The organism is Vreelandella sp. GE22, from assembly GCF_968212445.1.
This window is the reverse complement of record NZ_OZ309110.1, coordinates 56,581-113,583: the sequence shown is the minus strand read 5'-3', so window position 1 is coordinate 113,583 and position 57,003 is coordinate 56,581. Positions and strand designations below refer to the sequence as shown.

The following is a 57,003-nucleotide window of genomic DNA, read 5'->3' as shown; positions in this document are numbered from 1 at the left end:
CCTCGGCGCTTTCGCCTCCTTCATCACCCTGCTGCCGACCCGTGGGTAGATTGATGACAAGCGCCATAAAGATACCCGCCCAGACATCACCTTCCCAACGCAGCACCGGGGTAGCCAGCATTTCAAGCTGCTGACGCACCAGCCCCTGTAGGCTTTCGTGAACGACCTCGCGCTTGGTAGACGACAAAGCTTCAAAATCACGAAGCGCGGCGCTTTCCCGCGCGGCTAGCGCGCGCTCCTCCGGCTTTTCGGTCAGCGGGGAGGGCGTTGTGGCCAGGTTACCTACGGAGCGCTCGATCCCAGCGCGCTCGCTTGCAAGCCCCGGCGTAACGCCCGCGCTGGTGTTCGCTCCACCCGCCCCTGCGCTGGCCCCGGGCAGATTAGCCGTCGCCTGGGCCGCCGGAGCAGTGCTCGGCCCCGGCACGCCCACGCCACCCGCCGCGCCTTGTACGAATACCAGCGCCGTATTGGGCAAAATGGGGCCAGGCGTGCCCGAACCTGGAAACGCCCCCCAGCCCGGCGCTTGGCCGGCGACCAGGGGCCTGACAAACGACGTTTGGGGGTCTGCAGACGTTTGACCCGATGACGGATACGCCCCCGGCTGGGCCTGTGGTCCAGCGGACAACTGACCTGTCGACTGATACACGCCAGGCTGTAGTTGCGGGCCAGCCGGCAGGGGGCCGGATGGCTGAAGCGCGCCAGGCTGTATGGGTGGGCCAGCGGGCAGGGGGCCGGGCGACTGGAGGGCGCCGGGTTGGAGTGGCTGACCAGTCGACAAGGGGCCGGACGGCTGAAGTGCACCGGGTTGGGTTTGCGGACCAGCCGGCATTGGGCCGGCTACCTGAGACCGGGCAAGCTGCATCTGCGGCTCGCGCATCAGCTGCTGGCGGGGCACCTCTCCTTGAAACCAGCGCTTCAAGTGGGCTTCGTAAAACAGGCCGCTATCGCGAATACTGGCGTTGAGCCGATTGGAGAGCGTCTCGGCACTGGCGGGCTCGTCGGGGCCCATCAGCGGGGCGTCGAGTCGCACTGCCGTGGGGGGCGCGGGAAAGCGCAGTAGAACATCGGCGATACTACGCGCCGCAGGGCTAAAGTGGGTTTGCGTCGAGCCCGGCGCCCCCTCGCCTTTGGATGCGGGCAAGCCCCGCCCGCCCTGGTCCGGCGAAGCAGGGAGGCGGCGCAAGTCGTCAAGAGGGAGATTGGTTGTTGGGCGACCATCGAGGCTTGAGTCGCGGGATAATGCGCGAGGACCGTCGCCGGGCGTAACCGGCTGGACGGGGGCGTTGATCGAGCGCTGTAGCGAATCCGACTGACGCCCCAGCACCTGGTGCATCAACGTATCGATCAACGGCGTGATGCCGCTCACGGCGTGGTGCCATCCTGGTCAGTGACGCCCTGCTGAGGCGCGTAGGCGCGGTGCAGGTCGCGCTGCTTTTGAGAAGCGCCGATCAGCTTGCCCAATTCATCGCGACGGGTGACCAAGCGGCGGCGAATATCGACATCGTGCTCCAGAATGCGCTCTAAAAGCTCGGCTTTGAGCGTCCGACCAGCGGCATCGAGCTCGACACGCTCATCAAGCACGCGAAGCTTATCGACTAACAAAACGTAGTGGGTACGCTGTTCGATAAGCTCCGCCCACTGCTCGTTGCTCGCAAGCGACTGCATATGCGCTGCGCGCGATAACAGCTCGCTATAGGTATCGAGCAGGGCTTGCTGGGTATCGGCATGTGCCGTTTCAAAAGCAGACATGATGAGCCTCACGCACTTTGTGGATGGCCTATTTCACGCCAGGCCGAGGCAATATCCTCTAAAAGGCGTTCTGCCTGGTCGAGGCTTTCTTCGTCGTTGCGCAGGTTCGCGGCCAATAAAAGCCGTGCGATGTAGTCGTAAAGTGAACCAAGCCGCTCGGCAACCGCGCCCCCCTTTTCCTGATCGAGTGCGGCGTTTAGGCCATTATTCACGATATCCAGCGCCTTGGAGATAGCGCGACCCTTTTCGCTAACATTACCCGCCTGCATGTGGATGCGCGCCGCGCGAATCGACGCCTTGGCACCATCGAACAGCATAACGATCAGTTGATGCGGGTCTGCGGACATGACGCCACTCTCCACGCCGACGCGGGCGTAGGCATTAGCCCCCCGTCCATAGGCGCCGCCGCTGCGAGAATAAGTCATAAGGGTACTCCTTAAATGAATAAAATAGCCGCCGATGTCGCAATGCCTGATGGGCTGCTCGAACGACCTCGTTCAAACGGACCGGCCTGTATTGTTTATCGGCGTAGCCCAGGACGACTTTAACCAGTCGCGGGCTTTTTGATCGGTCATTGCGGCGGTTTAGGTGGAGACCGCCACCTCGCGTTTCGGCGTGCCCAACCGCTCGGCGACATCGCCCGCAACGCTATATTTCAGCGTACTGCGCAACGGCGCCGCGGCCTCCTCGGTCAAAATGACCTCTGTCGGCGTCCCTTGTTCATCGACACGCACAACCCAAGCCAGCTGTTCGCTCGAAAAAAGCGCTAGCGCCCCCACGGGTAGCGCCTTGAAATGGTCGATATAACGCTTCACCCAGCGCGGATCGAACTGCTGCGGATGACTCAGGAGGTAGCGGTAGATTTCCTGAGTCGTCTTGGCCGGGCGGTCGGGACGGTCGCGGCGCATGGCCTCGACCACATCGATAATTGCGCAGGCCTTGGAGAGCTCGCTTAGCTCATCACCGCCGAGCTGGTCGGGATAGCCGCTGCCATCCATGCGCTCGTTAATCCCCTTGATGACCGCTTGAGCGACGTTTTTCGAAAGCCACTGACAGCTCTTCAACCGGTCGAGCAAAAGCCCCGGGTGCTCGCCAATCGCTTTTATTTGGGTAGCGTCCAGGTGGGGCGCGGTGAATACGACCTGGGGGATCAATGCTTTGCCCAAGTCGTGGACGAGGGAGCTTGCCACCATGGCCTTGCGGACATCGTCTGGCGTGTCGCGGCCAAGCCAGTCCAGAAGGTGAATCGCCACCGCGATGCCGTGGCGTACCAGCAGCGGCTCCAATGACAGGCAGCGGGAAGCGAAGAGTAGCGCCTGGCGATCCTCCTCATGCAAGCTGATGATGCGGTCGGCGTTGAGCGAGAGCTGGCGCGAGTCGATATCGCTGCCCTCTTGCAACAAGAGAAGCTGGGCGTCCAGGTAGGCGGCCACTTTCACCAAACGCCGCGCGGCCGGAGTGGCGTAGTACTGGAGATCGCGGCGACCTACCTGGTACTGCTCGCCTTTTTCGGCTCCTTGAGCGGCGAATAACGGCGACGACTGGCGCGCCCCTTGGCTTGCTTCCTTGTCGTAGCGCGTCGCTTCGCGTTCGATTTCACATACGAAGTACCAGATCTTGCGCGACTGCTCGGCAGTATGATCCACCAGTTCGAACCCAACGCGCAGCAGGTGGTGTTCGGCATCGGTCAGTTGATGCCGCGCTTCGCCATCAACCGCGAACTGCGTGCCGTCGGGAAAGGTAAAGCCAAGCCTTAGCGGCGAACCGGCGTTGGCAAGCAAACCGCTGGCCTTGAGAGGAAGTTCCACCTGGCAGCCACTTTGAGACAAGTCGCGCAACTCGCCCTGAACACTCTCGCCCTGCTCGTCGGTTACCGATACTGCCACCGTCATGCCCATGCGCAGCTGAGCGCGAAACGTTTCGCGTCGCTGGAGCACATAAAGCGCTTCGGGGTAATCGCTGCGGCATAAAAGCCGCCCGCCGGAGTGGCTTGCGTCGATCAGCGAAAGCGGAGCCGTGCGAATGACCTTGCCCTGAGACTGGCCACGCAGACAGAATGGCTCTGCCGCTTGCAGCCGAGGAAGCAGATAGCTCACCGAGGACAAATCCATTACCAGCGCCTCACCTTCCTGCCGCTCCATGAGAACGATGGGCTCGGGGCTTGCATCTGGCGTCATCAGACAAATCGATACCCCGCCCGTTTCGATCATCGTATCGAGCAAAGAGCCGATTATTGAAGGGTTATCAACGCTTTCAAACCCGTCCTGCTCCACTTCCATCAACGTTTTCTCCGCGATTGACACTAGTCGTTAGCGTCCTTGTTATTAAAGTGAGCATACCAAAGCGCGAGGCGAGCTATTGGCCTATATGGCGCTACGTGGACAGCTATTTTAGGCATTTAAGAAATACCGGCGATTAATTTTCCATCACAGTAAAGTTCACTCGATAGCAGCCGATGATTACTCGTGAGGCCCATACGTTTGTTGCCGGGGCTTCGAAGACACGATGAGTGATTTCCGCCGCTTGGCAAATTTCAAAAGGAATACACGTATGGACTCTTTACCGCTGGATAGTTCCGTCATTTCATCTTCCACGGGCACCTCCTCCCTGCCCGCCTGGCAGATGCAGCCCCTGCGCCAGGAAAGCGTGGCAAGCCTGCTTCAAGCACCAACGCAAAGTGAGCCCGCGGCGACCGAGGTCTCCCGGGAAGCGCTGGAAGAGCCCATTGCCCGCCTCAACGAAGCGCTTCGTGATCGTGGCGTAGAGTTCGAGGTCAGCGAAGAGGCCTCCAGGGTCATCGCCCGCGTGATCGACCGTGAGACAGGGGACGTCATTCGGCAGATCCCAAGCGAAGAAGTACTCGAGGTAGCCAAGCGAATAGAGGAGATGAAGGGGGGTATTATTTCACTCGAGGCTTGAAAACCGCGCAGCCTGCCGCCGAGTAACCGGGTAAGGACACGCTGCGGCTGCGCCACGCCTTGAGCGTAGCGCAGGTTTTAAACCTGCATGTTCATCACGTCACGGTAGGCGCTGACCAAACGGTTACGCACCTGCAGCCCCATTTGAAATGCCACACTGGCCTTTTGCATGTCGACCATGACGTCGCCGAGCTCCACGTTAGGCGCGCCGGCTTGGAACTCCATCGCCTTGGTGTCAGCGCTTTTTTGTAGCTGGTTGATACGCCGGATGGAGGCCTGCAGCTCGCCGCCAAACCCACTTTGCCCTAGGGCGGCCGGCTCGCTTTTCAGGGGCGCTCCGGCTTGAGAAGCCATGCCCTGCATCTGCTGTAGCGCGGACTGAATGGCGGGTGAACTCATACGTATGCCTCATCGTCGATACGGTTGAAGTAATGCCGCTACCCTACCACTGGCAGCACTCCCCTCATACGAACAAATAAGTCATAAAAGCTGAGCTTTTCCTTCGTTCACGCTCGACACGCCTAAGCATAATGGCGCACATCAAAGTTCCGCATCAGTTTATCTATTTTAACGTCTGTGTTCACGACTTACCGGGATTGACGAGTATAGCCTATGCTTTCATTGATGATGCGCTTGGGCCGTGACCAGCTTTGCTCAACCTCCAGGAGGAATACATGAGCGAGACTGGTGCTACGGCAGGCCGTCAAACCAGCTCGACCCCTAACGCTTCCAGAGGCGACACGGCAGAGAGTTTAAAAAACAACGCCACGCTTACGCGCTTGAAACAGCAAATGCGCGCGAGCCCGTTGGTGGTCTTAATCGTGGCAGCCGCGGCGTCTATCGCGTTGGTGGCTGCGCTTTTCATGTGGGCGGGCAGTCCTGAATACCGGGTGCTTTACAGCAACCTGGACGAAGCGGACGGCGGCCGGATCATCTCCGAGCTCGATAGCCGCGCTATTCCCTATCGTTTCAGCGATAGCGGGCAAGCGCTTATGGTCCCCAGCGATCAGGTCCACATGCTAAGACTCCAGCTTGCCGAACAGGGGCTTCCCCGGGGCGGCAATCAAGGGCTCGAGCTAATGGACAACCAAGCGTTCGGGATCAGCCAGTTTGCCGAGCAGGTTAACTTTCAGCGCGGGCTCGAAGGTGAGCTTGCCCGCTCGATCGAGTCCCTGGGTCCGGTGGAGCGGGTGCGCGTTCACCTCTCTTTGGCCAAACCTTCGGTCTTTATTCGCGACCGTGAGCCGGCCAAGGCGTCTGTCGTACTCACGCTTTTGTCCGGGCGCGTACTCGGTGAAGGCCAGGTCAGCGCGATTGTGCACATGGTATCGAGCAGCGTACCCGAGCTTGCCGCCGAAGACGTGACCGTCGTGGATCAAAACGGCCGCCTGCTTTCGGCAAAAGCCTCCCAGGGTAACGACCTGGACGGTACTCAGCTCGCCTATATCTCCGAGGTGGAGCGCTCCTATCAGCAGCGTATCGAAAACATCCTGACGCCGATTTTGGGAAGCGATAATGTGCGCGCTCAGGTCGCTGCTCAGATCGACTTCTCGCGGCGCGAACAAACCTCCGAGCGCTACGGGCCCAACCAGCCGCCGAACGAAGCGGCGGTGAGAAGCCGTCAGTTAAGCCTCTCCTTCGATGGCGAAGATCCGCTGGCGACCGGTATTCCTGGCGCGCTGAGCAATACGCCGCCAGGTACGGCGCCTTCGTTCATCAACCAGGAGGGCGAAGGTGAGGATGGCGAAGAGCCGCCGGAAAACGCGCTTTCGAACCTGCGCCAGGACGATGTCGTCAATTACGAAGTGGATCGTAGCATCGAGCACGTTCAGCAGCGCCTCGGCCAGGTTCAACGCTTGTCCGCCGCGGTGGTCGTCAATTTCAGAACCGTGATCAACGACGAAGGTGAAGCCGAGCAGGTCGCCCTGACGCCGGAAGAGGTAGGGCAGCTGGAGCGGTTAGTGCAGCAGGCGATGGGCTTCTCCGAGGTCCGCGGCGATCAAATCGAAGTGGTCAATACGCCCTTCGTCCGCGCCAGCGACATCGAAGACGACACCGTCTGGTGGCAGCGCCCGGCAACGCTTTCGCTTGCCACGACTCTTGGACGCTACCTGATGGTCGCCCTTGTCGCGCTGCTGCTTTATCTGCTCATTTTGCGCCCGCTGATCAAGCGCTATACCCAGACGCCTCCCGCTGCAGCACCGGCGGCGCCCGGTAGCACTTTCCGCGCAAGCGTTGGCGATGAAGAAGAAGGTGAAGGCGGGCTTGGCGAAGAGGGTGAGCGCTCGGAGTCGGAAGAAGACGACACCTACGCGGAGCGTCCCAAGCGCCGGCGTAAAACGTCTCTTTACGAGCACAACCTTAAAGACCTGCAGGATATGGCCAAGGATGACCCACGTATGGTCGCCATGATTATTCGCAGCTGGATGAATGCCAATGAGTAGCGCCATCGAACAAATGGGCGGCGCCCGTAAAAGCGCCATTCTCCTGCTCACGCTGGACGAAGACAGCGCGGCAGAGGTGTTCAAGTATTTAAACGCCTCTGAGGTACAGGCGATCAGCCTCGAGATGGCCAGACTCGACCAGATTTCCCACGAGGACATGAAGGCCGTGCTGGAGGCTTTCCAGCGCGAGACCGACGAGTTCGTGGCGCTGAACCTCAACTCGAGCGACCATATTCGCTCGGTATTGACCAAGGCGCTGGGCAGCGAACGCGCCTCGAGCCTGATCGAGGACATTCTCGAGAGCACCGGCAACAATTCGGGTATCGATGCGCTCAACTTGATGGAAGCCTCGATGGTATCCGAGCTGATCCGCGATGAGCATCCGCAGATCATCGCCACGATCTTGATTCATCTGGAGCGCAATCAAGCCGCCGACATTCTCGAGCTCTTCGAAGAGAAGCTGCGTAACGACGTCGTGCTGCGGATTGCTACCTTCAGCGGCGTTCAGCCCGCCGCCCTCCAGGAGTTGACCGAAGTGCTGACCAGCATGCTGGATGGTCAGAACCTCAAGCGCAGCAAGATGGGCGGCGTAAGAACCGCGGCGGAAATTCTCAACCTGATGAACTCGTCCCAGGAAGAGGGCGCGATCGATACCGTGCGTGCCCACAACGAAGACCTGGCGCAGAAAATCATCGACGAGATGTTCCTGTTCGAAAATCTTCTCGACCTGGACAGCCGGGCGGTTCAGATGGTACTCCAGGAAGTCGAAACCAACTCGCTGGTTATCGCCCTCAAGGGCGCTCAGGAGGCTTTGGTGGACAAGTTTTTGCGCAACATGTCGCAACGCGCCGCGGATTTGGTGCGCGAAGACATGGAGGCCCGTGGCCCCATTCGTGTCTCTCAGGTCGAAACCGAGCAGAAAGCCATTTTGCAGGTGGTCCGCCGCCTGGCCGACTCCGGCGAGATAGTGCTGGCCGGCGGAGACGACGAGTATGTGTAGCGGCCGCACGAGCGAGTTCGACCGCCACGGCCAGTGGCAACGCTGGCAGATGGACGAGCTCCAGAGCCACGCTTTCGAGGCCGGTGATGACCATGCCGCCTCGCCAAGCGCTTATCAGCGCCGAGTCGCCGCCGCGCAAAAAGCCGCCGAACAGGCACGTCTTCGCGAGGAGCAAGAGCGTGAAGCCGTTTACGAACGGGTACGCCGCGAAGCCGAACAACAGGGTTATCAGGACGGTCTCGCCCAGGGCCATCAGGAGGGTTTCGAGCAAGGCCTGAGCGAGGGTCGCGCAGAGGCGCAAAAAACCCTCGACGAGCAGATCCATCAGGCCATCAAGCCGCTTGAAAACCTGGCCAAACAGTTCGCTGACGCCCTGGAGCGCATCGACGATACCATCGCCGACGATTTGGTCGAGCTTGCCATGATGACCGGGCGCCAGCTCGCCCTCGACGCGCTGGCCGAACAGCCCGAACAGATTCTTCAACTGGTGCGCGAGCTTTTACATACCGAGCCGCCGCTCACCGGCCAGCAGCGCCTGTGGCTCAACCCGGATGACCACGCGCTTGTAGAAGAGCGGCTAGGCGTCGAGCTAAGCGCGGCCGGGTGGGCGCTACAGCCCGACGACCAGCTTGCCCGCGGCGGATGCCGGGTGACCAGTGCCCAAGGGGAGCTCGATGCAACCTTCGAGAGTCGCTGGCAGGCCATCACCTCCCAGATGCGCAGGCGCAATAAACCCGCGGATACCGCCGAGGACAGCGCATGAACAGCGCCGCCACCCATACTCACTCGCAGCACTGGCGCAAGGCGCTCACGCGGACCTCGCGCCGGGTAAGCCAGTTGCCCCACTACCGGCGTAGCGGCCGGGTAGTGCGCGCGACCGGCATGGTGATCGAGGTCGTGGGGCTGCGCGTGGCGGTAGGCAGCGCGTGCCGCATCGAACTGCCCGGCATGGACGGACGAGTCAACGATAGCGAGGCGCATGCGGAAGCCGAAGTGGTAGGGTTTTCCGGCGAAAAGCTCTTTTTGATGCCGCTCGAGCAGGTTTCAGGCCTCATGCCCGGTGCACGTGTTTCGCCGCTGGTCGATGGTAGCGGCCATAGCGCGCGGCGCTTTCCCATTGGCGATGAGCTTCTGGGCCGGGTGCTCGACGGTAACGGCAACCCCCTGGATGACCGCGAAGGCATCGACGAGGTCGCCCGGGCAACACTACATACCGCGCCGCTCAATCCGCTGTCGCGCGCGCCGATCGACACCCCGATCGATGTCGGTATTCGCGCCATCAACGCGCTGTTAAGCGTTGGCAAGGGCCAGCGCATGGGGCTTTTCGCAGGTTCCGGTGTGGGTAAATCGGTGCTGCTGGGCATGATGGCGCGCTACACCCAGGCCGATGTTATCGTGGTCGGGCTGATCGGCGAGCGCGGCCGCGAAGTACAGGATTTCATCGACAATATTTTAGGCCCGGAGGGGCGCCGCCGAGCAGTGGTCGTGGCCGCCCCGGCGGACACCTCGCCGCTTCAACGCCTGCAGGGCGCCTCCTACGCCACACGCTTGGCCGAAGGCTTTCGTGACAGCGGGCGCAACGTATTGCTGATTATGGACTCGTTGACCCGTTACGCCATGGCCCAGCGTGAGATCGCGCTGGCCATCGGCGAGCCGCCGGCGACCAAGGGTTATCCACCCTCGGTGTTCGCCAAGCTCCCGGGGCTGGTCGAGCGCGCGGGTAACGCCGAACGCGGCGGCGGTTCGATCACGGCGTTTTACACCGTTTTAACCGAAGGCGATGACCAGCAGGATCCCATCGCCGACTCGGCCCGGGCGATTTTGGATGGCCATATCGTGCTGTCGCGCAGCCTGGCCGAGGCGGGACACTACCCGGCCATCGATATCGAGGCGTCGATCAGCCGGGCCATGAACGCCGTCGCGACGGACGAACAGATCAAACGGGCACGGACCTTTAAGCAGATTTTTTCACGCTATCAGCGCAATCGCGATTTGATCAGCGTAGGGGCGTATAGCCCCGGGCACGACCCTCGGCTGGACGAGGCGGTCAACCTGTTTCCAGAGCTCGAGCGCTTTTTGCAGCAAAGTATCGAAGAGCGCGCCACACTTGAAGAGTCAAGACAGGCACTAGCGCAGTTGGTGGGAGGCTAATATGCAGCATTCACAGCTCGACATTTTAACCAATCTGGCCCGGGACGCTCGCGACCAAGCGGGTAAGCTATTGGCCGAAGAGCGCCAGAGCCAGCACCAAACCCAGGCGCAGCTCGAGTCGCTCAGCCGCTACCGCGCCGAGTACGCCGAGCGCCTGCAAATGGCCATGCGCGACGGTATCGACCCGGCGACCATGTTCAACTATCAGCAGTTTTTGGCCTCGCTCGACGCCGCGCTCAGCCGCGCCCGTCAAGCGCTTACCGCCCAGCAAAAGCGCGTTCAACAAAGTCAGCAGCACTGGCAGCAGGAGCAGCGTAAGCTCTCCTCCTACGACACCCTGGCATCGCGGCGGCTTCTCGAAGAGCACCGCCGCCAGGAGCGGGCCGACCAGAAAGCCAACGACGAGTTCGTAACGTCCCAGACCGCCCGCCGTTCACCGGACAGTTCGCAGTAATGCGCGCGAGGATTTCAACACCATGACTATGTCGCTACTGCTACACACCAGCCAAGACCTCTCTAGCTCGGGCCTCTCAAGCCAGGGTCTGCGCGGTGCGCTCACCACCACAAAGCCGTCGTCCGGTGCTTCCGAAGGCTTTCAAACGGCGCTGCGCCAAGCATTCGATACCCGCGCGGATACGTCTCGCACCAGCGGTCAGTCGCAAGCGCCAGCCCAGGAGCACTTTCGCGCCGCGCTGGCCGCGTTGGGCGTCGAACCCGATACGCTGGATGAAACCGCTATCAGCACGCTGTCCGGTCAGCAGAAAACGTTGCCACAGGGCATGCTCGCGGACTTGCGCGATGCGATGAGCGCGCTAGGCGTGGACGGGGATGCACTCGATGAAACCGCGCTACGCCAGGCGCTGGAGACCCGCGCAGCTGCGCCTTTAGCCGGCCAGTCTCAGCCCCAGGATGCGGTGGCACTCGACGTCTTTCGTGATGCGCTGAGCGCGCTGGGCGTGGACGCAGAGGCACTCGATGAAACGGCGCTACGTCAGGCGCTTGATACGCTCGCAGCCACGCCTTCAGCCGGCCAGTCTCAGCCGCAGGACGCGGCGGCGCTCGACACCTTTCGCGAAGCCCTGACGGCACTGGGTATCGAGGCCGGCACGCTCGATGACGCCTCCTTGAGCGCGCTTTTTAACGCCACCGGCCAAGCCTTGGCGGGCGATGTACCCAGCGATCAGCGTCTCGAGACCCTGGAAAATATGTTCGCCAGACTCAATGCTTCCGCGTCTGCTGACGAAAACCCGATGATGGCACCGCTTACCTTCACCGATACAGCGCCCCTGTCCGGGCCGGCTGACGGTGTGGAAAAGCAGGAGTGGGCCGATGCCCCGTTGGACGAAGTGCAGGCGCGCCTGGCGCTGATGGCGGCGTTTGCCGAAACGCCAGCGCAAGCCGCTGAGCCAAGCGTAGCCGATACGGCGCAGCTCAATAGCGCAACACCGGCGACCTTTGCACTGAGTGAGGCGGCAAGCCAGGTGTTGAACGCCGCTAACGCTTTGCGCGCCGAGGCCGACCCGACCGCCAGGTGGGCAACCTCCGCCTCGGGTGAAACGCGGCCGACCTGGAGCGCTCAGGGAGCTTCGCTCTATACCGCTGCCACGACCCTGTCCACCGCACCCGATGGCGGCCTTACCCCGGCCCCGCTGGTAGCCCGCAGCGATGCGATGCCAGCAGCCACGGCGAGCCTGTTACAAAACGCTTCGGCACCGGCCACTTCGACGGGCGCCGAGCAGGCAGGCCTGGGAGCGGCCCCTGGCGGCGCACCGGTCGCAACGCCTGGCAGTGCCAGCACGGCCATCAACGCACCGGTCACAAGTGCCGCGTTTCCTGAAAAGCTTGGCCAACAGCTGATTCAGCTGACCCAGCGCGGCGGCGAACAGCACGTCAAGCTCGAGCTACACCCGGCAGAACTGGGGCCGCTTTCGATCTCGCTGAAAGTGAGCGAACACGGCACCCAGGCACAGTTTTTCTCGGCGCATGCCCAGGTCCGTCAGGTCGTCGAACAGGCGATCCCTCAACTGCGCGAAGCGCTGGCCGAACAGGGAATCTCGCTGGGCGAGACCTCGGTCGGTGAACACGGCCAGCCTAACGAGCAGGCCTTTGCCCAGGCGAATGGCGCTTCTGCTCGAGGCGGCAGCGACGCCGCCGAGGGTGGGCTGGATGGCATCGACGCCGGCCTGGCCACACCGGTGCGCCTGACGCTGGATGGGCGAGTCGACCTCTACGCGTGATGGCGGGCCCCGCGGGCCAGTCACCATCTCAACGCCTTAAAAAGCTAAGCCAAAAGATAGGCTCTCCTGGAGAGTCTGTTCATTTACTAAGCGGCTGGCTCATTAGGCATAATGCATGGCATTCGTCATACGCAAGGATCATGGGAACAGTCAATGGCAGAAGCAAGCGGTGGATCCAAGAAACTGCTTTATATAATGATCGTACTGGTCGTCCTGTCGGCACTCGGTGCCGCGGCTGCCGTTTACATGGTGCTGGGCGGCTCAAGCGACGATGAGGCGGGCCAGACCCAAGTGGCCGCCGAACCCGAACCGCCGGTTTTCACAAGCATCGAGCCCTTTACGGTGAACCTGGCGGACGACAACTACGGTTCACGCCTGCTGTATACCGGCATTACGCTGCGCGTCGGCGGTGAGCAGAGCAAAGCCATCATCGAAGAGCATATGCCCCAGGTACGCAGCCGCTTGCTGATTTTGTTGTCCGGCAAGCAGGCCAGTGAATTAACGTCTATCGAAGGTAAGGAGGCGCTTGCCCAAGCGATTATCAGCCGGCTCACCGTTCCACTAACGGAAAACCAGCCGCCGCTTGATCTGCAGGAAGTGCTGTTTACCGATTTTATCGTGCAATAACCTCGGGCGCGGGAGCCGTTCATGTCACAGGACGATCTACTGTCCCAGGAAGAAATCGATGCCTTGTTGAAAGGCGTCAGTGGAGATGAGGAGCCAGCAAGCACCTCCTCCTCTCCTTCAAAAGATGATCAGCGCATTCGTCCTTACGACCCGGCGACCCAGCACCGGGTCATCCGGGAGCGTCTGCACGCGCTGGATTTCATCAACGAACGTTTTGCCCGCTACTTTAGAAACGGGCTGTTCAACCTGATTCGTAGAAGCGCCGATATCACGGTGGAATCGGTTCGCTATCAAAGTTTTAGCGATTTTTCGCGCAACGTACCGGTGCCCACCAACCTCAATATCGTCTCCATGAAACCGCTACGCGGCTCGGCGCTGGTCGTCTTTCCGCCTAACCTGGTGTTCATGGTGGTGGATAACCTGTTTGGTGGTGACGGCCGCTTCGTGACCAAATCCGACGGCCGCGAATTCACTAATACCGAGCAGCGCATTATTCAGCGCCTGCTCAATCTGGCCATCGACGCCTACCAGGAGGCCTGGAAGGTCGTCCACCCGCTGGAGGTCAACTTCCTACGCTCCGAGGTACAGGCCAAGTTCGCCAACATCACCAACTCGCCTAACGAGATCGTGGTGAATACCAAGTTCAATATCGAAGTAGGCAACCTCTCCAGCAGTTTTCAGATCTGTATGCCCTACGCCATGATCGAACCGCTGCGGGATCTTCTTGCCAACCCGATCAACGACAGCAACCACGACCACGACGGCACCTGGTCACGGCGCATGGCCAGCGAGCTGCGCCAGACAGAAATCGAGCTGATTGCCGAGTTTGCCCGGATCCCAAGCCGCATCGCCCAGGTAATGGGGCTGAAAAAAGGCGATGTACTGCCCATGGACATTCCCAGCACCATTACCGCCAGCGTCGATGGTGTGCCTGTCATGGAGTGCGAGTACGGAAGCCAGCAGCAGCACCGCGCTCTGCGCGTGCTCAGCGTGACCGACCACGGTGCCATGAATAACGCCGCGTCCCTGGACTTCATTAAAAGCCCGCGACGCCAATCCAAGGAACAAACGCATGACTGATCCTAACAAACCCGATCAACCTGTTTCCGACGATGATTGGGCGAACGCCATGTCTGAGCAAGTCCCCGAGTCGGACGCCGCCGGCGAAGAAGACCCTTGGGCGGCCGCCATGGCCGAACAGGAGTCCGCCGAGCAAGAAAGCGTTGAACAAGCCCCGGAAGCCGAGCCGCAGCCCGCCGCCAGGGCGGCAAGCGAAGACATTTTCCGCCCGCTAAGCGGCGAAGGCGCCACCAGTGTCTCCCGGGACCTGGAAATGATCATGGATATTCCGGTCAAGCTCACCGTTGAGCTCGGCCGGACCAAACTGACCATCAAGCAGCTTTTGGAGCTTGCCCAGGGCTCGGTCATCGAGCTCGAGGGGTTGGCCGGCGAGCCGATGGATATTCTGATCAATGGCTATCTAATCGCCCAGGGGGAGGTCGTGGTGGTGGAGGATAAGTACGGTATCCGCATCACCGAAATCATTACCCCCTCCGAGCGTATTCACAAACTCAACCGATGAGCGTCGCGACTTCCACAAGCCAGCCAGGCTCGGTCGATGCGCTGGGCTCGGATGCGCTGGTCGGTATGGCAGCGCTGGGTAAAACCGCCGCAGCGTTGGCGCTGGTGGTGGTCATCATTTTGCTGTGTACGGCACTTTTGAAGCGTATACAGCAAAAGCGTTTCGATAGCGGTGCGCGGCTGCGCGTGGTCGGCACGACAGCGGTGGGCGGACGCGAGCGCATCGTGGTGGTCGAGGTGGAGGATACCTGGCTGGTCGTGGGCGTTGGCGGTGGGCAAATCACCAAGTTGCACGAGCGCCCTGCCCCCACCGACCGCCAGGTGCCCGAAACGGAGGTGTCCGCCGGGTTCTCCCAGCGTCTGGCGAAGGCGATTTCGGGCCGCCGTTCTGATCCCGCCTCCTCCGAGTCAAGCCCCCCTCCATCGCCATGAGAGACGTCATGCCCCGTTATCGGTACCCTCTTCGCGAGCGGCTCGCTTATGCACTGTTCGGCGCGCTGCCGTTTTTACTGTTGATTTTGCTGCTCCCCAGTATGGTCTCGCCCGCCGAGGCCCAGCAGCTCCCGCCCGGGCTGATCTCACAGCCGCTGGAGAATGGCGGCCAGCAGTGGTCACTGTCGTTACAAACGCTGCTACTCTTGAGCTCGCTGGCGTTTTTACCCGCCATGCTGTTAATGATGACCAGCTTTACGCGCATCATTATCGTTTTGAGTTTGTTGCGAACGGCGATGGGCACTCAGTCTACGCCGCCCAACCAGGTGCTCTTGGGTATCGCGTTATTTTTGACCTTTTTCATCATGTCGCCGGTGATCTCCGAGGTGTACGATACGGCCTGGCAGCCGCTCAGCAACGAGACGATCAATTTCGAAGAGTTTTTGGTGCGCGCTCAGGTGCCCTTTCGCGAATTCATGTTGGCGCAGACCCGGGAACCGGACTTGGCGCTGTTCGCGCGTTTGGCAGATGTCGGCCCCATGCAGGGTCCCGAGGATCTGCCCATACGGGTACTGCTGCCTGCCTTTGTCACCAGCGAGTTGAAAACCGCCTTTCAAATCGGCTTTACGATTTTCATCCCGTTTTTGATCATCGATCTGGTCGTGGCCAGCACGCTGATGGCACTAGGTATGATGATGGTACCGCCGGTGACGATTTCGCTGCCGTTCAAACTGATGTTGTTCGTGCTGGTGGACGGCTGGCAGCTGTTGATTGGCTCACTGGCGCAAAGCTTTTACATGCTATAGCGCCTCGGTGACCCCCGAGCGAGAGGAGCGATCATGACCCCCGAAATCGTAATGAGCATGGCCTACCAGGGAATGCGTCTTACCCTGTTCATGGGCGCACCGGTACTGCTGGCGGCGCTGTTTACTGGCCTCATCATCAGCCTTTTTCAGGCCGCCACCCAGATCAACGAGATGACCTTGACGTTCATCCCCAAAATTCTGGCGGTCTTTACCGTACTGGTACTGGCGGGCCCCTGGCTGATTGGCCTGATTACCGACTACACCCACCGGCTATTTACCAATATTCCCAATATGGTGATGTAGGGTGGTCGACATCACCTTTACCCAGCTTCAAGCCTGGCTTGTGGCTTTTTTTTGGCCCTTCGTGCGGATTACCGGCTTTATGGCCATCGCCCCGCTCTGGGGGCACTCGAGTATTCCCAATCAGGTCAAGGTAGGCCTGGCCGCACTGGTCTCCATCGTGATCGCCCCCGTGCTTCCGCCCATGCCCGAGGTAGCGATCTTTTCCTGGGCAAGCCTTGGGATCATGATCGAACAGCTTCTGGTGGGCCTGGCCATGGGGCTGGTGATGCACATCATCTTTGCCGTGGTACAGGCCTCGGGAGAGTTCATCGGTTTGCAGATGGGTCTGGCGTTCGCCAGCTTTTTCGACCCGTCCAGCGGCACCAACATCATGGTGCTTTCGCGCATTCTCTATATGATCACGCTGCTCATGTTTCTAGCGCTGAACGCCCATCTCATGGTGCTGGAAACCCTGATCATGAGCTTTCAAACCCTGCCCGTCGGGCTGGGTGGCCTAAATCCCAACGCTTTTGAGCTGCTGGCCCGCTACGCCGGGACGATTTTCGCCTCGGGTATGCTGCTGGCGCTGCCTTTGGTGGCGTCTCTGCTCATCATCAGCCTGTCGCTGGGCATCCTCAACCGCTCGGCTCCTCAGCTCACCGTCTTCAATATCGGCTTTCCTACCTCGCTGACGGTGGGGTTGGTGCTATTGATGGTGCTAATGACCGATATCGGGCGCTTTTTGCAGCCGCTATTTAGCCAGGGCATCAACTTCATGCAGAGCCTGATCGAGACCATGGCGGGCCTGTAAAAAAGCCGCCCCAAAGGGCGGCTAAAAACCTGCATCAAAAAAGCGGTTTACGGCTTACAGGTAGTCGAATAGCGACATGCTGCTCATATCCACGAAGGTACGCTGGGCGGCCTGCATACCGACCTGACGCATGCTGTACTCGGAAATCGCCTCGACCATATCCAGATCAACCAAATCAGACATCGTTTGCGTGTAGTTCAACATGCGGTTACTGGCAACCGAGTCGACCACGTCCAGCTCGTTTAGCCGAGCGCCGGCCGAGGCGCGCTTCGTTAATACATTATCCAGCGCATTATCGAGCTCATTCATCGAGGCCTTGAGCGTGCTGTGCAACTCCTCGCCAGGTGTCGTCGGGCTCTCGAGTACGCTCAGCGCATCTTCGATCGTGCGAAAAAGATCAGGGGCGGCTCCCGTCTCCTTTGCGCTGTTAGTTGCCTGTTTGAAAATCTCGTCGCCGGTCATGGTGACCTGCATACGCCGAGAGGAGTCGATGCGCTGTTCACGGTTTTCAGTGCCGCCGACGTAGGATACGCCGCCACTTTCATTTTTCTCGAAAGGGGGCTTATCGTCTGCGTAGCCACCGAAAAGATAGCGGCCGTTGCCGTCGGCCGAGTTGGCCTGACCGATCAAGGTTTCGTAGACGCCACGCAGCTCGCTTGCAATCGACTCGCGGTCGGTAGCGCTCAACGTATCGTTGGAAGCTTGAATCATCAGCCCTTTGGCGCTGGTGATCGAATCGCTGACGCTATTGAGGATACTCTCGGTTTGCGACAGCGAGTTGCGCGCCGATACGCGCGAGTCCGTGAACTGCTCGGTCATCGCCATGGACTGGGCAACGCCGACCGAACGTGAGGCGGCCTGCGGGTCGTCGGAGGGGTTGACCACCCGGCGGCCGCTGGCAAGCTGCTGGCTCACCTTCAAAAAATCGCTTTGCTGGCGGTTGATGGATGCCGAGCTTTGTTCGTACATGGTAACGGTGCTTATACGCATAGTAGGTATCTCCCCTAGCTCCGCAGATTCAGAATGGTATCCAACAGGGTGCCAGCGGTATCGATCACTCGTGCGTTAGCCGCGTAGAACTGCTGGTAGCGAATCAAGTTGGCCGCCTCTTCATTGAGGTTGACGCCGGACTCGGACTGCTGCACCGCGCGCAGCTGGTCGGTCAGCCCCTGGCGGGCGTCCAGGTTCACCTGGGTAATGTTGGTGCGATTACCCACATCGGAGACCATCGCACCGTAGGCGCCACTGAGAGAGGCGCTACCACCTACAACACTTCTGTTACTTTGCAGATCCTGCAGCGCCAGCGCATTGCGGTTATCGCCAGCGGAGCCTTCGGTGCCTGCCGCAATTTTGCTCGGGTCATCAAACGCTGTTTCCATGCCCGCCCCCGCCCGGCGTACGGGCTGGATTTCGAAGCGATCACCCGTTCGTGGAGCGCCATCGAACTCTATGCTGAGACCACCAAACTTTAGCCCTTGTCCCGCATCCCAGGCCGCCTGATCGAACTCTACGGCACTGCCGCTACCCTTACGCGTAACGCTTGGCTGGCCATCGTCGAAACGCACGGTATAGTCCGTTGCCCTAAGCTGATCGATATTGCTAACGTCGAACGTTATCGACGCCACCTCAGCATCACCCTTGTTTTTCAGGTTCGCATAGGCCTGTGGTTCGCGTAGGGAGAAAAAGTCGCCTCCCTGTTCACCCTTTAGATCTACGCCCTCCTTGTGCTGCTCATTGAATGCTACCGAGAGCGATACGGCCAACTGACCAATCTGATTTTGGGTTTTGTCCAGGGTTTCGCCGCGGAAACTCATCAGCCCACCAAGCGAGCCCCCCTTGATAGAGGATTCACTTAGTTGAATGGTGCTACCCGCGCCGTCACGGTAGCCCACTACCGTACGTTCTGGATCATTGTCGGCCTGAACGGCTTCGAGCCTAAAGCTCGATGTACCGGTCACCAACGGCTGTCCATTGGGCAGGCTAACGTTATAGGTTTTACCGTCTTGAACATCCAGGCGCAGATCCATACGCTCATTGAGCTCGGATATTAGTTGGTCACGCTGGTTGAGCAAACTATTGGGAGCCTCACCGGAGCGCGCCCGCGCCAGGGAAATCTCCCTATTGAAGCTGGCAATTTGCTCGACGGTGTTGTTGATCTGGGTAACTTCATCCTTTATTTGGCTATTGATGTTGTCCTGCATATCCTGCAAATAGCCATCGAAGGAGCGGAACTGGGCGCTCAACGTATCCGCCGTCCCCATCACGCCTTGACGAGAAGCGGGGTCTGACGGCGCACTGGCCAGATCTTCAAGGGAAGAGAAAAAATCCTGTATCAGCGGCGAAAGGCCCGCTTCGCGGTCGGCCAGCAGGTTGTCGATCTGCGATATTTGCCCCGCATAGGTCTCAAGCGCGCTGGACTGGGTCTTGGCGTTATTGAGCTGGTTAGCCACGTACGTGTTGAACTGGCGCTCGATGGCGTCCACGCGCACGCCGCCGCCCACGTTGCCTTCACTGAGCTTGGGCAACTCGCGATTATAGCCGGGCGTAAACAGGTTGCTGATATTGTTACTGGTCGCGCCGAGCGCTCTCTGCGCTGTATTCAGGCCACTTAAGCCCGTTGAAAACATGCTCATGGTTCAAATCCTCAAGCTGATACTCATTTATCGGCAGCGCGGTGCACAACTTGAATGACGTTAACGTGCGTCGGCCAAAAACGCCGGCCCGGTGGGCAGCGGCCCCATGGTGTTCATGATGGCGACGAGCTTATCGGCGTAGCGCGGGTCGGTGGCGTAGCCGCCACGCTGTAGCTCACGGGCAGCCTGCTCGGCATTTTGCGCCTCGACGACACCAGCGTAACGCGGGTTTTTACCGATCAAGTTGGCATAGTCGGTAAAGGCGTGCTCGAAGGAGTCATAGACTCTAAACGTGTCCACCATCTGGGTGCGCTGACCGTTGAGATATTCGTGGGTCGTGATATCGGTGGTATTGCCCTTCCAATGGCTACCTGCCTTGATGCCGAACAGGTTATGGCTGTTGCGCCCTTCGTGGGTCGCGATTTCGTGTCGGCCCCAGCCGGTCTCAAGCGCGGCCTGAGCCAGAATCAGCTCGGCGGGAACGCCACTGGCCCGGCTGGCGGCCTGGGCAGGCTCGGAAAGCGTGGCCATGAACCGCTTCACGTGATCCGGCGCGTTGGGGTTGATCACCGGTGCCGTCATGGGCGCGTTAGCCGCGGCGGCGGGCGCGTTACCAAGCGACTCGGCGCTCGCTTGCGGCGCAACCTGGCCCTGGCGGACCGCTTCGAGTTCGCTCAAGAAGCGCCCGCTCGCTTGGCCGCCCGGACCTGGGGGCTGTAGCGGGTCATCCAGCACGCGCGGCGTACCCCGCGGGATACCGGCAATCAGCGCCTGAGTCTCATCGTCGCCTTGAGCAGTGCCCTTGATAGCGCCCTGGCGCTGGAGCTGCTCGTACAGTACGTCGGCCAGGCCCATACCTTTATCGGCAATGACCTGGGACCACTGTTGATCGAGCATTTGCTGATAGGTGTCGGTCGTACTGCTGCTCATCAATCCGGAGGAGGGAATCGCTTCGCGCATGCTTTTCATCATCATCTGCACGAACAGCGCTTCGAACTGCTGGGCAGCGCCGTAGGCGCCCTCTTCCGGGTCGACCCGGGCGTTGTGCTGCATGCGCTGAAAGCCGTTCATATCGAAGGCGAGCTGGTTGGCCATGCTGTTGACACTCATCAGATCACCTCGAGCTCGGCGCGCAGCGACCCGGAGGCTTTTAGCGCCTCCAGAATCGACATCAAGTCCTGGGGCGTGGCGCCCAGCGCGTTCAAGGCGTTGACCACGTCGTTGAGCTGAGCGCCTTCGACGATCTGCAGATAGGCCTCTTGCTGCTCGATATCGATATCCGCATTGGGTACCACCACGGTTTCACCCTGGCCAAAAGGCGCTGGCTGGCTAACACCGAACTGCGAATCGATCATGATGGAGAGATTACCGTGGGCAACCGCCGCCTGGCGCAGCGTGACGGCGCTGTTCATGACCAGCGAGCCGGTACGCGAGTTAAGCACCACCCGCGCCGGGGCGTCCATGGGTGTGAGCTCGACGTTCTCCACCCGGGCCATGAAATTTACCCGCAGGTTGGCGTCCATGGGGCCATCCAGGGCAATGACGCGCCCATTACGCGCGTAGGCCACCGACTGGCCGAATTCGTTGTTGATCGCCGTCACCATGCGCTGCACGGTGCCAAAGTCGGAATCATTGAGCTGGAGCTCCAAAAGCCCGCCATTGCCGCCCAGATTGAGCGCTACTTCGCGCTCGACCAGGGCGCCATTGGGGATGCGCCCGGCGGCCTGCTGGTTGATCTGCACGCTGCTGCCGCCCGCTTGGGCGCCCGCCCCGCCGACCAGCATATTGCCCTGGGCAATCGCGTAGGTATCGCCGTCGGCGCCTTTCAGGGGCGTCATCAACAGCGTGCCGCCGCGCAGGCTACGGGCGTTGGCAATCGACGAGACGACGATGTCCAAACGCTGGCCCGGGCGAGCAAACGGCGGCAGATCGGCGGTGACCATGACCGCGGCTACGTTACGCAGCTGCAAATTGGTGCCCGGCGGCACGCTAACGCCAAGCTGCGAGAGCATATTGGTCAAACTCTGGCTGGTAAACGGCGCCTGGGTGGTCTGGTCACCGGTGTTATCGAGACCCACGACCAGGCCGTAGCCGACGAGCTGGTTGTCTCGCACACCGGCGAAATTGGCAAGCTCGCGTACGCGTTCGGCAAAGGCGTTGCTTGCGACCAGACATAGCGCTATCAGAGCCATCGCCTGAATCCAGCGCTTGACGTGTAACCTTGAAGTCATCACAACTCTCTTCTCGAGCGCCTAGAACGGCGAGACGTTAAGGAAGAAGCGCTGCAACCATCCCATGTGCTGCGCCTCGTTGATATAGCCATCGCCCACGTACTCGATGCGCGCATCGGCCACCTGATTGGAAGGCACCGTGTTGGCCGCGGTCACCGTTTGTGGGTTGACGACCCCGGAGAAGCGGATGAACTCGGTCCCCTGGTTGATCGCGATCTGCTTTTCCCCGCGTACCCGCAGGTTGCCGTTATTAAGCACTTCCAGTACCGAAACCGTGATCGTACCGGTCATGGTGTTGTTCGCTTGGGTAGCGCCGCTGCCAGAGAAAATATTGTCACTGGCGACATCGAAACCGTAATCTTCCAGAAAGTCGATGATATCGGGAATCTGAGCCAAATCGAGCGAAGCCGAGCCACTGCGGTTAGCGCTCGACTGCGAGGTCTGGCTCGCGCTGACCTGCTCGTTGAGCACGATGGTCAGGATATCGCCGATCGCCCGAGGGCGGCGATCCTCGAACAGCGGCTGATAGCCACGGCGCGACTGGTAGATCGAACCGTTGGCCACCGCCGGCGGCCGGTCCACAATATCGATCTGCTCCTGCTCGCCGACGACCGAAGCACGAGGGATCTGTGCACACCCAGCGGCGGTTACAATCAATAGCATGAGAGCCAACTGCGCTAAACGGCGAAAAGCGGTGTTTTTAAGCATCTTGCGACCTCGGAAGCCTCTATCAAGCGCTCCTTGATACAGGATTAGAGCTGGCTCAGGCGGGCCAGCATCTCATCGCTGGTAGACACCGCTCGGCTGTTGATTTCATAGGCGCGCTGGGTCTGGATCATGTTGACCATTTCTTCCACCACGTTGACGTTGGAGGTCTCCACGTAGCCCTGGAACAGACGCCCGGCACCGTTGTTGCCCGGAACATCCTGATTGGGCGCCCCGGATGCGCCTGTCTCCAGGTAGAGGTTGCCGCCCACGCTCTCAAGACCGGCCGGGTTGATGAACGAGGCAACGTTGATCTGGCCGATATCCGCATCCTGGGCAATGCCGGGCTGGCGAACGCTGACCGTACCATCCTCGCCAATAGCGACTGACAGCGCATTGGGTGGCACGAAGATAGCGGGCTCGAGGGGGTAACCATTCGCGGTCACCATTTGGCCGTTTTCATTGAGCTGAAAACCACCATCCCGGGTATAGCCCACCGTGCCATCCGGCAGCAGCACCTGGAAAAAGCCATCGCCGTCGATTGCGAGATCCCGGGAGTTGCCGGTTTGCTCCAGACCGCCCTGAGTATGCAGCCGCTCGGTGGCCACGGCACGGACACCGGTACCCACCTGCATGCCCGAAGGCAGGCGATCCTGAATGTTGTTCTGGGCGCCTGGCTGGCGCATGTTTTGATACAGAAGATCTTCAAAGACCGGGCGCGAGCGTTTGAAACCGTTGGTGCTCACGTTGGCCAGGTTGTTGGAGATCACGTCGAGCTTGGTCTGCTGCGACTCGAGCCCCGTTTTTGCCGTCCACAACGACTTAATCATGGTGTCTTCCCTCTAAACCAGGCGGCTGGGATCAGCCTTGAAGTGATAGCATGCTGTTGGCGCGCTGGGCGTTCTCGTCGGCGTTGCTGAGCATGCGCATCTGCATGTCATAGCGGCGCGCAACGTCGATCATCGACACCATGGCGTCGACTGCACTGACGTTGCTGCCTTCGAGCGCTCCGCTCACCAAACGCGCATCTTCGTTAGCTGCCAGCACACCGGGCTCGCCTTCTTCATTGAGCGGCGCGCGAAACAAGCCATCTTCGCCACGAGTAAGCGCGAGCTCATCCGGCGTTACCAGCTTGATACGACCGACATCCACGAGCGCTTCTGGCCCTTCGCCTTGGGGGATAGCGCTAATGGTGCCGTCGGCGCCGATCGAAATTTGCGCACCTTGCGGAAGCGCAATCGGCCCGCCATCGCCCATCACCGGACGACCGACGCTAAGCAACACGCCGTCGCTATCGATTTGCAAATCACCGCGGCGGGTATAGGTTTCGCTGCCGTCGTCGGCCTGTACCGCCATCCAGGCGTTGTCCTGCATGGCGACATCCAGACCGCGTCCGGTACGCTCGATCGGCCCTTGTGAAAAGTCGGTTCCCGGCGTCGTGGTCACTGCCGAGACGCGCGTGTGCAGCGCACCCGCGCCCTCGACGGGCACCGAGCGCGCCGCCTGCAACTGTGCACGAAACCCCGCCGTGGAGACGTTGGAGAGGTTCTGGCTCACCACCGACTGCTGATCCATGGCGTTCTTGGCTCCGCTCATGGCGGTATACAGCATTCTATCCACGTGCTTGCTCCTTACACAGGTGACCGGCTATTAAAGGTTAATAATGGTCTGCAGGAGTTCGTCCTGAGTGCTGATGGTATTGGAGTTCGCCTGGTAGGCGCGTTGAGCAACGATCATATCGACCAGCTCACGGGCGAGTTCCACGTTAGAGGCTTCAACAGCGCCTGCCTGAATTTGACCATACTGACCGGAGCCCGGAGCTCCCGTGTTAGCGACACCCGAACTATTAGTAGCGGCCCATAGATTATTGCCTAACGGCCGCAATCCTTCTTCATTTCGGAAAGAATCCAATGCAATCTGGCCTGCGGGGCGAGATTGTTCATTAGAGAAGTTACGCATCACGGTACCATCGTCAAGCACTTCGATACCCACCAACGCACCTGATGTATAGCCATCCTGGCTAAATTCTCGGCGTGATGAAGTGCTGGCAAACTGCGTGCTTCCATCAAATCTCAAATCAAAAGCAACCTCTTCGGCATCGGTTCCACCGGGGAAAGTAATCGTCGTGCTTGCTCCCCCACCTACTCCGGTTACGATACCGTTAGCATCTGTTGCCAAACGTCCACTAGGCGTAAAGTTAAGTGTGAAAGTATCTCGTTGCACACCATCGGTAACCGCTGTCGCAGTCCACTGGTTTCCGTCACCCCTCTCAAAATAAGTCGATACGTTTATCGCATTACCCAAGGAGTCATAAGCAGTGAAATTATTCGAGAAGTGGTAATCGAGTTCAGTGCCATTGGCTAATTCGACCGTATTTAAGCCACTCCCTTGAACGGTTGAAGCGTCCAGGTTAAGCAGAATATCGGCGCCCGTAGTAGCCCTCGCAGGTATATCATTCGCAGACACATTGAGCGGAATCGGGTCGCTTCCCGCCAGCACGTTAGAAAAAGGAAACGCTGATTGCTCGGCCGTATCCTCTGTCACCGAGGGGTCCAGGCCGTAGCCCATCAGTCGGGCGCCCTGGGCATTAACGATATCGCCATTAGCTGCCAGGCTAAACTCACCATTTCTTGAAAAGCCCACTTCACCGGATGACTGTTGCAGGCGGTAAAAGCCGTTTCCGGATATAGCCAAGTCAAGATTACGGTTCGTGCTTTCGATACTACCTTGTGAAAAGTTCTGGCGTGTATCAGATACCCTGACACCTATTCCTTGAGAGTTAGCGAACACATCGGCAAAACGCACGCTCGAGCTTTTGTAGCCCACGGTTTGTGAGTTGGCGATGTTGTTACCAGCAGAATTCAGCCTTTCTGATTGGGCGTTGATACCCGAGACAGCTGTCGTGAATGACATGGTCAATCCTCAAAATATTTGATTAAAGAATCTGTTTAACTTGCCCAAGTGTTACTTGACCATAAACGGCGCCAAGGTCCAGTCGAACGTCACCACTATCAGAGTTCGGTGTAACACGATTGACGAGCGCATAATTAAGTGTGCTGGAGTCGATTGGCTCACCTTGTGAGTCAAGCGCCTCTAACTGCACGGTATAACGTCCACTCGCTGCCGCGGCCCCTTGATCATTCAGACCATTCCAATCAAATGATTGAACACCGGCCTTGAGCGCACCCAGATCATATTGGCGAATAACCTGGCCACCTTCGCCAACGATCGTCGCTTTTACATTCGACGCCGGACGGTCCAGCTCGATACCAAAGGGCGTTGCATGGGTGCTACCATCGCTAGCCTGCTCTAACAAAACCTGCCGCCCAGGCACCATGACACCCTTACCAATCAGGCCACTTGCTTGTAGCGCCTGGTTGGCATCCATCTGGGCGGTAATGCCCTTGAGCGTTGAGTTCAGCTCTTCGATACCGCTGACGGTGTTGATTTGGGCCAGCTGCGAGGTCATCTCCGCGTTTTCCATCGGATTGAGCGGATCCTGGTTTTGCAGCTGGGTGACCAGCAGCGTCATGAAGCTGTCGCGCATTTCCTGGGACTGGCTGGCGGACAGGTTGGCCGCTCGGCCACCGCCGTTGACGCTATTGATAATGCTTGAATCGATATTCATGTTTAGCCCTCACCGAGCGAGAGTGTCTGAACCATCATCTGTTTGGTGGTATTGAAGACTTCCACGTTGGCCTGGTACGAGCGCGAGGCGGAAATCATGTTGACCATTTCGTGCACCGGCTCGACGTTGGGTTTGGAAACGTAGCCTTCTTCGTCGGCGGCCGGGTGACTGGGCATGTACTGAAGACGCAGCGGCGAATCGTCTTCCACGACCTCGGTCACCCGAACGCCGCCTACGCCATAGCGGTTGTTCTGCGCCTGGGTTTCGAACATCACTTGTTTCGCCCGGTAGGTCTCGCCGTCGGGGCCGGCGATACTATCGGCGTTGGCCATATTGCTGGCGGTCACGTTCATGCGCTGCGCCTGGGCGCTCAAGGCAGAGCCTGCAATATCAAAAGCTGAAAACATCGACATGGCTTATTCGCTTCTCCTGAGAATCGGTTATTCCGGCTGCATCGCGTTTTTCAGCCCTTGAATGCGGCGATTCATGATCGTAAGCCCCGCCTGATAGCGAAGGGCGTTATCGGTAAACTGCGACCGCTCCCGGTCCATATCCACGGTGTTGCCGTCCAGGCTTGGCTGGTCGGGCACCCGATAAAGCAGATCGGTGCTGGCCGCCCCGCGCCAGGTAGCGCCCTGGGCTTCGATATGACGCTCCGAGGTGCGGGCCAGCGCCACGCCGCCGTTTTGCTGAACGCTCTGCCCGGCTTTCACTGCCTTGTTCAGCTCGCTGGCGAAGTCGATATCGCGCGCCTTGTAGTTCGGCGTATCGGCATTGGCGATGTTGCCCGCCAGCACTTCGTGACGCGACTGGCGAAGGCCCAGGGCGCGCTGGTGAAAATTGAATGCGGATTCGAGTTGGTCGATCATGCCGTCCCTCGTTTGCTGAGAGGCAAAGGTAATTCGGTCGTTTCTGAGGGTGCATAATAGGGAAGCGCACTCAAACTAAAGCATGGAACAAATGCCTTTTACCCCAGTATTTCGCATGATGTAGGGCCGACGTTTGCATTAAACTTCTGCCTATCAGCTAGCGCTCGCTGGCTTGGCCTCCTTTTATCAAGCGATGACTCCCATGCCCCATTCGCCTTTTCAGGCGCTACGCGACCTATCACTGGTAATCAAACTATTGGCGGTGATCACACTAGGGCTGATGACCACCCTGCCGGCCTACGCCGATGATCAGCCGCTCATCGAGACCGTACAAAACTTCCTTTACCAGCAAACCCAGTCCCTGGGCGAGGAGGTAGTGATCGATGTTTCGCCGCCATCGGCCCATTTGCCTGCCTGCATTGCGCCGGAACCTTTTTTTCCTAACGCCAACCAAACGCCTTTAGGGCGCGTGTCGGTGGGGGTGCGCTGCGGCGAGGGCCGCCGCCAGGTGCGCTACATCCAGGCACAGGTGGATGTGATGGGAAGCTACTTGATTGCCGCCCAGGACATCGCGCGGGGCACGCTTGTCACGGCGTCGATGGTGACACAGCGCCAGGGCAACCTGGGCGAGCTTGCAAACAATGCCTTGACCGATGAAGATGCTATTATAGGGTTGGTTGCGCAGCGCCCCATTCGCAGCGGCGATGTATTTCAAGCGCATTCGCTCCAGGCGCCGGATCTGGTGGAACGCGGGCAGCGCGTGACGGTCATAGCAGAAGGCTCGGGCTTTCGTGTTGCCCGGGAAGGTGAAGCACTCGAAAGCGGTGCCTTGGGTGCGCGGATTCGCGTACGTTTTGACACTCGCGAGCTGGTGACCGCCCGCGTTTCCGGCCAGGGTGTTTTAACAGTAGATTTTTAAGTTAACGTCTAAAGTCCTCTGTATCGGTGCCGATACTCTGTATAACGGCACAGAGCCATCGCGTTTAGAACGCTTTAACGTTGACGATGAGGCCCACAACGTGAAAATTGATAATTTGAATCCGCTGTTACGAACCAATCAGCCACAGCAGCGTGATGACACTCAAAAGGTCGGCGGCGCTCAGTCATCGCCCGAAGGCAGTACCACTCGCGAATCCACGCGTCTTAGTCAGATGCATATGGACGATTCGCAGGATATCGATATGGCCAAAGTGGAAGAGCTTCGCGAGGCCATTCGTGACGGAAGCCTCGAAGTTCGCGCCGACCGTATCGCAGACAGCTTGATTGCCCAGCTAGGGGAGTAACCTGTTATGAGCCTTTCCCGGTTGCTGTTGGATCAGCATCAGCGCCTTGACGAACTCGTCGAGCTGCTTACCCAAGAGCAGGCTCAACTGATGCAGGGTGCGATCGACGGTGAAGTACTGGCCTCGCTGGCCGAAACCAAGCAGACCCTCTTGAGTTCGCTCGAGCGGATGGAAACGCTGCGCCGTTCGACGCAGCTGCGGCTAGGTTACGACGATGATGCCAGCGGTGCCTTTAAAGCCGCCGTCGATGCAGGCTGTCAATCCAGCTGGGAAAGCTTTTTGAATAAGAGCGAGCGCGCCGCACGCATGAACGCGCTGACCGGCGAAATGCTGTCGGTACGCATGAAGCACAATCAGGATATGCTGGGCTACATTCAGCAGATCGCCGAAAAAACGCTCTATCAGCCCAACGGGCGCAATCAGGCGCAATCCAGCCGTCTCAATACTTCTGCTTGACCCGCCAACTCTGCTATTAAATAGCCGAATCTCATAGCAAAACGCTTCAATAAGAACACGTATGTTCTAAGCTTGTTTTTATAAACAAGGAGCGTTGAATGCTTGATTACCTACCCGACGGGTTTACCGCGATCGTCACCGGCGCCAATGGCGGTATTGGCCATGCCGTCATCGAGTCGCTACTCGCCTCTACCCAAGTCGGCACCATTATTGCCGTTAGCCGTCGCAAAACGACGTTAACAGACGCTCGCATCATTTCCATCGCTGCCGATATCACCAACCAGGAAGGCCTCGACGCCCTGGTGGAGACGCTCGATGGCCGCCCTCTTCACCTGCTGTTCAATGCCATCGGCACGCTACACGACGACCAACACAACGTGCAGCCGGAAAAACGTCTCGAGCAGTTCGACGCCGACGCCTTCGCCCATGTGATGCATGTAAACGCGGCGACGCCGATGCGACTGTTGTCCGCTCTCAACGCCTCGCTAAAAGGCCATCACCCGAGCATTATTGCCAGCCTATCCGCTCGGGTCGGCTCGATCGGTGATAACGGTTTTGGCGGCTGGTACACCTACCGAGCCAGCAAAGCGGCCCACAACATGTTAATGAAAACCGCCTCTATCGAGCTTGCCCGGCTCAATAAACAGGCTATCGTACTTTGCCTGCACCCGGGGACTACCGACACCTCGCTGTCCGAGCCATTTCAAGCGCGCGTACCGGAGGACAAACTGTTCTCGCCGGCGTTTGTGGCCAAGCGCCTTTTAGAGGTCATCGATCAGCGCACTCCCGAGGACACCGGCAGTTTTTGGGATTGGGCGGGCGAGCCGATCGAATGGTGAGTGGTGAGTGGTGAATGGTGAGTGGTAGGAGCAAGCCTTAGCCAGCGATGCGGCGCACCGCGCCGCTGGGGTGGACGGCAGGCACGGTGTCCGCTTCAACCCCGGGCGGCTGCCGCCGCCATCGCCGAGGTGTCGGACCACCCATGAATCGGGCTTCTACAGGGGCGCGGTGGCACCAAGGCCATTTGTGCCCCCTGCTTTTGTAGGAGCAGGCTTCAGCCAGCGACGCGGCGCACCGCGCCGCCGGGGTGGGCGGCGGGCACGGTGGCAAATCCAACCCCGGGCGGCCGGCGCCGCCATCGCCCGATGAAATCGGGCTCCTACAGGGCCGCGGTGGCACCGAGGTTCTTGCGCCCCTGCTTTTGTAGGAGCAGGCTTCAGCCAGCGACGCGGCGCACCGCGCCGCCGGGGTGGCGGCGGCACGGGAACATTTCCTGCGCACATAAAAAAGCCCCGAACACGATGTGCTCGGGGCTTTTTCGAAGAGGTGCCTGACGATAACCTACTCTCGCATGGGGAGACCCCACACTACCATCGGCGCGTTGCGGTTTCACTTCCGAGTTCGGCAAGGGATCGGGTGGTTCACGCAAGCCATGGTCGTCAGGCGTAACGGTTAATGTATATCGGCTGACTGTCTTGTGATCGTTTCTTTTTTGCGTATCCGGTGCTCTGTCGAGCGTCGTTGTCACTGCAGGACCAGACCCCTTGGGTGTTATAGGGTCAAGCCTCACGGGCCATTAGTACACGTTAGCTCAACGCCTTGCAGCGCGTCCACACCGTGCCTATCAACCAGCTGGTCTCGCTGGGCCCTTCAGGAGGCTCAAGGCCTCGGGGATGTCTCATCTTGAAGGGGGCTTCCCGCTTAGATGCTTTCAGCGGTTATCCCGTCCGCACATAGCTACCCGGCAATGCCACTGGCGTGACAACCGGAACACCAGAGGTGCGTCCACTCCGGTCCTCTCGTACTAGGAGCAGCCCTTCTCAAACATCCAACGCCCACGGCAGATAGGGACCGAACTGTCTCACGACGTTCTAAACCCAGCTCGCGTACCACTTTAAATGGCGAACAGCCATACCCTTGGGACCGACTTCAGCCCCAGGATGTGATGAGCCGACATCGAGGTGCCAAACACCGCCGTCGATGTGAACTCTTGGGCGGTATCAGCCTGTTATCCCCGGAGTACCTTTTATCCGTTGAGCGATGGCCCTTCCATACAGAACCACCGGATCACTAGAACCTGCTTTCGCACCTGCTCGACGTGTCTGTCTCGCAGTCAAGCACCCTTATGCTCTTGCACTCATTGCACGATGTCCGACCGTGCTGAGGGTACCTTCGTGCTCCTCCGTTACTCTTTGGGAGGAGACCGCCCCAGTCAAACTACCCACCACACACTGTCCTCGATCCGGATAACGGACCCGAGTGAGAACACCAATGATGCCAGGCTGGTATTTCAAGGTTGGCTCCCTCCGAACTGGCGTCCGGAGTTCAAAGCCTCCCAGCTATCCTACACAGGCAACATCAGTATCCAGTGTGAAGCTATAGTAAAGGTTCACGGGGTCTTTCCGTCTAGCCGCGGGTACACCGCATCTTCACGGCGATTTCAATTTCACTGAGTCTCGGGTGGAGACAGCGTGGCCATCATTACGCCATTCGTGCAGGTCGGAACTTACCCGACAAGGAATTTCGCTACCTTAGGACCGTTATAGTTACGGCCGCCGTTTACCGGGGCTTCGATCAAGAGCTTCGCCCAGAGGGCTAACACCATCACTTAACCTTCCGGCACCGGGCAGGCGTCACACCCTATACGTCCGCTTGCGCGTTAGCAGAGTGCTGTGTTTTTACTAAACAGTTGCAGCCACCTGGTATCTTCGACCGGTTCGGGCTGAAGGAGCAAGTCCTCTCACCCTAATCCGGCGTGCCTTCTCCCGAAGTTACGGCACCATTTTGCCTAGTTCCTTCACCCGAGTTCTCTCAAGCGCCTTGGGATTCTCACCCTGACCACCTGTGTCGGTTTGGGGTACGGTCGCATGTCATCTGAAGCTTAGAGGCTTTTCCTGGAAGCGTGGCATCAGTGACTTCCGGATCGTAATCCGTTCGTCTCGCGTCTCGGCTTTAAAGGGTCCCGGATTTACCTGAGACCCAGGCCTACTCGCTTTCACCAGGACAACCAACGCCTGGCTCACCTAGCCTTCTTCGTCCCCCCATCGCAATGACATCCGGTACGGGAATATTGACCCGTTTCCCATCGACTACGCCTTTCGGCCTCGCCTTAGGGGCCGACTCACTCTGCTCTGATTAGCATCGAACAGAAAACCTTGGTCTTCCGGCGGGGGAGTTTTTCACTCCCCTTATCGTTACTCATGTCAGCATTCGCACTCGTGATACCTCCAGCAGACCTCTCGATCCACCTTCATCGGCTTACACGACGCTCCTCTACCGCTCATCCCTAAGGATGAACCCGTAGCTTCGGTACCTGGTTTGAGCCCCGTTACATCTTCCGCGCAGGCCGACTCGACTAGTGAGCTATTACGCTTTCTTTAAAGGATGGCTGCTTCTAAGCCAACCTCCTAGCTGTCTGAGCCTTCCCACATCGTTTCCCACTTAACCAGGATTTGGGGACCTTAGCTGACGGTCCGGGTTGTTGCCCTTTTCACGACGGACGTTAGCACCCGCCGTGTGTCTCCCACGCTGCACTCACCGGTATTCGGAGTTTGCCTCGGGTTGGTAAGCCGGGATGGCCCCCTAGCCGAAACAGTGCTCTACCCCCGGTGGTGATACGTGAGGCGCTACCTAAATAGCTTTCGAGGAGAACCAGCTATCTCCGGGCTTGATTAGCCTTTCACTCCGATCCACAAGTCATCCAAATCTTTTTCAACAGATCCTGGTTCGGGCCTCCAGTTGATGTTACTCAACCTTCACCCTGCTCATGGATAGATCGCCCGGTTTCGGGTCTATATCCAGCGACTGGTCGCCCAGTTAAGACTCGCTTTCGCTACGCCTCCCCTATCGGTTAAGCTCGCCACTGAATATAAGTCGCTGACCCATTATACAAAAGGTACGCAGTCACCCAACAAGTGGGCTCCTACTGCTTGTACGCACACGGTTTCAGGATCTATTTCACTCCCCTCGCCGGGGTTCTTTTCGCCTTTCCCTCACGGTACTGGTTCACTATCGGTCAGTCAGGAGTATTTAGCCTTGGAGGATGGTCCCCCCGTCTTCAATCAGGGTTTCTCGTGCCCCGACCTACTCGATTTCACATGATCAGACTTTCGACTACGGGGCTATCACCCGCTACGGCCGGACTTCCCAATCCGTTCGTCTAGCCATTCACATGCTTAAGGGCTGGTCCCCGTTCGCTCGCCGCTACTGGGGGAATCTCGGTTGATTTCTTTTCCTCGGGGTACTTAGATGTTTCAGTTCCCCCGGTTCGCCTCGTATCCCTATGTATTCAGGATACGATACTGACCTTGTGGTCAGTGGGTTTCCCCATTCAGAGATGTCCGGGTCGCAGGTTGTTTGCCACCTCACCGAACCTTATCGCAGGCTACAACGTCTTTCATCGCCTCTGACTGCCTAGGCATCCACCGTGTGCGCTTCATTGCTTGACCCTATAACCCGAAGGAGTCTGGATCCCGCAATGACAACGATTGCCGGATACGCTTGAAACGTATCACAAAACAATTGCGTATCGAGATCACGCTATAAACACAGCCACCCTAAAGGCACTTGTCTTCATATCGTCATTCGATACTGTCAGCATGATATACATTGTTAAAGAGCGACTGTTCAATGAACAGTGATAAGGCGACGTACAACGTGCGACTTATCAATGGTCACGAAACAAACAAACGGTAGTGGAGATAATGGTGGAGCCAAGCGGGATCGAACCGCTGACCTCCTGCGTGCAAGGCAGGCGCTCTCCCAGCTGAGCTATGGCCCCATCGTTTTCACAAACCATCCCACCGGGTAATTTTATTCAGCGCAAGGCATTTCATGGCGAAGCATGGCCTTCCATGCGAGTCATGAAATAACGCAGCGATGGATAAAATTTGGTGGGTCTGGGCAGACTCGAACTGCCGACCTCACCCTTATCAGGGGTGCGCTCTAACCAACTGAGCTACAGACCCGGTTACTATTGCCTCAAAAGCGTGCCTGGCTAGCCGACCTCACCCTCCTTTTCATTAAGGGCAGGGGGGTGCGCTCTAACCAACTGAGCTACAGACCCAAGAGGGGATCGTGCATCAACCGTTTGCTCTATCACTTGATCAGGTAATTCATTGTGAGCGCTTGCCGGGAGGGTGACGCATCGTTTAAGGAGGTGATCCAGCCGCAGGTTCCCCTACGGCTACCTTGTTACGACTTCACCCCAGTCATGAACCACACCGTGGTGATCGCCCTCCAAAGTTAGGCTAACCACTTCTGGTGCAGTCCACTCCCATGGTGTGACGGGCGGTGTGTACAAGGCCCGGGAACGTATTCACCGTGGCATTCTGATCCACGATTACTAGCGATTCCGACTTCACGGAGTCGAGTTGCAGACTCCGATCCGGACTGAGACCGGCTTTCTGGGATTCGCTTACTCTCGCGAGTTCGCAGCCCTTTGTACCGGCCATTGTAGCACGTGTGTAGCCCTACCCGTAAGGGCCATGATGACTTGACGTCGTCCCCACCTTCCTCCGGTTTGTCACCGGCAGTCTCCCTAGAGTTCCCACCATTACGTGCTGGCAAATAGGGACAAGGGTTGCGCTCGTTACGGGACTTAACCCAACATTTCACAACACGAGCTGACGACAGCCATGCAGCACCTGTCTCTGCGCTTCCGAAGACACCCCGGGATCTCTCCCGGGTTCGCAGGATGTCAAGGGTAGGTAAGGTTCTTCGCGTTGCATCGAATTAAACCACATGCTCCACCGCTTGTGCGGGCCCCCGTCAATTCATTTGAGTTTTAACCTTGCGGCCGTACTCCCCAGGCGGTCGACTTATCGCGTTAACTTCGCCACAAAGTGCACAAGGCACCCAACGGCTGGTCGACATCGTTTACGGCGTGGACTACCAGGGTATCTAATCCTGTTTGCTACCCACGCTTTCGCACCTCAGTGTCAGTGTCAGTCCAGAAGGCCGCCTTCGCCACTGGTATTCCTCCCGATCTCTACGCATTTCACCGCTACACCGGGAATTCCACCTTCCTCTCCTGCACTCTAGCGTGACAGTTCCGGATGCCGTTCCCAGGTTGAGCCCGGGGCTTTCACAACCGGCTTGTCATGCCACCTACGCGCGCTTTACGCCCAGTAATTCCGATTAACGCTTGCACCCTCCGTATTACCGCGGCTGCTGGCACGGAGTTAGCCGGTGCTTCTTCTGCGAGTGATGTCTTTCCTGGCGGGTATTAACCGTCAGGCGTTCTTCCTCGCTGAAAGTGCTTTACAACCCGAAAGCCTTCTTCACACACGCGGCATGGCTGGATCAGGCTTGCGCCCATTGTCCAATATTCCCCACTGCTGCCTCCCGTAGGAGTTCGGGCCGTGTCTCAGTCCCGATGTGGCTGATCATCCTCTCAGACCAGCTACGGATCGTTGCCTTGGTGAGCCGTTACCTCACCAACCAGCTAATCCGACATAGGCTCATCCGATAGCGGGAGCCAGAGGCCCCCTTTCTCCCGTAGGACGTATGCGGTATTAGCCTGGGTTTCCCCAGGTTATCCCCCACTACCGGGTAGATTCCTATGCATTACTCACCCGTCCGCCGCTCGTCAGCGTCCAGCAAGCTGGACCTGTTACCGCTCGACTTGCATGTGTTAAGCCTGCCGCCAGCGTTCAATCTGAGCCATGATCAAACTCTTCAGTTTAAAATCATTGTGATTCTTGCCTGTCGCTCGAAAGCAACAGAGGCGAATCAATCCTGGCTCAAGGTTCAAACGAATTTGAAGAATTCGAAAATTCTTCTTGTGCGCTTGCCTTGATATAAGGTGACTTGTCACCCTCATCGGCAAACGCCCACATGAATTACCTGATCAAATTTTTAAAGAGCGGTTTCGCTTCGGCTTAACGTCTTACTCGATGACCTGAGCCGGTTGCCGTAGCGAGGAAGGCGTATTCTACGCATTCCCTGAAGTTTGTCAACCGCCGATTTTGGCGAGTGAAGCGAGCGAACAAAAAACCGCTAACCTCCTGACAAACCGAGAGTTTTCACTCTCATTCACCGCTGGCAACGCCTTGCGTCCCCGGCAGCGGATGCGTACTTTACGGCCTCAAAGGCCCGAGTGCAAGCGCTTTTTAAAATGGTATCAAAAACGCGCTCATGACCGCGTTGGGCAGCCTTCACCCCCTTTAGCCGTAGACGGGGTTAAACTGTTGAGCGTCACCGGCAAACTCCATACCCTTGGCCTATCGATACCCTAGGCGAGCCCGATGACCTACCCGTCCCTTTATGACCCGCGCTTAGCCGGTGCGACCGCGGCCCTTGAAGTCATGATGGCTCAAGGGGGCGCCCAGCCGGTTGGGCCCCGCGCCCCGAGCAGTGCGCTATATATAAGCAGCGTTTCGCTATGAGTGCGCCACGGCCGCGCTACTGGCGCCTGCTATGGGGGCTTGCGCTTACGCTGGGGCTTGCCTTCAGCATGTGGCAAGCCGCCAGTTTTGCCCGGGAGCGCGCGCTTGGCGAGCTAGCGGAGGATGCCGAAAACGAGCTACGCCTGTCGGCGGCGAACCTCAACGGCTATTTACTGCGCTTTGACTACCTGCCGCCGATGCTTGCCACCCGCGAAGCCGTGCGGCGATTTTTGGCATCGCCGCAGAGCCAGAACGCCATGGCGCTCAATATTTTGCTGGACCGGTTTCGCTTCACCACCGGGGTATCGGATGTCTACCTGCTGGACCGGGAAGGCACGACCATCGCGGCCAGCAACTGGCACCGCCCCAATACGTTCATTGGCCATAACTACGCATTTAGAAGCTACTACAGCCAGGCCATTGCCGGCCAGCAGGGGCGCTTTTACGGTTTGGGCACCCAGTCCCAGGAGCGTGGCTACTTCTTCTCGGCTCCAGTATGGCTGGACGAGACCGACCCTAACGCCACGCCGGACGGGGTGATGGTCGTCAAGGTACTGCTCGATGAAGTCGAGCAGAGCTGGGCCGAGCAGGACGCCGAACTACTGGTAACCGACAGCGACGACATTATCTTCATGGCCAGCCGCCCCGAGCTTCGCATGAGCGCGCTGCATCCGCTAAGCGCAGAACAGCGTGAAACCTTGAGGCGCACCCGCCGTTACGCCATGGAGCCCTTGCGTTATTCCGGCATCGTGGTGGAGACCGGCGATGGCGTCGAGAGCCGTTTGGTTAGCTTCGAGTCCGGGCCGCTTGCCGACGGGCGCTACCTGAGTCTGACCCGCTCGGTGGTGGAGTTTGGCTGGCAGATGCATATTCTCAAACCGCTGACGCCGGTGGTGAGTGCCCAATGGATCGCCGCTTTGATGGCCGGCGGGCTTTATGGCCTGCTGGTACTGGGGGGCGGGATCGGCTGGCAGCGCCGCCGACTGCGCCGGGAGCGGGAAGCGTTTGCCGAGCGCGAGCGCCAGACCCTGGCCCGAGTGCGTGACGAGCTGGAAGTCAGCGTTGCCCGGCGAACCCGTGACCTGGTCGCCAGCAACCAGCGTTTGTCGAAGGAGATCGACGAGCGCCTGCGCGCCGAAGCCAACCTGCGCCAAACTCAGGACGAGCTGGTGCAGGCCGCCAAGCTTGCCGTGCTGGGCCAGCTGGCGGCAGGCATCAATCACGAGCTCAACCAGCCGCTAGCGGCGATTCGCGCCTACGCCGAGAACGCCCGTCGCTTTATCGAGCTGGCCCGTACCGAGCAGGCCGACGCCAACCTGGCCCAAATCGTCGAACTGACCGAACGCATGGCCGATATCAGCGCTCAGCTTCGCCAGTTTTCACGCAAGAGCAGCGAGCATCACGAAAGCATTGCCGTACAGGCGTGTATTCACTACGCCTTGCGTCTGTTCCAAAGCCGCCTGCGCGAAGGCAACGTCGAAGTGATCGAGCGAATGCCCCAGGACACGCTCTGGGTGACCGGCGACCTGGTGCGTTTAGAGCAGGTGTTGGTCAATCTGGTCGGTAACGCCTTGCAAGCCATGAAGACCCACACCTCACGAAGCGATGCGGCGCCCACGTTAACGCTGAGTGCTGAAAGAGAAGAGGATCGCGTGCATATCCACGTTGAAGATAACGGCCCCGGCATCGAAGAGGAGTATCTGGCTCAGATCTTCGAGCCCTTTTTCACCACCAAGGCGCCGGGCAACGGCCTGGGCCTGGGGCTTTCGATTTCATCGCGCATCATGGTGGATCTTGGCGGCACGCTTGGCGTAGCCAACACGCCCCACGGCGCGCGATTTACCGTGACACTTACCGTTGGCGGTCCGCCCGCCTCCAACGACGCCTCGCCGCTGGAGAGCCATCATGCATGAGCCGACAACGCTGCCCGTCATGGTGATCGACGACGAGCCGCACCTGCGTATTACCGCCAGCCAAACGCTGGAGCTGGCGGGCTACACGCCGCACTGCTTCGAATCCGCCGAACAGGCACTAGCCGCCCTGCCCGACCACTTTCCCGGGGTCATCGTCAGCGACATTCGTATGCCGGGCATGGACGGCATGACGCTTTTGCACGAACTCAAACGGCGCGACCCGACGCTACCGATCATTCTGATTACCGGCCACGGGGATATTTCGACCGCCGTGGAAGCGATGCGCGCCGGGGCCTGGGACTTTCTGGAAAAGCCCTTTGCCGGCGAGCAACTACTCGACGTGGTGCGCCGCGGGACCGAAAAGCGCCAGCTTAGCCTCGAGAACACCCGCTTGAAGGCGGAGCTCGAGGCGCAGCAGGCCGCGCTCGGCCCGCGACTTGTCGGCCGCACTCCAGTGATTTCGCGGCTCGCCGCCATGATTCAGCGCATAAGCCAGGTAGAAGCCGACGTACTGCTGTTCGGGGAAACCGGCACGGGCAAGGACCTGGTCGCCCGAGCGATCCACGAGCGCAGCGCCCGGCGCAATAGCCCCTTCATGGCGATCAACTGCGGGGCGGTGCCCGAGCACACCATCGAATCCGAACTGTTCGGTCACGAGAAAGGCGCCTTTACCGGCGCGGTGGAGCGGCGCATCGGCAAGTTCGAGCACGCCAACGGCGGCACGGTATTTTTGGATGAGATCGAATCCATGCCGCCGGCGCTCCAGGTGAAGCTTTTACGCGTGCTGCAGGAGCGCAGCGTCGAGCGCCTGGGCGCCAACGAGACGGTCGGGCTGGATATTCGCGTGATCACCGCGACCAAGGTGGATCTCAAGGCCGCCGCCGACGAAGGCCGCTTTCGCGAAGACCTCTACTACCGGCTCAATGTCGTGACCCTGCCGCTGCCCGCCCTGCGCGAGCGCCGCGAGGACATTCCTCTCCTTTTTCAGCACTTTGCCGTGGTGGCCGCCAACCGCAGCGGGCTGGAAGCGCCGACACTGGACAATCACGCCGTGGCCACGCTACTGGCCCACGACTGGCCGGGCAACGTGCGCGAGCTCAGAAACCTGGCCGAGCGCTACGTGCTGCTGGGGGCGGCCTTCGACTACCGGTTGGACGTACTGCTTGCCGGTGAAGCGGCCAGCCCCCAGGAGCCCACGCTCTCCCGTCAGGTCGAGCTTTTCGAAAAAAGCCTGATCAGCCAGTCGCTGGCCCGCCACCACGGCCGGGTGACCGACGTATGCAGCCACCTGGGCCTGCCGCGCAAGACCTTCTACGACAAGCTGAAAAAGCACGGCTTGAGCGCCGAAGACTATCGCCACAGTAGCGACCCCTGATGCAAAAGCTGGCCCAGCACGTTCCAGGGCGGCACCCAGGGAATCAGCGTCATGAGCGCAATCAGCATCAACAGATTCGACACCGGGCGGCGGCTGTCGCCCAGCTTCAACGCCGTACCAAAGGAGCGCTTTAGCCGCGCGCCTTCCAGGTCGACGCTGAAAAGCTCGTCGAGCCCCAGGTGAATCAGAAAGCCGAGCAGCACCGCCGCACCGTGGGACCAGGCATTCCAGGGCGGCTGAAGCAGTACGTGGTAACTCAGCGCCGCGGTCGCTGACGAGCAAAGCGCCGCCGCCATCAGCGAATGCCAAATACCGCGATGCACCGTCAGTCTGGAGAACAGCAAACTCGCCAGGTAGCGCACGCCGAAGTAGATCCCGCCACAGGCAACGAGCAGCGCCCCGGGGCTCATATAGGGTTGCAGCAGCAGCACGCCAAGCACCAGCGAGGGCACCGACAGCAGGTTGAAGATCAAACGGATGGAGTGCGAGCGGTCGGCGTCGATATCCGGCAAGATACCACCGAAGGCCACCAGCACGACCATTAAAAGCGCCTGAGAGGGCGACCACCACTGGGCGTGATAGCCCGCATACGCCAACAGCGTGCCGCCCGCTGCTGCCACGGTGATGTGCGTGCGAAAATTAGCCATGACGCGGCACCCTATAAAACTGTATAAATTAACAGATTATAGACTGCCGCGACACGATCAGGATAGAAAAAAGAGTGTCAGGCCAACCGTTTAGCGTTAATCAGGGGTTGGTTCGGCCAAAAACTGATCCTTGAGCTTCACGTAGTTGCCCGCGGTATAGGTAAAGAACTCGCGCTCTTTCTCCTTGAGTGGACGCAGCGCACTCGCCGGGCTGCCCGCGTAGACGTAGCCGCTTTTCAGCACCTTGCCCGGGGTGACCACGGCACCCGCGGCGATGATCACCTCATCTTCGACCACCACGCCGTCCATGACGATCGCGCCCATACCGACCAGAATGCGATTGCCAAGCGTTGCGCCGTGGAGCAGCGCCTTGTGGCCAATAGTGACGTCGTCGCCCACGGTGAGCGGAAAACCCTCGGGGTTGAAGTCGCTTGAGTGGGTGATATGCAAGACGCTTCCGTCCTGAACGCTGACCCGGGCGCCAAGGCGAATCTGGTGCATGTCACCGCGAATCACCGTCATCGGCCATACCGAACAGTCGTCCCCCAGGACGACATCACCGATCACCACACTCGCCGGGTCGATGAACACCCGCTCGCCAAGCTTTGGGAAATACTCCTTGAACGCTCTCAACGCCTTGCTCATGTTGTCTCCTTTGCATGTCCTGCGGGCTCAAGCCAACGACAGCACGCCGCCGATCAAAACCACCAGCGTTAACGGAATCGATACGAAGCGAAGCGTAGCACGCCACAGCCGGTAGCCACGACTGCCCGCGCCCAGCGCCTGGCTGCCCAGCGATTCGGGCAGCACCCAGGCGGCAAAAGACGCGATCAAAAGACCGCCCAGCGGTAGAAAGATATCCGGTGGAATCGAGCTTAGAAGCTCGAACACGTTGCGCCCCCAGAGCGGGCGGAATTCGCCAAGCGTCGAGAAAGAAAGCGCCGCCAGTACGCCCAAAAGCCACACGCTTGCCGCGACCAAGGCGGTACTTATGCTTCGCCGCCAGCCAAAGCCGGTGAGCGTGGCGATCATGGGCTCGGCCAGGTTGATCGCCGAGGTCCAGGTCGCCAGTAGCAGCAGCAGGAAAAAGCCGCTGAGCCAAATGCTGCCAAAGGGCAGCTCGGAGAAAGCGATGGGCAGTGTGACGAACATCAGCCCCGGGCCCTGGGCCGGGTCGAGCCCCTGGGCGAAGACGACGGAGAAGATCGCGATACCGGACAAAAGCGCCACGCTGATATCGAGCACGGCCACCGCAAAGGCCGCCTTCGTTAGGCTCTGCTTCTCGGGCATGTAGGCCCCATAGGCCATCAGCGCGCAGGCGCCCACCGCCAGGGTAAAGAAGGCGTGGCCCATGGCGTGAAACACCACCGTCCAGTTGAGCGCCTCGAAAGAAGGCAAAAAGAGCCACGTCAGTGCTTCATTGAAGCCATCGGTGGTCGCGCCGTAGCCCGCCAGCACCAGCAGCAGCACGTAGAGAATCGGCATCAAGAGGTTATTGAGCCGCTCCAGCCCTTTAGCCACCCCGGCGGCGGCAACCGTCATGGTCATGAACAAAAACAGCGAATGGTTGAACACCAAAAGCCCGGGATTGGCCAAAAAGGCGTCGAATCTCTCCCCGATCGCCTGGGGGCTTTGCTGATAAAAGCTGCCGTTGATCGAGGCGACCAGAAACTCGATGGACCACCCCGACACCACCGAATAGAACGACAGGATGCAGAACACGGTCAGCGCGCCGAAAAGCCCCAAAAAGCGCCAGCGCGTGCTGGCCCCGGCGGCCGCAGCCAGCGCCCCCAGCGAGCGCATGGGGCTTTGCCGCCCGGCGCGGCCGATCAGAATTTCCGCCATCATCACCGGAATGCCCAAAAGCAGCACGAAGGCGATATAGAGCAGTAAAAACGCCGCCCCACCGTTTTCACCGGCGATATACGGAAAGCGCCATATGTTGCCAAGCCCGACGGCCGCCCCGGTCATCGCGAGGATAAAGGCTCGCCTGGACCCCCAGCGCTCTAACGTCTCGTTCATTCCCTTTCCCTACTCATGGCGGTATTGAAAGCCGGCAAGCCTAGCAGGCGCCCACCCAAAGACCAATTATCCCGGCGTTGGCTCGACCGTGGCATGCATTGGCGGCCCGGCCAAATATCACCGCTGTCATTGAAAGCGCGGGGCTTCGCCCGCACTCTGTCTTTATTACTGCGTCTTTATTACTGCGTCTTTATTACTGCGTCTTTATTACTGCGTCTTTATTGCTGCGCTGACGCGTTATCTAATCTTCAACGAGGTGTCTATGTCCCGCAATCCCCTGCTTGAGACACACGAGCTTCCCCCTTTCGCCGATATCCGTGCCGAGCACGTCGTTCCGGCCCTCGACGCGCTATTGAACGAAAGCCGCGAAGCCATTGACCGCCTCGTCGCCCAGGCCGGTACTCAAGCGCCCACCTGGGACAACTTTGCCGCACCGCTCGAAGAGGTCAACGACCGTCTCTCCAAAGCGTGGTCACCGGTGAGCCAGCTCAACGCCACCATGAACTCGCCGGAACTGCGCGAAGCCTATGAAGCCTGTATCGAGAAGCTCTCTGCCTTCGGTACCTGGGTCGGCCAGCATGAAGGGCTTTTTCACGCCTGGCAGGCATTAAAGCAGGAGCCGGTCTGGTCGAACCTCGATAGCGGGCAACAGCGCACCGTGGATAACGCCCTGCGCGATTTCCGCCTGGCCGGCGTCGACCTGCCCGCGGATCAAAAAGCCCGCTACGGCGAGATTCAGGCGCGCCTGTCGAGCCTTTCCAACCAGTACTCCAACAACGTACTGGACGCCACCCAGGCCTGGCACAAGGACATCGAAAGCATTGAGGCGCTCGCCGGTGTGCCCGAAAGCGCTCGGGAAACGCTAAAAGCCGCCGCCGAGGCGAAAGGTGTCGAGGGTTACCGGATCACGCTCGACTTTCCAAGCTTCTTCCCCGTGATCAGCTACGCCGACAGCCGCGCGCTCAGAGAGGAGGTCTACACCGCCTTCGTGACCCGCGCCTCCGACCAGGGCCCCAACGCGGGCACCTTCGACAACGCCGCGCTGATCGAAGAGATTCTGGCCCTTCGCCAGGAACTTGCCCACCTGCTGGGCTTCGATACCTACGCCGACTTATCGCTGGCCACTAAAATGGCCGACTCGCCCAACCAGGTGCAAGCGTTTTTGAACGACCTGGCAAGCCGCGCCAAGCCCCAGGCCGACGAAGAGTTCGACGAGCTGAGCCGCTACGCCCGCGACGAGCTGGGTATCGATACGCTCAAGCCCTGGGATGTGGCCTACGCAAGCGAGAAACTTCGCGAGGCGCGCTACGCGATCAATCAGGAGCAGCTGCGTCCCTATTTCCCCGCGCCCCACGTGGTCAACGGGCTGTTTCAAGTGCTGGAGCGTCTGTATAACCTTCAGGTAGAAGAGGACGTGGATGCGCCCCGCTACCACCCGGACGTGCGGTTTTATCGTCTCATGGAAAACGGCGCGCCGATTGCCGGCTTCTATCTTGACCTGTACGCCCGGGAAGGCAAGCGGGGCGGTGCCTGGATGGCCGACTGCAGCGTTCGTCGCGAAACCGTCAACGGCCTGCAGCTGCCGGTCGCGTTTTTGACCTGCAACTTCACGGCGCCGGTGGGGGACAAGCCCGCGCTTTTGACCCACGACGAAGTCACCACGCTGTTTCACGAGTTCGGCCACGGGCTTCACCACATGCTCACGCGCCAATCGATTGCCGATATCTCCGGCATCAACGGGGTAGCCTGGGACGCGGTGGAGCTGCCCAGCCAGTTCATGGAGAACTACTGCTGGGAGCGCGAAGGCCTCGATCTGCTCGCACGCCACGTGGATACCGGCGAACCCCTGCCCCAGGCGCTGTTCGAGCGCCTGCTGGCGGCCAAAAATTTCCAGTCCGCGATGGGCATGATGCGCCAGATCGAGTTCTCGCTTTTTGATCTGCGCCTGCACTTTGAGCTCGAAGCGCCCGGGGCCGGCGACGTTCAGGCGCTGCTAAACGAGGTGCGTCAGCAAACCTCGGTGGTGCCCACGGTGGACTTCAACCGTTTCCAGAATAGCTTTAGCCATATATTCGCCGGCGGCTACGCGGCGGGCTACTACAGCTACAAGTGGGCAGAAGTGCTCTCGGCGGATGCCTGGAGCGCGTTCGAGGAAGCGGGCATTTTCGACCCGGCCACCGGCGCCCGCTTTCGCGAGGAGATTCTCGAGAAGGGCGGCGCGGTGGATGCCGCCGAGCTGTTCCAGGCGTTTCGCGGTCGCGAGCCAAGCGTCGAGCCGCTTTTGCGCCATAGCGGCATCCGCGCCGCCTAAGCCTTTTTGTTTAGCGCCGCCCGCGCCACCAGGCGGCGCCACCTATTAACGAACAGAGCGCGGCGGCCGCTGCGCTCGGGAGCCTTAATGTGAGTGTAAAACGCTTTATTGCCGGCGTGATATGCCCGCGCTGCGCGGCCATGGATCGCATCCGCGCCTGGGAGCAGAACGGCATCCGCTATCGGGAGTGCGTCAGCTGCGATTTTTTCGAACAGTTACCCATCGAGGATGAAAATGGCGCAGAGCTCACCACCCGGGTCAACCAGGTGCGCGACGACCAGAAAAACCAGGACGTACAGCCAGTGAGGATTCTCGACCCCAAAGGCAAACCCTGACCGGCCCGCGCGTCTATGGACGTGCGCTTTCGACGGCTCGACGCTGAAATCTGTGCGGTTTTTCACACACCCAAACCGCACCCGTGTGCGGACTTCCAGCCACATAAGGCCTGCCGGTTTTCTACCAAAGTGGCAGGCCTTTTTCATAACTAATTGATAGTTATACGACAAAGCAGGATTGGCACGGCAATCGCTCTAAATAAGCTGTCTGACCTGATGCGCGACCCCGCTGTCCGCTCCTCATTTCAATAACAGCTTAGGAAACATCGCCATGCGCCAACTCATGCCTAAAACCGTCCTGTTTCTCGCCAGCGGCGCCCTCGTCGCGGCCGCCGGTAGCGCCCACGCTGACCGCAGCGAATGGCCGGAGAACTTTACCGTCGGCACCGCAAGCCAGGGCGGCACCTACTTCGTCTACGGCTCCGGCTGGGCCAACTTCATTGCCGACGAGCTCGGGCTTTCCGGCGGGGGCGAAGTGACCGGCGGCCCGACCCAGAACCTGGCGCTGGTACACAGCGGCGACATGGCGTTTGGCCTAACCACCATGGGTCCGGCGTCTGACGCAGTGAACGGTGAAAGCCCGTTGGCGCCTGGCCTACAAATGGATAACGTCTGCGCGCTGTTCCCCATGTATGAAACACCGTTCTCCATTGCCGCGCTTTCAAGCTCGGGCATCGAGTCGATTTCGGACATCCCCGACGGCGCGCGCATCGGCTTTGGCCCCGCCGCCTCAACCTCGGACACCTACTTTCCGGCGATGCTCGAAACCCTGGGCGTGAATTTTGATCGCCGTAACGGCGGCTGGTCGGACTTGGGTGGCCAGCTCCAGGACGGCCTGCTGGACGTCATCGCCTTCGCCGCGGGTATTCCGATTCCCGCCGTGAGCCAGCTCGAGGTGCAGACCGACGTCAACATCATCTCGTTTAACGACGAAGAGCGCGCCACCGTGCTCGAAAACTACCCGGTCGCGGAGTTCGATATTCCCGCCAGCACCTACTCCACCCTGGACGAGGACTCCCAGGTAGTGTCGATGTGGAACTTCGCCATGGCGGCCTGCGACCTGCCGGAAGACTTCATCTATGAAGTCACCAAGGTCACCATGGAGAACAATGACCGCATGCGCTCGATCCACAGAAGCGCCGAAACCACCATTCCGGAAAACATCGTGCACAACACCGTCCTACCCTTCCACCCGGGTGCCGCGCGCTGGTTCGAAGAGAATGGTTATGAGATCGACGAAGACATGATCAAGTAAGCCAGTACGGCTCTACGGCCCCGACCGGTTGCGCCGGGCGGGGCCGTTTTTCTTTCCCCTTTTCCTGTCTTGCTGTGAGGGTGACCTCTAATGAGTCACAAGTCCGACCCCACTTCCCTAAACGACCCGGATGAAGGTCGTGCGACGTCTGCCTCGACCGCCACGATCGCCGACGGCGTGGATGAAGAGGCCGTTGAGGCCAATCGGCGCATATTCACCGGCTGGCAGTTTTTATTGTTTGCCGGCCTCGCCATCGCCTACTCGGGCTTTCATCTGTTTTCGCTCAATGTGTACCCGATCGAAACCTGGTCTTTTCGAATCATTCACATCGCCGGTGCCTTGATTTTGGGCTATGCCCTGTTTGCCGGCGCCCGCTTTGCCGAGACCGACGCCGAGGCCTCACCCGCTTGGCTCAAGGCGGTCAGCGTCGCGCTATTGATCCCGGCGGCCTATAGCCTGGTGCAGGTCTTTTTAATGCAGCAGACCCTGGCCGGCGGCGCGATGCGCATCGACCCAGCCGTGGAGAACTGGCACTTCGGCTACCCGCTCATGGCGACCACCGCCGCGGCCATCGTGCTCTCCTGGTTTTTCCGTCAGGCCCGCCACCGCTTCAGCCCTGCCGATTTGGTGCTGATGGTGTGTGCACTGGCAAGCGCGGGCTATCTGTTGTTGATGTACAACACGCCCATGCGCGCCTCCACCGGCACCTCTTTCGCGCCCATCGGTATTTCCTGGGCGGCGATTGCCGGCTCGCTGTTGATTTTGGAGCTGACCCGTCGCGTGGCGGGCCTGGCACTCGTGGTGATCTCGGTGATCTTTTTGGGGTACGTGTTCGCCGGGCCTTACCTGCCGGGCTTTCTGGGCTACCCCGGGCTCTCGGTGCAACGCTTTTTTAGCCAGGTGTATACCGACGCGGGTATTCTTGGCCCGACCACCGCGGTGTCGTCGACCTACATCATTTTGTTCATCATCTTCGCGGCGTTTTTGCAGGCTTCCAAGGTCGGCGACTACTTCGTGAACTTCGCCTTCGCCGCCGCCGGGCGCGCCCGGGGTGGCCCGGCCAAGGTGTCGATCTTCGCCTCGGGCTTGATGGGCATGATCAACGGTACGTCGGCGGGTAACGTGGTCTCGACGGGCTCGCTGACCATTCCGCTGATGAAGAAAGTCGGCTACCCGGCGCGCAGTGCCGGCGCCATCGAGGCGGCGGCGTCCACTGGCGGGCAGATCATGCCGCCGATCATGGGCGCCGGCGCGTTCATCATGGCGGAAGTCACCGGTATTCCCTATACCGAAATCGCCATTGCCGCGATCATTCCGGCGGTGCTCTACTTCGCCTCGATCTACTTCATGGTCGACTTCGAGGCCGCGCGCAAGGGCATGCGCGGTATGCGCAAGGACGAGATTCCGCTGTTCTCGCGGCTGGTCAAGCAGGTGTATCTCTTTGCGCCGATCATCATCCTGATCGTGGCACTCTTCATGGGCTACTCGGTGATTCGCGCGGGCACGCTGGCCACTGCCTCGGCGGCGGTGGTGAGTTGGATCTCGCCCAACAAGATGGGGCCCAAAGCGATTCTCAAGGCCCTGCAGCTCGCCGGCACCATGTCGATCCAGATCATCGCCGTGTGCGCCTGCGCCGGCTTGATCGTCGGGGTGATCTCGCTGACCGGCGTCGGCGCACGCTTCTCCTCACTTTTATTGGGCCTGGCCGGTGTGAGCCAGCTACTGGCGCTGGTGTTCGCCATGCTGATCAGCATCCTGCTGGGTATGGGCATGCCGACCACCGCCGCCTACGCGGTCGCGGCCTCGGTGGTGGCGCCCGGGCTCATCAATATCGGCATCCAGCCGCTGGTGGCGCACTTTTTCGTGTTCTACTTCGCGGTGGTCTCGGCGATCACTCCGCCGGTGGCGCTGGCTTCTTATGCGGCGGCGGGGATCTCTGGGGATAACCCGATGGGCACCTCCGTGGCCTCGTTCAAGATAGGTCTTGCAGCGTTCATCGTGCCGTTCATGTTCTTCTACAGCCCGGCGATGCTGATGGAAGGCTCCGCGATGCAGATTCTGCGCGTGGGCGTCACCGCGACGCTGGGCATCGTGCTGCTTTCGGGTATGGTGCAGAAGTGGTTCTTCGGGCCGGTGAACACCCTCCAACGCGTGGTGATGCTGGTGGGGGCGATCTTCATGATCTACGGCGGTATCTACACCGACGTGGCGGGCCTGGCCATCGGCGCGGCGCTGTTTGTGATGCAGCGCAAGCAGTACGCCAACACGCCCTCGCCCAGCACGTAATAGTGATCGTGTAAAACCCAAACGCCCGCTCAAGGTGACTTGAGCGGGCGTTTTTATGGGACTCGCAAGAGCAGGCTCGAGCAACCCGTAGCGGGGATTTTTCGCCAGGGCCGAAAAACTGCTCCTTCGTTTTCGCCATTCCCGCCGTCCATGGCGGTCAGATGGCGAAAGTAGCGTACATGGATGTATTTATAGCGCCCCGCGTAGGGTTGCTCGAGACTGCGTTGAGCGCAACTTATCAACCGACGAGGTTATCCACGACTTTCAATACCGGCGCGGACTGATTCAGCGTGTAGAAGTGCAGGCCTGGGGCGCCGCCTTCGAGCAGGCGCTGGCAAAGCCGGCTGATTACCTCGGTACCGAATTCGCCAATCGCGTCACTGTCGTCGCCGTAAGACTCGAGCTGTTTGCGCATCCAGCGGGGGATCTCTGCGCCACAGGCATCGGAAAAGCGCGCAAGCTTGGTGTAATTGGTGATCGGCATGATGCCAGGAATGATCGGCGCCTTGATGCCGCGAGCCCGGACGCGCTCGACGAAGTGGAAGTAAGCGTCGGCGGTGAAGAAGTACTGGGTGATCGCCATGTTGGCGCCGGCCTGCATCTTGCGCGCAAAGTTATCCACATCCCGCTCCAAATTGACGGCCTGTGGATGAGATTCCGGATAGGCGGCCACGGCGATTTCGAAATGATCGCCGGTCTCCGCGCGGATGAACTCGACCAGCTCGTTGGCGTAGCGCAGCTCACCGATGCTCGCCATGCCCGATGGCAGATCGCCGCGCAGCGCCACCAGGCTATTCACGCCCTCTTCCCGGTACTGGGCGAGAAGATCGCGCAGCTGCGCCTTTTCGCTGCCGATACATGAGAGGTGCGGCGCGGTGGTGATGCCAGTTTCGCTCACTCGGCGCACGATATCCTGGGTGCGGGCCTGGGTGGAGCCGCCGGCGCCGTAGGTCACCGAGAAAAAGCGTGGGTTGATGGCGGCCAGCTCATCGCGCACATGAATCAGCTTCTCGCGCCCGGCATCGGTGCTGGGCGGAAAGAACTCGAAACTGATACCTAACGGATGTTCTTGGCGGCTCATGGCGGGCCTCGCGGTGGGCTTAAAAGGTGATAGTGTAGCCATTGTCGCCGCTTGGCCGGGCCGCGGCTAATGAAAGATTCCACGGTTTTACTTTAATCTGATTCATACTCACCGCTGATTTTCATTGGGACGACACCATGGACTTATCCTCGGCCACGCTGATGGGCCCCTTGCTCACACTGTTGGGATTTATCGCGCTGGGCTTTATCGCCGCGCGGCGCTTGCAAGTAAACCCGCAGCCCATTGCCACGCTGCTGGTCTATGTGATCGCGCCGCTGACCATTTTTAGAGCGCTCATGAACGGCGAGCCCACCATCGATTACCTGGGGCTGACGCTTGCGCTTTTTATCCTGACCAGCACTATTGCGCTACTGGTCAACCGCGTCGGCCGGCGCTACCTCGGCCCGCACGAAGGCGCGCTTTTGGCGTTCTCCTCGGGCACTGGCAACACCGGCTACTTCGGCCTGCCCATCGCCCTGGTGCTGCTCCCACCGGAAGGCGTCACGCTTTATCTTTTCTGCATGCTGGGAATCAATCTCTACGAGTTCACCGTGGGCTTTTATCTAAGCGCCCGGGGGCAGTTTACGGTGCGCCAGAGTCTTACCAAGATCAGCCGGCTGCCGCTGCTCTACGCGTTTGCCTCGGCGCTTTTGCTGAGCGCGCTGTCGGTGGCGCTCCCCGCGCCGGTCATGGAGTCCCTGGCGGTATTTCCCGCCACGTTTACGCTGCTAGGGATGATGATCATCGGCATGACGCTAAGCCAGGTAAAGCTTGCCGCCTGGGATACGCGCTTCATCCTGGCCTGCTTGGGGCTTCGCTATGTGCTTTGGCCGGTATTGATGCTCGTCATCGTGCTGGCGCTTGGCGCGCTCACCCCGATTTCTTTGGAGCTTGGCTTGGCGCTTTTGCTCTTGAGCGTAGTGCCCATGGCTTCCAACGTCGTGGTGGTTGCCATGGAGCTCGGTATTCAGCCCCAGAAAGGGGCATTGGCGGTATTGGTGAGTACGTTGCTGGCACCGCTTTTAATTCCGCTTTACCTGGGAGCGATGCTCTCGATCACCGGCCTGGGTTAGGGTCTGGCTAAAAGCCCGCTACCCGGTAGGCTCTTAGCTGCGTGGCCATGCGGGTGACCTCCGGGTGGCTGAAAAACGCGGCCAGCGCCTCGCCGCGCACCGGGCCCACCCCGGGCCGTGCTTGCCACTCATCCGCGCTTAGCGCGCGCAGCGCTTCCCAGTCACCCAAGCGCGCATCGCCGCCGGGCGGCATGCCCAGCGCGGTCAGCCAGGCTTCGAAGGAGGCGCGACGGGCCTGACCGAACGCCCCCATCAGCGCCTCGGCGCGGGCCGTGCCAATGCCGGAAACGCGGGTTAACTCCTCGTGGCTTAGCCGCTGCCAGGCTAAAAGGCCGTCCACCTGGCCCGCATCCAGCAGCGCGCGCCAGGTACCTTCGCCGACGCCACTCATACCCAGTTGCTCGCCCAAATAGGTCAGCCGCGCCAGCAACTGATCATGACAATCCGGCGTCAACGTAAAGCAGCTTAGAAGGTTATACTGCTCGGGTGCGGGTGGGGTGAGCTCGCCGCGTTCGCGGGTGTGCCAGACCACCTCGCTCACCTGGGGGATGGTCAGCCCGGCAAGCTCGACGGCGACCTGATCGCCGGGGCGCACGTCCCATTGTTCCCAGCGATCCAGCGAGCCAAGCGACACCCGGCTGATGCGTCGGCCATCGAGCATGACCGGGTCGAGCCATAAAAGCGGCGTGACCCGCCCGGTGCGGCCCACGCGAAACTCTACCCCACGCACCATGGCCAACGCCTGGGACGGCGGATATTTCCAAGCGATGGCCCACTCAGGAGGCGATGAGGACCAGCTCTGCACCCCGGGCCGCTCGGCCTGCTTGATAACCACGCCGTCGGTGGCAAAGGGCAGCGGCGCATTGAACCAGACATCGCGCCAGTAGGCGGCGTCCTGTTCGGCGTCGAGATGATGGGTGTAGGCACCGGTATCGAAACCAAGCGATGCAAGCGCTTCCAGCCGCGCGGCCATGTCGGTGGGCCCATCCGGCCAATCCCAGACGAACAGGCCAATGCGCTTAAGCGTCTCTACGCTTGGGCTGCGCTGGGCCATGGCGCCGGCCGCTAGACCTCGCGCGCCGCTGTCCGGCTCCTGGGACTGAACGTGGTCCTCCAGCCGCCAGTAGAGCTCGCCTTGGAAGATGGCATCGATGGCTTGAGGGAGTTCGTTGGGTACGGTGTCGATTCTTTGCGCCCGTGCGATCCAGTCCTGGCCGCGTTCGCCGTCTCCGCGGCTCACTGCCTCGACCAGCGTGCCCTGCGCGTAGCGCAGCGTCACCGCCACGCCGTCCACCTTGGGCTGAATCCAAAGGTTTTCCCGCCGAGTGGTAAAACGGCGCACGCCGTCTTCGTCGGCTTTTTCAAGCCCGGTCTGGGCCGCCGGGTGATGCCGGGTCGAGGTGGTGCGCACTACGCCTTCGAGCGGGCGATGCGTCGGCGTTTGCCCCAAACACCGCTGCCACTCGCTCAACCGCGCGACGGCCTGGTCATAAAGCGTGTCGCTCACCAGGCCAACGCCCTCGGCGTGGTAGCTCAAATCCCACAGTGCGATTTGTTCGGCGAGCGCCTGGGTTTCCAGCGCCAGCTGCGCCTCGGGCCAAGGGGGGCAGGCATCGGCTTTTGCCGCGAGCGGCCAAAGCAGCGTCCAGAGCGCCATCCCGAGGGCGGCGATCAGATAATACGCGGTTCGCGCGTGGGCGTGTCTGGGTCGTTTGACGTTCATTATTCTGCCCCGAGCCTAACTATTCATAGCCAAGCCTAGGCTAAAACGACGCTTTCGCCCACAAAAAAACGCCCCCGGGGTAACCGGGGGCGTTGTCTAGCCAGCGTTCGACTTAAAGCCCGGCGGCGCGGCGCAGCGCGTCGGCCTTGTCGATCTTCTCCCAGGGGAACGCCGTGAAGGTTTCAGTGCGCGTCTCGCCCTTGTCGTCGACCCACTGGTAGCTGTGCTCGAAGGGCGCGCGGCCGAAGTGGCCGTAGGCCGCGGTGAGCTGATACATCGGGTGCAGCAGATCGAGCATTTTGGTAATCGCGTAGGGACGCAGGTCGAAGTGCTCGCGCACCAGCTCGACGATGCGCGCGTCGTCGAGCTTACCGGTGCCGAAAGTGTCGATGGCGACCGAGGTCGGCTCGGCCACGCCGATGGCGTAGGACACCTGGATTTCACACTTGTCCGCCAGGCCCGCGGCGACCACGTTCTTGGCCACGTAGCGCCCGGCGTAGGCGGCACTGCGGTCCACTTTCGACGGGTCCTTGCCCGAGAACGCGCCGCCGCCGTGGCGGGCCATGCCGCCGTAGGTGTCGACGATGATCTTGCGCCCGGTCAAGCCGCAGTCGCCCACCGGGCCGCCGATGACGAACTTGCCCGTCGGGTTGATGTGGTACTGAGTGTTCTCATCCAGCCATTCGGCGGGCAGCACTTCTTCGATGATTTCGCGCTGAACCATGCGGCGCAGGTCTTCCTGGGCGATCTCCGGGTCGTGCTGGGTCGAGAGCACCACGGCATCCACGCCGCAGGGCTGGCCTTTGGCGTCGTAACGGAAGGTCACCTGGCTTTTGGCGTCCGGGCGAAGCCAGGGCAGCATGCCGTTTTTACGAAGCTCGGCCTGGCGCTCTACAAGGCGGTGCGAATAGTGAATCGGCGCCGGCATGTAGGAGTCGGTTTCGTTGGTGGCGTAGCCAAACATCAGGCCCTGGTCGCCGGCGCCCTGATCTTCGGGCTTGGTGCGATCCACGCCCTGGGCGATCTCCACACTCTGCTTACCGATCAGATTCACCACGCCGCAGGTGGCACCGTCGAAGCCCACTTGTGAAGAGGTATAGCCGATCTCGGTGATCACATCGCGCACCAGGGTTTCCAGATCGACCCAGGCGGAGGTCGTGATCTCGCCGGCGATGATCGCCACGCCGGTTTTCACCAGGGTTTCGCAGGCCACGCGCGCCTGCTTGTCCCGGGCGATGATCGCATCCAGCACCGCATCGGAAATCTGGTCGGCAATTTTATCGGGGTGCCCCTCGGAAACGGATTCGGAGGTAAACAGGGAATATTCGCTCATTACGCGCTCGGCCCTCGTACGACGGCTGCCAGCTGACAGCATCAGGAAAATCATGGCAGGAGGCACCCTGCCAGAGTCATAAAGCGGCGGTGCCACCTTAAACGGTAAAGTTTACACGCAAGGGCCCCGTCTTCCCACAACGCGCGCCTATAATTTGCCGGGGCCGGGGAAGTCAGCGACAATAGCGCCTTTACCGTTTTCGTTTAGGCGAGGAGCACCCCATGCCGTCCCGTTTTGAGCTGGCCAACGCCATTCGCGCCCTTTCCATGGATGCCGTCCAAAAGGCCAAATCCGGCCATCCTGGCGCCCCCATGGGAATGGCGGATATCGCCGAGGTGCTGTGGAATGACTACCTCAAGCACAACCCCGAAGACCCGAAATGGGCCGACCGCGACCGGTTCGTGCTCTCCAACGGTCACGGCTCGATGCTGCTCTACTCGCTTTTACACCTCACCGGCTACGACGTGAGCCTCGAGCACCTGCAGGCGTTTCGTCAGCTCCACTCGCCCACCGCGGGCCACCCGGAGTTCGGCTACGCGCCGGGTATCGAAACCACCACCGGGCCGCTTGGTCAGGGCTTTGCCAACGCGGTGGGCTTTGCAATTGCCGAAAAGACCCTGGCGGCGCAGTTCAACCGCCCCGGCCACACCGTGGTCGATCACCACACCTGGTGCTTTTTGGGCGATGGCTGCCTGATGGAAGGCATTTCCCACGAGGCGGCATCGCTTGCCGGCACCCAGCAGCTGGGCAAGCTGATCGCGCTTTATGACGACAATGGCATTTCCATCGATGGCGAGGTCGAGGGCTGGTTCACCGACGACACCGCCAAGCGCTTCGAGGCCTACGGCTGGCACGTGGTGCCCAACGTCGACGGCCACAAGCCGGACGAGATCAAGGCGGCCATCGAGCTTGCCAAGCAAAGCGACCGGCCGAGTCTGATCATCTGCAAGACCATTATCGGCTTCGGCGCGCCCAACAAGCAGGGTAAAGAAGACGCCCACGGCGCCCCGCTGGGGGATGAAGAAATCGCCGCAGCGCGCAAACAGCTTGACTGGGCGCACGCGCCGTTTCATGTGCCCGAGCCGATCTACTCGGCCTGGGATGCCCGTCAAGCGGGCAAGAAGAATCAGGAAGCCTGGAACGAGCGTTTTGCCCGCTACGCTGAGGCCCACCCGGAGCTCGCCCGCGAGTTCAAACGCCGCATGAAAGGTGAACTGCCCGCGGAACTGGGTACCGAGGCGCTGATCGAAAAAGCCCAGGAGAAAGGCGAAAGCATTCCGTCGCGTAAGGCATCGCTGGCCGCGCTCAATGCCATCGGCCCGCAAATGCCCGAGCTTCTGGGCGGCAGCGCCGACCTGGCGCCTTCTAACCTGACCTTTTGGGAAGGCACCAAGGCGATCACCGCGGAAGACCCGAACGGCAGCTATCTGCACTATGGTGTGCGCGAGTTCGGTATGGGCGCGGTGATGAACGGCATTGCCCTGCACGGCGGCTTCGTGCCTTACGGCGCGACCTTTTTGATCTTTATGGAGTACATGCGTAACGCCGTGCGGATGGCCTCGCTCATCGGTAATCACGCGATCTACGTGTTCACCCACGACTCCATCGGCCTGGGCGAAGATGGCCCGACCCACCAGCCGGTCGAGCAGCTTACAAGCCTTCGCACCACGCCGAACCTTTCGACCTGGCGCCCGTGTGACGCCGTCGAGACCATGGCGTCCTGGGATGCGGCGCTCAAACGCCGCTCCGGGCCCACGGCGCTGGTATTCTCACGCCAGAACCTGCCCCACCAGCCGCGTACCAAGGCGCAGTTGGCGGCCATTCAGCGCGGTGGCTACGTGTTGAAGGACTCAGAGGCCACCCCGGAGCTGATTTTGATCGCCACCGGCTCGGAAGTGGGTCTGGCCATGGACGCCGCCGCCGAGCTCGAAGGCCAAGGGCGCGCCGTTCGCGTGGTCTCCATGCCTTCGACCTACCGTTTCGACGGTCAGGACGCCGAGTACAAGGAGAGCGTGCTACCCAAGGCGGTGACCAAGCGTATCGCCATCGAGGCGGCCCACGCCGATTACTGGTACAAGTACGTGGGCCTGGATGGCCGGGTAATCGGCATGACCACCTTTGGTGAGTCCGCACCGGCAGGCGATCTGTTCAAGCACTTCGGCTTTACCGTCGAAAACGTCGTCACCCAAGCCCATGAGCTGTTGGGTTAAATCGAAACGGATAGGTCATAGGCCACAATGCCTGCGTTAACCGGTTTCTTGTGGCTGATTGGCTACTACCTGATCGGGGAGGCGGTGATCCATTTCACCGGCCTCCCCGTCTCTTCCGGCGTGGTGGGAATGCTTGCGCTGACCGCCACGCTGATCGTGCTGCGCCGCGTGCCCGCACCGCTTGCCGCCGCGGCCCAGCCGCTGATCGCGATGTTGGCCATGTTGATCATGCCCGGCGTCGTCGGGGTGTTTTTTATCCTCGACGAGCTGGGCGGTCAGTGGCTGGCCATTTTGTTTGCGTTAGTGGTGGGCACGCTTTTAAGCGTCGTCACCACGCTTTGGCTTCTCAAACGCCTGATGGACGCCCCCCGTGCCCGCTAACGGCTTGCTCGAAACGCTGTCCACCACGCCGCTTTTTGCTGTTGCGTTGACGCTGGCGGCGTACCTTTTGGCCAACGCACTATTTATCCGCTTGAAGCGACCCGCTTGGCTACCGGCGGTGCTGATTGCCGCGCTTTTACTGGCGGCCACCCTCGCCTTGATCGACCTGCCCTACGAGGTTTACCGGGAAGGGGCGACGTGGCTAACGCTTTTGCTCGGCCCCGCCACCGTGGCGCTGGGCTTGCCGCTTCACCAGCAGCTCCCCCACATTCGCGCGCTCTGGCGCCCGCTTCTGGTCTGTTTACCCTTGGCCGCCAGCCTGGCCGCCTGCTACGCCCTGGGGATCGCCTGGCTACTGGGCGTGCCGCCGGCGCTTTTGTCGTCGTTGGCGGCCAAATCGGTGACCGCGCCCATCGCAATCGGTATTACCGAGGAGATCGGCGGGTCAGTCGCCCTGATGCTGGGGGCGCTGCTGGTCACCGGCGTGACCACGGCGGCCTGTACCGCCGCCGCCGCAAGGCTTTTGAAGATCGACGACGACCGGCTGATCGGCTTTGCGTTAGGGCTCAACGGTCACGCCATCGGCACCGTACGGGCCTTCGACATCAGCCCGGCAGCCGGCGCCTTCGCCTCGCTAGGCATGAGCCTGACAGGCATTTTTACCGCGCTTTTACTGCCGTTTGCCTGGCAGCTGGTAGGAGCCGGAGCTTAAAATACGCTATTATCCCAAGCATTTACGGCCGCTACGGCCCCACCGTTTTTTGAAGAGCCGCCACGCCATGGCCGATTCCAGGACATACCGCATCGCCATCAACGGGTACGGCCGT

The 57,003-nt window shown here is 60.1% G+C and carries 51 protein-coding genes, 2 tRNA genes and 3 rRNA genes (2 of these 56 cut by a window edge); 29 read left to right on the top strand and 27 right to left on the bottom strand.

Going from position 1 to position 57,003, the window contains the following annotated elements:
- From ACWHRL_RS00530 to ACWHRL_RS00515, 4 genes are all read right to left on the bottom strand, one after another.
- On the bottom strand, nt 1–1,366 hold the 5' portion of the coding sequence (locus ACWHRL_RS00530; RefSeq protein ID WP_447894840.1) for a flagellar hook-length control protein FliK. Its footprint begins 227 nt before the window's first position; the window shows 1,366 of its 1,593 coding nt (coding positions 1–1,366); the start codon lies at nt 1,364–1,366; its stop codon lies off the left edge, out of view.
- Complete coding sequence (gene fliT, locus ACWHRL_RS00525) at nt 1,363–1,749, bottom strand: flagellar protein FliT (RefSeq protein ID WP_447894839.1); 387 nt, start codon at nt 1,747–1,749, stop codon at nt 1,363–1,365. Before fliT ends, ACWHRL_RS00530 begins: the two co-directional genes overlap by 4 nt.
- Nucleotides 1,750–1,757: 8 nt before the next feature.
- Nucleotides 1,758–2,174, bottom strand: coding sequence for a flagellar export chaperone FliS (fliS, locus tag ACWHRL_RS00520; RefSeq protein WP_447527355.1), 417 nt, complete (start codon nt 2,172–2,174; stop codon nt 1,758–1,760).
- Between the two features lie 159 nt (nt 2,175–2,333).
- Nucleotides 2,334–4,052 carry an HD domain-containing phosphohydrolase gene (locus ACWHRL_RS00515; RefSeq protein WP_447894838.1) on the bottom strand — a complete coding sequence of 573 codons (1,719 nt, stop codon included), beginning with the start codon at nt 4,050–4,052 and terminating at the stop codon, nt 2,334–2,336.
- A 247-nt stretch (nt 4,053–4,299) separates the two neighbouring features.
- Here ACWHRL_RS00515 and ACWHRL_RS00510 point away from each other — a divergent pair, with 247 nt between their 5' ends.
- Complete coding sequence (locus tag ACWHRL_RS00510; RefSeq protein WP_447894837.1) at nt 4,300–4,668, top strand: flagellar protein FlaG; 369 nt, start codon at nt 4,300–4,302, stop codon at nt 4,666–4,668.
- A gap of 77 nt (nt 4,669–4,745) precedes the next feature.
- Here the strand turns inward: ACWHRL_RS00510 and fliE are convergent, their stop codons facing one another.
- Entirely contained in the window at nt 4,746–5,066 is a 321-nt protein-coding gene (gene fliE / locus ACWHRL_RS00505; RefSeq protein WP_447527352.1) for a flagellar hook-basal body complex protein FliE, read from the bottom strand.
- Between the two features lie 275 nt (nt 5,067–5,341).
- On the opposite strand from fliE, the gene fliF reads away from it, so the two are divergent.
- From fliF to fliR, 13 genes are all read left to right on the top strand, one after another.
- A complete protein-coding gene (fliF, locus tag ACWHRL_RS00500) occupies nt 5,342–7,111 on the top strand; it encodes a flagellar basal-body MS-ring/collar protein FliF (protein ID WP_447527351.1) in 1,770 nt (589 codons plus the stop codon).
- The gene (gene fliG, locus ACWHRL_RS00495) at nt 7,104–8,111 is read left to right on the top strand and encodes a flagellar motor switch protein FliG (protein ID WP_447527350.1); all 1,008 of its coding nucleotides are present in this window, start codon (nt 7,104–7,106) and stop codon (nt 8,109–8,111) included. The genes fliF and fliG overlap by 8 nt, the downstream gene beginning before the upstream one ends.
- Nucleotides 8,104–8,874: a flagellar assembly protein FliH gene (locus ACWHRL_RS00490; protein WP_447894836.1), complete on the top strand. Its 771-nt coding sequence runs from the start codon at nt 8,104–8,106 to the stop codon at nt 8,872–8,874. The genes fliG and ACWHRL_RS00490 overlap by 8 nt, the downstream gene beginning before the upstream one ends.
- Complete coding sequence (fliI, locus tag ACWHRL_RS00485; protein WP_447894835.1) at nt 8,871–10,262, top strand: flagellar protein export ATPase FliI; 1,392 nt, start codon at nt 8,871–8,873, stop codon at nt 10,260–10,262. Before ACWHRL_RS00490 ends, fliI begins: the two co-directional genes overlap by 4 nt.
- Nucleotide 10,263: 1 nt before the next feature.
- Nucleotides 10,264–10,716 (top strand): flagellar export protein FliJ, encoded by a 453-nt coding sequence (gene fliJ, locus ACWHRL_RS00480; protein ID WP_447527347.1) that lies wholly within the window; start codon nt 10,264–10,266, stop codon nt 10,714–10,716.
- A gap of 22 nt (nt 10,717–10,738) precedes the next feature.
- Entirely contained in the window at nt 10,739–12,499 is a 1,761-nt protein-coding gene (locus tag ACWHRL_RS00475; protein ID WP_447894834.1) for a flagellar hook-length control protein FliK, read from the top strand.
- A gap of 153 nt (nt 12,500–12,652) precedes the next feature.
- On the top strand, nt 12,653–13,126 hold the full coding sequence (fliL, locus tag ACWHRL_RS00470; protein ID WP_447894833.1) for a flagellar basal body-associated protein FliL: 474 nt from the start codon (nt 12,653–12,655) through the stop codon (nt 13,124–13,126).
- A 21-nt stretch (nt 13,127–13,147) separates the two neighbouring features.
- Nucleotides 13,148–14,206: a flagellar motor switch protein FliM gene (fliM, locus tag ACWHRL_RS00465; protein WP_447527344.1), complete on the top strand. Its 1,059-nt coding sequence runs from the start codon at nt 13,148–13,150 to the stop codon at nt 14,204–14,206.
- Complete coding sequence (fliN, locus tag ACWHRL_RS00460; protein WP_447894832.1) at nt 14,199–14,708, top strand: flagellar motor switch protein FliN; 510 nt, start codon at nt 14,199–14,201, stop codon at nt 14,706–14,708. Before fliM ends, fliN begins: the two co-directional genes overlap by 8 nt.
- Nucleotides 14,705–15,139 carry a flagellar biosynthetic protein FliO gene (fliO, locus tag ACWHRL_RS00455; protein WP_447527342.1) on the top strand — a complete coding sequence of 145 codons (435 nt, stop codon included), beginning with the start codon at nt 14,705–14,707 and terminating at the stop codon, nt 15,137–15,139. The genes fliN and fliO overlap by 4 nt, the downstream gene beginning before the upstream one ends.
- Before the next feature lie 101 nt (nt 15,140–15,240).
- On the top strand, nt 15,241–15,945 hold the full coding sequence (gene fliP, locus ACWHRL_RS00450; protein ID WP_447896137.1) for a flagellar type III secretion system pore protein FliP: 705 nt from the start codon (nt 15,241–15,243) through the stop codon (nt 15,943–15,945).
- Between the two features lie 33 nt (nt 15,946–15,978).
- On the top strand, nt 15,979–16,248 hold the full coding sequence (gene fliQ, locus ACWHRL_RS00445) for a flagellar biosynthesis protein FliQ (RefSeq protein ID WP_447527340.1): 270 nt from the start codon (nt 15,979–15,981) through the stop codon (nt 16,246–16,248).
- 1 nt (nt 16,249) lies between these two features.
- On the top strand, nt 16,250–17,038 hold the full coding sequence (fliR, locus tag ACWHRL_RS00440; protein ID WP_447527339.1) for a flagellar biosynthetic protein FliR: 789 nt from the start codon (nt 16,250–16,252) through the stop codon (nt 17,036–17,038).
- A 54-nt stretch (nt 17,039–17,092) separates the two neighbouring features.
- Here fliR and flgL read toward each other — a convergent pair whose 3' ends face one another.
- The 11 genes from flgL to flgB all read right to left on the bottom strand — a co-directional run bounded on the left by flgL (nt 17,093) and on the right by flgB (nt 27,104).
- On the bottom strand, nt 17,093–18,028 hold the full coding sequence (gene flgL / locus ACWHRL_RS00435; RefSeq protein ID WP_447894831.1) for a flagellar hook-associated protein FlgL: 936 nt from the start codon (nt 18,026–18,028) through the stop codon (nt 17,093–17,095).
- Between the two features lie 14 nt (nt 18,029–18,042).
- Nucleotides 18,043–19,671: a flagellar hook-associated protein FlgK gene (flgK, locus tag ACWHRL_RS00430; protein ID WP_447894830.1), complete on the bottom strand. Its 1,629-nt coding sequence runs from the start codon at nt 19,669–19,671 to the stop codon at nt 18,043–18,045.
- Nucleotides 19,672–19,731: 60 nt separating this feature from the next.
- The gene (gene flgJ / locus ACWHRL_RS00425; protein WP_447894829.1) at nt 19,732–20,781 is read right to left on the bottom strand and encodes a flagellar assembly peptidoglycan hydrolase FlgJ; all 1,050 of its coding nucleotides are present in this window, start codon (nt 20,779–20,781) and stop codon (nt 19,732–19,734) included.
- Entirely contained in the window at nt 20,781–21,863 is a 1,083-nt protein-coding gene (locus ACWHRL_RS00420) for a flagellar basal body P-ring protein FlgI (RefSeq protein ID WP_447530482.1), read from the bottom strand. The genes flgJ and ACWHRL_RS00420 overlap by 1 nt, the downstream gene beginning before the upstream one ends.
- A gap of 60 nt (nt 21,864–21,923) precedes the next feature.
- Entirely contained in the window at nt 21,924–22,565 is a 642-nt protein-coding gene (locus ACWHRL_RS00415) for a flagellar basal body L-ring protein FlgH (RefSeq protein ID WP_447894828.1), read from the bottom strand.
- Between the two features lie 89 nt (nt 22,566–22,654).
- Nucleotides 22,655–23,437 carry a flagellar basal-body rod protein FlgG gene (gene flgG / locus ACWHRL_RS00410; protein ID WP_447527334.1) on the bottom strand — a complete coding sequence of 261 codons (783 nt, stop codon included), beginning with the start codon at nt 23,435–23,437 and terminating at the stop codon, nt 22,655–22,657.
- Between the two features lie 31 nt (nt 23,438–23,468).
- Entirely contained in the window at nt 23,469–24,227 is a 759-nt protein-coding gene (locus tag ACWHRL_RS00405) for a flagellar basal body rod protein FlgF (protein WP_447894827.1), read from the bottom strand.
- Nucleotides 24,228–24,257: 30 nt separating this feature from the next.
- On the bottom strand, nt 24,258–25,520 hold the full coding sequence (gene flgE, locus ACWHRL_RS00400; RefSeq protein WP_447894826.1) for a flagellar hook protein FlgE: 1,263 nt from the start codon (nt 25,518–25,520) through the stop codon (nt 24,258–24,260).
- 22 nt (nt 25,521–25,542) lie between these two features.
- On the bottom strand, nt 25,543–26,235 hold the full coding sequence (locus tag ACWHRL_RS00395; protein WP_447894825.1) for a flagellar hook assembly protein FlgD: 693 nt from the start codon (nt 26,233–26,235) through the stop codon (nt 25,543–25,545).
- Nucleotides 26,236–26,237: 2 nt separating this feature from the next.
- Nucleotides 26,238–26,648 (bottom strand): flagellar basal body rod protein FlgC, encoded by a 411-nt coding sequence (flgC, locus tag ACWHRL_RS00390; RefSeq protein WP_447527330.1) that lies wholly within the window; start codon nt 26,646–26,648, stop codon nt 26,238–26,240.
- Between the two features lie 27 nt (nt 26,649–26,675).
- The gene (flgB, locus tag ACWHRL_RS00385; RefSeq protein WP_447894824.1) at nt 26,676–27,104 is read right to left on the bottom strand and encodes a flagellar basal body rod protein FlgB; all 429 of its coding nucleotides are present in this window, start codon (nt 27,102–27,104) and stop codon (nt 26,676–26,678) included.
- A gap of 202 nt (nt 27,105–27,306) precedes the next feature.
- On the opposite strand from flgB, the gene flgA reads away from it, so the two are divergent.
- The 4 genes from flgA to ACWHRL_RS00365 all read left to right on the top strand — a co-directional run bounded on the left by flgA (nt 27,307) and on the right by ACWHRL_RS00365 (nt 29,682).
- The gene (gene flgA, locus ACWHRL_RS00380; RefSeq protein ID WP_447894823.1) at nt 27,307–28,023 is read left to right on the top strand and encodes a flagellar basal body P-ring formation chaperone FlgA; all 717 of its coding nucleotides are present in this window, start codon (nt 27,307–27,309) and stop codon (nt 28,021–28,023) included.
- 100 nt (nt 28,024–28,123) lie between these two features.
- On the top strand, nt 28,124–28,387 hold the full coding sequence (gene flgM, locus ACWHRL_RS00375; RefSeq protein ID WP_447527327.1) for a flagellar biosynthesis anti-sigma factor FlgM: 264 nt from the start codon (nt 28,124–28,126) through the stop codon (nt 28,385–28,387).
- Nucleotides 28,388–28,393: 6 nt separating this feature from the next.
- The gene (locus tag ACWHRL_RS00370) at nt 28,394–28,843 is read left to right on the top strand and encodes a flagella synthesis protein FlgN (protein WP_447894822.1); all 450 of its coding nucleotides are present in this window, start codon (nt 28,394–28,396) and stop codon (nt 28,841–28,843) included.
- Between the two features lie 98 nt (nt 28,844–28,941).
- Nucleotides 28,942–29,682, top strand: coding sequence for an SDR family NAD(P)-dependent oxidoreductase (locus ACWHRL_RS00365; RefSeq protein ID WP_447894821.1), 741 nt, complete (start codon nt 28,942–28,944; stop codon nt 29,680–29,682).
- 489 nt (nt 29,683–30,171) lie between these two features.
- Here ACWHRL_RS00365 and rrf read toward each other — a convergent pair.
- From rrf to ACWHRL_RS00340, 5 genes are all read right to left on the bottom strand, one after another.
- Nucleotides 30,172–30,287, bottom strand: a 5S ribosomal RNA gene (rrf, locus tag ACWHRL_RS00360).
- A 111-nt stretch (nt 30,288–30,398) separates the two neighbouring features.
- A 23S ribosomal RNA gene (locus tag ACWHRL_RS00355) occupies nt 30,399–33,291 on the bottom strand.
- Between the two features lie 256 nt (nt 33,292–33,547).
- A tRNA-Ala gene (locus ACWHRL_RS00350) sits at nt 33,548–33,623 on the bottom strand.
- 110 nt (nt 33,624–33,733) lie between these two features.
- A tRNA-Ile gene (locus ACWHRL_RS00345) sits at nt 33,734–33,810 on the bottom strand.
- Nucleotides 33,811–33,994: 184 nt separating this feature from the next.
- Nucleotides 33,995–35,528 (bottom strand): 16S ribosomal RNA (locus tag ACWHRL_RS00340).
- Together the 16S, 23S and 5S rRNA genes with 2 tRNA genes alongside form the textbook arrangement of a ribosomal RNA operon.
- 699 nt (nt 35,529–36,227) lie before the next feature.
- On the opposite strand from ACWHRL_RS00340, the gene ACWHRL_RS00335 reads away from it, so the two are divergent.
- Entirely contained in the window at nt 36,228–38,144 is a 1,917-nt protein-coding gene (locus ACWHRL_RS00335; protein WP_447894820.1) for a sensor histidine kinase, read from the top strand.
- The gene (locus ACWHRL_RS00330) at nt 38,137–39,519 is read left to right on the top strand and encodes a sigma-54-dependent transcriptional regulator (RefSeq protein WP_447527323.1); all 1,383 of its coding nucleotides are present in this window, start codon (nt 38,137–38,139) and stop codon (nt 39,517–39,519) included. The genes ACWHRL_RS00335 and ACWHRL_RS00330 overlap by 8 nt, the downstream gene beginning before the upstream one ends.
- On the opposite strand, the gene ACWHRL_RS00325 is transcribed toward ACWHRL_RS00330, so the two are convergent.
- From ACWHRL_RS00325 to ACWHRL_RS00315, 3 genes are all read right to left on the bottom strand, one after another.
- The gene (locus tag ACWHRL_RS00325) at nt 39,495–40,166 is read right to left on the bottom strand and encodes a metal-dependent hydrolase (protein WP_447894818.1); all 672 of its coding nucleotides are present in this window, start codon (nt 40,164–40,166) and stop codon (nt 39,495–39,497) included. The two genes, ACWHRL_RS00330 and ACWHRL_RS00325, sit on opposite strands and share 25 nt — an antisense overlap.
- A gap of 96 nt (nt 40,167–40,262) precedes the next feature.
- A complete protein-coding gene (locus tag ACWHRL_RS00320) occupies nt 40,263–40,811 on the bottom strand; it encodes a gamma carbonic anhydrase family protein (protein ID WP_447894817.1) in 549 nt (182 codons plus the stop codon).
- Nucleotides 40,812–40,838: 27 nt separating this feature from the next.
- Nucleotides 40,839–42,188 (bottom strand): sodium-dependent transporter, encoded by a 1,350-nt coding sequence (locus ACWHRL_RS00315; RefSeq protein WP_447894816.1) that lies wholly within the window; start codon nt 42,186–42,188, stop codon nt 40,839–40,841.
- Between the two features lie 262 nt (nt 42,189–42,450).
- Between ACWHRL_RS00315 and prlC the strand changes: the two genes are divergently transcribed.
- The 4 genes from prlC to ACWHRL_RS00295 all read left to right on the top strand — a co-directional run bounded on the left by prlC (nt 42,451) and on the right by ACWHRL_RS00295 (nt 48,375).
- Nucleotides 42,451–44,499, top strand: coding sequence for an oligopeptidase A (prlC, locus tag ACWHRL_RS00310; protein ID WP_447894815.1), 2,049 nt, complete (start codon nt 42,451–42,453; stop codon nt 44,497–44,499).
- A gap of 89 nt (nt 44,500–44,588) precedes the next feature.
- Nucleotides 44,589–44,834, top strand: a complete 246-nt coding sequence (locus ACWHRL_RS00305) for a YheV family putative zinc ribbon protein (protein ID WP_447894814.1) — start codon at nt 44,589–44,591, stop codon at nt 44,832–44,834.
- A 271-nt stretch (nt 44,835–45,105) separates the two neighbouring features.
- A complete protein-coding gene (locus ACWHRL_RS00300; protein WP_447894813.1) occupies nt 45,106–46,089 on the top strand; it encodes a TAXI family TRAP transporter solute-binding subunit in 984 nt (327 codons plus the stop codon).
- Nucleotides 46,090–46,179: 90 nt separating this feature from the next.
- Entirely contained in the window at nt 46,180–48,375 is a 2,196-nt protein-coding gene (locus tag ACWHRL_RS00295; protein ID WP_447894812.1) for a TRAP transporter permease, read from the top strand.
- A 238-nt stretch (nt 48,376–48,613) separates the two neighbouring features.
- Here the strand turns inward: ACWHRL_RS00295 and metF are convergent, their stop codons facing one another.
- Nucleotides 48,614–49,456, bottom strand: a complete 843-nt coding sequence (metF, locus tag ACWHRL_RS00290; protein ID WP_447527315.1) for a methylenetetrahydrofolate reductase [NAD(P)H] — start codon at nt 49,454–49,456, stop codon at nt 48,614–48,616.
- Nucleotides 49,457–49,593: 137 nt separating this feature from the next.
- On the opposite strand from metF, the gene ACWHRL_RS00285 reads away from it, so the two are divergent.
- Nucleotides 49,594–50,529, top strand: a complete 936-nt coding sequence (locus ACWHRL_RS00285) for an AEC family transporter (protein WP_447894811.1) — start codon at nt 49,594–49,596, stop codon at nt 50,527–50,529.
- A gap of 7 nt (nt 50,530–50,536) precedes the next feature.
- Here the strand turns inward: ACWHRL_RS00285 and ligB are convergent, their stop codons facing one another.
- Together ligB and metK are read right to left on the bottom strand one after the other, a co-directional pair.
- Nucleotides 50,537–52,252 (bottom strand): NAD-dependent DNA ligase LigB, encoded by a 1,716-nt coding sequence (gene ligB, locus ACWHRL_RS00280; protein ID WP_447894810.1) that lies wholly within the window; start codon nt 52,250–52,252, stop codon nt 50,537–50,539.
- Nucleotides 52,253–52,364: 112 nt separating this feature from the next.
- Entirely contained in the window at nt 52,365–53,585 is a 1,221-nt protein-coding gene (gene metK, locus ACWHRL_RS00275) for a methionine adenosyltransferase (protein ID WP_447894809.1), read from the bottom strand.
- Nucleotides 53,586–53,806: 221 nt separating this feature from the next.
- On the opposite strand from metK, the gene tkt reads away from it, so the two are divergent.
- The 4 genes from tkt to ACWHRL_RS00255 all read left to right on the top strand — a co-directional run.
- The gene (gene tkt / locus ACWHRL_RS00270; RefSeq protein ID WP_447894808.1) at nt 53,807–55,795 is read left to right on the top strand and encodes a transketolase; all 1,989 of its coding nucleotides are present in this window, start codon (nt 53,807–53,809) and stop codon (nt 55,793–55,795) included.
- 27 nt (nt 55,796–55,822) lie between these two features.
- Entirely contained in the window at nt 55,823–56,176 is a 354-nt protein-coding gene (locus ACWHRL_RS00265; protein ID WP_447894807.1) for a CidA/LrgA family protein, read from the top strand.
- Complete coding sequence (locus ACWHRL_RS00260; protein ID WP_447894806.1) at nt 56,166–56,888, top strand: LrgB family protein; 723 nt, start codon at nt 56,166–56,168, stop codon at nt 56,886–56,888. The genes ACWHRL_RS00265 and ACWHRL_RS00260 overlap by 11 nt, the downstream gene beginning before the upstream one ends.
- Before the next feature lie 67 nt (nt 56,889–56,955).
- Nucleotides 56,956–57,003, top strand: partial view of a type I glyceraldehyde-3-phosphate dehydrogenase gene (locus ACWHRL_RS00255; RefSeq protein WP_447894805.1) — the start only. The gene runs 999 nt beyond the window's last position; 48 of the gene's 1,047 nt are visible here — the first part of the coding sequence; the start codon lies at nt 56,956–56,958; its stop codon lies off the right edge, out of view.

Excerpts from the sequence above, each read along its gene's own strand:
- flgA (WP_447894823.1), top strand. The coding sequence starts at position 27,307 with ATGCCCCATTCGCCTTTTCAGGCGCTACGCGACCTATCACTGGTAATC.
- fliT (WP_447894839.1), bottom strand. The coding sequence starts at position 1,749 with ATGTCTGCTTTTGAAACGGCACATGCCGATACCCAGCAAGCCCTGCTC.
- ACWHRL_RS00315 (WP_447894816.1), bottom strand. The coding sequence starts at position 42,188 with ATGAACGAGACGTTAGAGCGCTGGGGGTCCAGGCGAGCCTTTATCCTC.
- ACWHRL_RS00325 (WP_447894818.1), bottom strand. The coding sequence starts at position 40,166 with ATGGCTAATTTTCGCACGCACATCACCGTGGCAGCAGCGGGCGGCACG.
- fliQ (WP_447527340.1), top strand. The coding sequence starts at position 15,979 with ATGACCCCCGAAATCGTAATGAGCATGGCCTACCAGGGAATGCGTCTT.
- ACWHRL_RS00265 (WP_447894807.1), top strand. The coding sequence starts at position 55,823 with ATGCCTGCGTTAACCGGTTTCTTGTGGCTGATTGGCTACTACCTGATC.
- metF (WP_447527315.1), bottom strand. The coding sequence starts at position 49,456 with ATGAGCCGCCAAGAACATCCGTTAGGTATCAGTTTCGAGTTCTTTCCG.
- fliI (WP_447894835.1), top strand. The coding sequence starts at position 8,871 with ATGAACAGCGCCGCCACCCATACTCACTCGCAGCACTGGCGCAAGGCG.
- tkt (WP_447894808.1), top strand. The coding sequence starts at position 53,807 with ATGCCGTCCCGTTTTGAGCTGGCCAACGCCATTCGCGCCCTTTCCATG.
- ligB (WP_447894810.1), bottom strand. The coding sequence starts at position 52,252 with ATGAACGTCAAACGACCCAGACACGCCCACGCGCGAACCGCGTATTAT.
- ACWHRL_RS00365 (WP_447894821.1), top strand. The coding sequence starts at position 28,942 with ATGCTTGATTACCTACCCGACGGGTTTACCGCGATCGTCACCGGCGCC.
- ACWHRL_RS00370 (WP_447894822.1), top strand. The coding sequence starts at position 28,394 with ATGAGCCTTTCCCGGTTGCTGTTGGATCAGCATCAGCGCCTTGACGAA.
- fliJ (WP_447527347.1), top strand. The coding sequence starts at position 10,264 with ATGCAGCATTCACAGCTCGACATTTTAACCAATCTGGCCCGGGACGCT.
- ACWHRL_RS00295 (WP_447894812.1), top strand. The coding sequence starts at position 46,180 with ATGAGTCACAAGTCCGACCCCACTTCCCTAAACGACCCGGATGAAGGT.
- flgJ (WP_447894829.1), bottom strand. The coding sequence starts at position 20,781 with ATGAGTGTCAACAGCATGGCCAACCAGCTCGCCTTCGATATGAACGGC.
- ACWHRL_RS00475 (WP_447894834.1), top strand. The coding sequence starts at position 10,739 with ATGACTATGTCGCTACTGCTACACACCAGCCAAGACCTCTCTAGCTCG.
- flgC (WP_447527330.1), bottom strand. The coding sequence starts at position 26,648 with ATGTCGATGTTTTCAGCTTTTGATATTGCAGGCTCTGCCTTGAGCGCC.
- ACWHRL_RS00420 (WP_447530482.1), bottom strand. The coding sequence starts at position 21,863 with ATGGCTCTGATAGCGCTATGTCTGGTCGCAAGCAACGCCTTTGCCGAA.
- ACWHRL_RS00320 (WP_447894817.1), bottom strand. The coding sequence starts at position 40,811 with ATGAGCAAGGCGTTGAGAGCGTTCAAGGAGTATTTCCCAAAGCTTGGC.
- flgK (WP_447894830.1), bottom strand. The coding sequence starts at position 19,671 with ATGAGCATGTTTTCAACGGGCTTAAGTGGCCTGAATACAGCGCAGAGA.
- fliE (WP_447527352.1), bottom strand. The coding sequence starts at position 5,066 with ATGAGTTCACCCGCCATTCAGTCCGCGCTACAGCAGATGCAGGGCATG.
- fliM (WP_447527344.1), top strand. The coding sequence starts at position 13,148 with ATGTCACAGGACGATCTACTGTCCCAGGAAGAAATCGATGCCTTGTTG.
- ACWHRL_RS00330 (WP_447527323.1), top strand. The coding sequence starts at position 38,137 with ATGCATGAGCCGACAACGCTGCCCGTCATGGTGATCGACGACGAGCCG.
- fliO (WP_447527342.1), top strand. The coding sequence starts at position 14,705 with ATGAGCGTCGCGACTTCCACAAGCCAGCCAGGCTCGGTCGATGCGCTG.
- ACWHRL_RS00335 (WP_447894820.1), top strand. The coding sequence starts at position 36,228 with ATGAGTGCGCCACGGCCGCGCTACTGGCGCCTGCTATGGGGGCTTGCG.
- fliP (WP_447896137.1), top strand. The coding sequence starts at position 15,241 with ATGGTCTCGCCCGCCGAGGCCCAGCAGCTCCCGCCCGGGCTGATCTCA.
- flgE (WP_447894826.1), bottom strand. The coding sequence starts at position 25,520 with ATGTCATTCACGACAGCTGTCTCGGGTATCAACGCCCAATCAGAAAGG.
- flgG (WP_447527334.1), bottom strand. The coding sequence starts at position 23,437 with ATGATTAAGTCGTTGTGGACGGCAAAAACGGGGCTCGAGTCGCAGCAG.
- metK (WP_447894809.1), bottom strand. The coding sequence starts at position 53,585 with ATGAGCGAATATTCCCTGTTTACCTCCGAATCCGTTTCCGAGGGGCAC.
- flgL (WP_447894831.1), bottom strand. The coding sequence starts at position 18,028 with ATGCGTATAAGCACCGTTACCATGTACGAACAAAGCTCGGCATCCATC.
- fliG (WP_447527350.1), top strand. The coding sequence starts at position 7,104 with ATGAGTAGCGCCATCGAACAAATGGGCGGCGCCCGTAAAAGCGCCATT.
- ACWHRL_RS00285 (WP_447894811.1), top strand. The coding sequence starts at position 49,594 with ATGGACTTATCCTCGGCCACGCTGATGGGCCCCTTGCTCACACTGTTG.
- ACWHRL_RS00415 (WP_447894828.1), bottom strand. The coding sequence starts at position 22,565 with ATGCTATTGATTGTAACCGCCGCTGGGTGTGCACAGATCCCTCGTGCT.
- ACWHRL_RS00510 (WP_447894837.1), top strand. The coding sequence starts at position 4,300 with ATGGACTCTTTACCGCTGGATAGTTCCGTCATTTCATCTTCCACGGGC.
- ACWHRL_RS00490 (WP_447894836.1), top strand. The coding sequence starts at position 8,104 with ATGTGTAGCGGCCGCACGAGCGAGTTCGACCGCCACGGCCAGTGGCAA.
- ACWHRL_RS00300 (WP_447894813.1), top strand. The coding sequence starts at position 45,106 with ATGCGCCAACTCATGCCTAAAACCGTCCTGTTTCTCGCCAGCGGCGCC.
- fliL (WP_447894833.1), top strand. The coding sequence starts at position 12,653 with ATGGCAGAAGCAAGCGGTGGATCCAAGAAACTGCTTTATATAATGATC.
- ACWHRL_RS00395 (WP_447894825.1), bottom strand. The coding sequence starts at position 26,235 with ATGAATATCGATTCAAGCATTATCAATAGCGTCAACGGCGGTGGCCGA.
- flgB (WP_447894824.1), bottom strand. The coding sequence starts at position 27,104 with ATGATCGACCAACTCGAATCCGCATTCAATTTTCACCAGCGCGCCCTG.
- fliS (WP_447527355.1), bottom strand. The coding sequence starts at position 2,174 with ATGACTTATTCTCGCAGCGGCGGCGCCTATGGACGGGGGGCTAATGCC.
- fliF (WP_447527351.1), top strand. The coding sequence starts at position 5,342 with ATGAGCGAGACTGGTGCTACGGCAGGCCGTCAAACCAGCTCGACCCCT.
- fliN (WP_447894832.1), top strand. The coding sequence starts at position 14,199 with ATGACTGATCCTAACAAACCCGATCAACCTGTTTCCGACGATGATTGG.
- prlC (WP_447894815.1), top strand. The coding sequence starts at position 42,451 with ATGTCCCGCAATCCCCTGCTTGAGACACACGAGCTTCCCCCTTTCGCC.